General features: G+C 72.4%; 42 protein-coding genes (1 of these 42 cut by a window edge). 7 read left to right on the top strand and 35 right to left on the bottom strand.

Going from position 1 to position 57,671, the window contains the following annotated elements:
• Positions 1-3 precede the first annotated feature (3 nt).
• The 6 genes from EV371_RS21200 to EV371_RS21175 all read right to left on the bottom strand — a co-directional run bounded on the left by EV371_RS21200 (position 4) and on the right by EV371_RS21175 (position 4,650).
• Entirely contained in the window at positions 4-579 is a 576-nt protein-coding gene (locus EV371_RS21200) for an AAA family ATPase (RefSeq protein ID WP_130463596.1), read from the bottom strand.
• 134 nt (positions 580-713) lie between these two features.
• Positions 714-1,289, bottom strand: a complete 576-nt coding sequence (locus EV371_RS21195; RefSeq protein ID WP_130463595.1) for a hemerythrin domain-containing protein — start codon at positions 1,287-1,289, stop codon at positions 714-716.
• Positions 1,286-1,612 carry a hypothetical protein gene (locus EV371_RS21190; RefSeq protein ID WP_130463594.1) on the bottom strand — a complete coding sequence of 109 codons (327 nt, stop codon included), beginning with the start codon at positions 1,610-1,612 and terminating at the stop codon, positions 1,286-1,288. The genes EV371_RS21195 and EV371_RS21190 overlap by 4 nt, the downstream gene beginning before the upstream one ends.
• An 11-nt stretch (positions 1,613-1,623) precedes the next feature.
• Positions 1,624-2,853: a putative manganese transporter gene (locus EV371_RS21185; RefSeq protein ID WP_130463593.1), complete on the bottom strand. Its 1,230-nt coding sequence runs from the start codon at positions 2,851-2,853 to the stop codon at positions 1,624-1,626.
• 91 nt (positions 2,854-2,944) lie between these two features.
• A complete protein-coding gene (locus EV371_RS21180) occupies positions 2,945-3,778 on the bottom strand; it encodes a manganese catalase (protein WP_130463592.1) in 834 nt (277 codons plus the stop codon).
• Between the two features lie 83 nt (positions 3,779-3,861).
• On the bottom strand, positions 3,862-4,650 hold the full coding sequence (locus tag EV371_RS21175; protein ID WP_130463591.1) for an ATP-binding protein: 789 nt from the start codon (positions 4,648-4,650) through the stop codon (positions 3,862-3,864).
• Here EV371_RS21175 and EV371_RS21170 point away from each other — a divergent pair.
• Positions 4,633-5,250 carry a response regulator transcription factor gene (locus EV371_RS21170; RefSeq protein WP_349340101.1) on the top strand — a complete coding sequence of 206 codons (618 nt, stop codon included), beginning with the start codon at positions 4,633-4,635 and terminating at the stop codon, positions 5,248-5,250. The two genes, EV371_RS21175 and EV371_RS21170, sit on opposite strands and share 18 nt — an antisense overlap.
• Positions 5,251-5,516: 266 nt before the next feature.
• The gene (locus EV371_RS21165; RefSeq protein ID WP_130463589.1) at positions 5,517-6,272 is read left to right on the top strand and encodes an NAD(P)H-binding protein; all 756 of its coding nucleotides are present in this window, start codon (positions 5,517-5,519) and stop codon (positions 6,270-6,272) included.
• A 46-nt stretch (positions 6,273-6,318) separates the two neighbouring features.
• On the opposite strand, the gene EV371_RS21160 is transcribed toward EV371_RS21165, so the two are convergent.
• The 14 genes from EV371_RS21160 to EV371_RS21095 form a co-directional block, all read right to left on the bottom strand.
• On the bottom strand, positions 6,319-6,570 hold the full coding sequence (locus tag EV371_RS21160) for a phosphopantetheine-binding protein (protein ID WP_165436778.1): 252 nt from the start codon (positions 6,568-6,570) through the stop codon (positions 6,319-6,321).
• On the bottom strand, positions 6,567-9,605 hold the full coding sequence (locus EV371_RS21155; RefSeq protein WP_130463587.1) for a non-ribosomal peptide synthetase: 3,039 nt from the start codon (positions 9,603-9,605) through the stop codon (positions 6,567-6,569). The genes EV371_RS21160 and EV371_RS21155 overlap by 4 nt, the downstream gene beginning before the upstream one ends.
• Positions 9,602-11,155: a class I adenylate-forming enzyme family protein gene (locus EV371_RS21150; protein WP_486484731.1), complete on the bottom strand. Its 1,554-nt coding sequence runs from the start codon at positions 11,153-11,155 to the stop codon at positions 9,602-9,604. Before EV371_RS21150 ends, EV371_RS21155 begins: the two co-directional genes overlap by 4 nt.
• Positions 11,152-16,731, bottom strand: coding sequence for a non-ribosomal peptide synthetase/MFS transporter (locus tag EV371_RS21145; protein ID WP_130463586.1), 5,580 nt, complete (start codon positions 16,729-16,731; stop codon positions 11,152-11,154). The genes EV371_RS21150 and EV371_RS21145 overlap by 4 nt, the downstream gene beginning before the upstream one ends.
• A complete protein-coding gene (locus EV371_RS21140; protein ID WP_130463585.1) occupies positions 16,728-19,820 on the bottom strand; it encodes a condensation domain-containing protein in 3,093 nt (1,030 codons plus the stop codon). The genes EV371_RS21145 and EV371_RS21140 overlap by 4 nt, the downstream gene beginning before the upstream one ends.
• A complete protein-coding gene (locus EV371_RS33500) occupies positions 19,817-20,677 on the bottom strand; it encodes an HAD family hydrolase (protein WP_165436777.1) in 861 nt (286 codons plus the stop codon). Before EV371_RS33500 ends, EV371_RS21140 begins: the two co-directional genes overlap by 4 nt.
• A complete protein-coding gene (locus tag EV371_RS21130; RefSeq protein ID WP_130463584.1) occupies positions 20,674-22,035 on the bottom strand; it encodes a glycosyltransferase in 1,362 nt (453 codons plus the stop codon). The genes EV371_RS33500 and EV371_RS21130 overlap by 4 nt, the downstream gene beginning before the upstream one ends.
• Position 22,036: 1 nt before the next feature.
• Positions 22,037-23,512, bottom strand: coding sequence for a condensation domain-containing protein (locus EV371_RS21125; protein WP_130463583.1), 1,476 nt, complete (start codon positions 23,510-23,512; stop codon positions 22,037-22,039).
• Positions 23,509-24,570 carry a putative sugar O-methyltransferase gene (locus EV371_RS21120; RefSeq protein ID WP_165436776.1) on the bottom strand — a complete coding sequence of 354 codons (1,062 nt, stop codon included), beginning with the start codon at positions 24,568-24,570 and terminating at the stop codon, positions 23,509-23,511. Before EV371_RS21120 ends, EV371_RS21125 begins: the two co-directional genes overlap by 4 nt.
• On the bottom strand, positions 24,551-25,249 hold the full coding sequence (locus EV371_RS21115) for an SIS domain-containing protein (RefSeq protein ID WP_130463581.1): 699 nt from the start codon (positions 25,247-25,249) through the stop codon (positions 24,551-24,553). The genes EV371_RS21120 and EV371_RS21115 overlap by 20 nt, the downstream gene beginning before the upstream one ends.
• Before the next feature lie 537 nt (positions 25,250-25,786).
• Positions 25,787-26,878: a winged helix DNA-binding domain-containing protein gene (locus EV371_RS21110; protein WP_130463580.1), complete on the bottom strand. Its 1,092-nt coding sequence runs from the start codon at positions 26,876-26,878 to the stop codon at positions 25,787-25,789.
• A 231-nt stretch (positions 26,879-27,109) separates the two neighbouring features.
• A complete protein-coding gene (locus tag EV371_RS21105) occupies positions 27,110-28,498 on the bottom strand; it encodes an IS1380 family transposase (RefSeq protein ID WP_165436649.1) in 1,389 nt (462 codons plus the stop codon).
• 136 nt (positions 28,499-28,634) lie between these two features.
• On the bottom strand, positions 28,635-29,180 hold the full coding sequence (locus EV371_RS21100) for a GNAT family N-acetyltransferase (protein WP_130463579.1): 546 nt from the start codon (positions 29,178-29,180) through the stop codon (positions 28,635-28,637).
• A gap of 184 nt (positions 29,181-29,364) precedes the next feature.
• On the bottom strand, positions 29,365-30,912 hold the full coding sequence (locus EV371_RS21095) for a golvesin C-terminal-like domain-containing protein (RefSeq protein WP_130463578.1): 1,548 nt from the start codon (positions 30,910-30,912) through the stop codon (positions 29,365-29,367).
• Between the two features lie 217 nt (positions 30,913-31,129).
• Between EV371_RS21095 and EV371_RS21090 the strand changes: the two genes are divergently transcribed.
• On the top strand, positions 31,130-32,047 hold the full coding sequence (locus tag EV371_RS21090; protein ID WP_130463577.1) for a hypothetical protein: 918 nt from the start codon (positions 31,130-31,132) through the stop codon (positions 32,045-32,047).
• Here the strand turns inward: EV371_RS21090 and EV371_RS21085 are convergent.
• From EV371_RS21085 to EV371_RS21035, 11 genes are all read right to left on the bottom strand, one after another.
• Positions 32,028-33,122, bottom strand: a complete 1,095-nt coding sequence (locus tag EV371_RS21085; RefSeq protein WP_130466097.1) for an NYN domain-containing protein — start codon at positions 33,120-33,122, stop codon at positions 32,028-32,030. The two genes, EV371_RS21090 and EV371_RS21085, sit on opposite strands and share 20 nt — an antisense overlap.
• A gap of 106 nt (positions 33,123-33,228) precedes the next feature.
• Positions 33,229-34,215 (bottom strand): NAD(P)-dependent alcohol dehydrogenase, encoded by a 987-nt coding sequence (locus EV371_RS21080; protein ID WP_130463576.1) that lies wholly within the window; start codon positions 34,213-34,215, stop codon positions 33,229-33,231.
• A gap of 293 nt (positions 34,216-34,508) precedes the next feature.
• Positions 34,509-35,210 (bottom strand): TetR/AcrR family transcriptional regulator, encoded by a 702-nt coding sequence (locus tag EV371_RS21075; protein WP_349340088.1) that lies wholly within the window; start codon positions 35,208-35,210, stop codon positions 34,509-34,511.
• A 118-nt stretch (positions 35,211-35,328) separates the two neighbouring features.
• Positions 35,329-37,536, bottom strand: a complete 2,208-nt coding sequence (locus tag EV371_RS21070) for an alpha-glucuronidase (protein ID WP_130463575.1) — start codon at positions 37,534-37,536, stop codon at positions 35,329-35,331.
• Entirely contained in the window at positions 37,533-39,623 is a 2,091-nt protein-coding gene (locus EV371_RS21065) for a beta-galactosidase (RefSeq protein ID WP_130463574.1), read from the bottom strand. Before EV371_RS21065 ends, EV371_RS21070 begins: the two co-directional genes overlap by 4 nt.
• On the bottom strand, positions 39,620-40,309 hold the full coding sequence (locus tag EV371_RS21060) for a DUF624 domain-containing protein (RefSeq protein WP_130463573.1): 690 nt from the start codon (positions 40,307-40,309) through the stop codon (positions 39,620-39,622). Before EV371_RS21060 ends, EV371_RS21065 begins: the two co-directional genes overlap by 4 nt.
• Positions 40,306-41,850: a GH39 family glycosyl hydrolase gene (locus EV371_RS21055; protein ID WP_130463572.1), complete on the bottom strand. Its 1,545-nt coding sequence runs from the start codon at positions 41,848-41,850 to the stop codon at positions 40,306-40,308. The genes EV371_RS21060 and EV371_RS21055 overlap by 4 nt, the downstream gene beginning before the upstream one ends.
• A gap of 114 nt (positions 41,851-41,964) precedes the next feature.
• Positions 41,965-43,605, bottom strand: coding sequence for an extracellular solute-binding protein (locus tag EV371_RS21050; RefSeq protein ID WP_130463571.1), 1,641 nt, complete (start codon positions 43,603-43,605; stop codon positions 41,965-41,967).
• A 56-nt stretch (positions 43,606-43,661) separates the two neighbouring features.
• Positions 43,662-44,624, bottom strand: coding sequence for a carbohydrate ABC transporter permease (locus EV371_RS21045; protein ID WP_486484730.1), 963 nt, complete (start codon positions 44,622-44,624; stop codon positions 43,662-43,664).
• Positions 44,621-45,616, bottom strand: a complete 996-nt coding sequence (locus tag EV371_RS21040; RefSeq protein WP_130463570.1) for an ABC transporter permease subunit — start codon at positions 45,614-45,616, stop codon at positions 44,621-44,623. Before EV371_RS21040 ends, EV371_RS21045 begins: the two co-directional genes overlap by 4 nt.
• Entirely contained in the window at positions 45,613-48,030 is a 2,418-nt protein-coding gene (locus tag EV371_RS21035) for a beta-xylosidase/alpha-l-arabinosidase (RefSeq protein ID WP_130463569.1), read from the bottom strand. Before EV371_RS21035 ends, EV371_RS21040 begins: the two co-directional genes overlap by 4 nt.
• A 291-nt stretch (positions 48,031-48,321) precedes the next feature.
• Here EV371_RS21035 and EV371_RS21030 point away from each other — a divergent pair, with 291 nt between their 5' ends.
• Positions 48,322-49,359, top strand: a complete 1,038-nt coding sequence (locus EV371_RS21030; protein WP_130463568.1) for a LacI family DNA-binding transcriptional regulator — start codon at positions 48,322-48,324, stop codon at positions 49,357-49,359.
• Positions 49,360-49,504: 145 nt separating this feature from the next.
• Here EV371_RS21030 and EV371_RS21025 read toward each other — a convergent pair whose 3' ends face one another.
• Positions 49,505-50,419, bottom strand: coding sequence for a cation diffusion facilitator family transporter (locus EV371_RS21025; protein ID WP_130463567.1), 915 nt, complete (start codon positions 50,417-50,419; stop codon positions 49,505-49,507).
• A 188-nt stretch (positions 50,420-50,607) separates the two neighbouring features.
• Positions 50,608-51,597, bottom strand: coding sequence for a substrate-binding domain-containing protein (locus EV371_RS21020; protein ID WP_130463566.1), 990 nt, complete (start codon positions 51,595-51,597; stop codon positions 50,608-50,610).
• Between the two features lie 378 nt (positions 51,598-51,975).
• Here EV371_RS21020 and EV371_RS21015 point away from each other — a divergent pair, with 378 nt between their 5' ends.
• Positions 51,976-53,364: an MFS transporter gene (locus EV371_RS21015; protein WP_486484729.1), complete on the top strand. Its 1,389-nt coding sequence runs from the start codon at positions 51,976-51,978 to the stop codon at positions 53,362-53,364.
• On the opposite strand, the gene EV371_RS21010 is transcribed toward EV371_RS21015, so the two are convergent.
• Positions 53,351-55,492, bottom strand: coding sequence for an MMPL family transporter (locus EV371_RS21010; RefSeq protein ID WP_130463564.1), 2,142 nt, complete (start codon positions 55,490-55,492; stop codon positions 53,351-53,353). The genes EV371_RS21015 and EV371_RS21010 overlap by 14 nt on opposite strands.
• Positions 55,493-55,677: 185 nt before the next feature.
• Between EV371_RS21010 and EV371_RS21005 the strand changes: the two genes are divergently transcribed.
• Together EV371_RS21005 and EV371_RS21000 are read left to right on the top strand one after the other, a co-directional pair.
• Entirely contained in the window at positions 55,678-56,889 is a 1,212-nt protein-coding gene (locus tag EV371_RS21005) for a histidine kinase (RefSeq protein ID WP_130463563.1), read from the top strand.
• A complete protein-coding gene (locus EV371_RS21000) occupies positions 56,886-57,533 on the top strand; it encodes a response regulator (protein ID WP_130463562.1) in 648 nt (215 codons plus the stop codon). Before EV371_RS21005 ends, EV371_RS21000 begins: the two co-directional genes overlap by 4 nt.
• On the opposite strand, the gene EV371_RS20995 is transcribed toward EV371_RS21000, so the two are convergent.
• Positions 57,503-57,671: the end of a helix-turn-helix domain-containing protein gene (locus tag EV371_RS20995; protein WP_130466094.1), read on the bottom strand. Its footprint extends 743 nt past the window's final position; 169 of the gene's 912 nt are visible here — the last part of the coding sequence; its start codon lies beyond the right edge, outside the window; the stop codon is at positions 57,503-57,505. The genes EV371_RS21000 and EV371_RS20995 overlap by 31 nt on opposite strands.

Raw genomic sequence — 57,671 nt, 5'->3', positions numbered from 1 at the left:
CAGCTACCTCTTCGACTGCCCGTCCTGACCCGGTCGGTCGGGCAGGGCAGTGCCGGCGAGGCCGAGCCTCTCCGCGATCCCGGTCGCGATCCGCTCCGCGTCCAGCTTCTCCGAGTCGAAGGTCAGATCGGCCGGGATCGTCGGCAACTGCTCTCGGAACCGTTGGTGCGCGCGGTGATGGAACCCGGGTTCGCGGGAGAGCACGCGGCCCGGGTCGGCCTGTGCGCGGGCGAACGTCACGGACACCGGAGCGTCGATGACGACCCACAGCACGGCCGCGTCGTCCGGAAGCGTACGGGTGAGTGCCGCGCGCTCCACGTCGGTGTGGAACGGTCCTACCGCCACGACGTACTCGACGTCCGAGCGCATCCACTGCCCGACGAGGGCACCGTGCGCCTCGTGGGCGGCGAACCACAACCCGGCCCTGCCCGCGCCGGGCGGGCCCACCATCGCCGCGACCTCGTCGACGTCCACGATCACGACGGTGCGGCCATCCCCGGTCAGCCGTCGGGTGAGCCGATCCGCGACGGTGTTCTTGCCGGCCGCGATCGGGCCGGTGAGGACCAGGAGCTGGGGCATGGCCCGAACCCTGCCACAGCCCGGCCCCGCCCCGATGCCCGGGTGTGCGCCCGTCCCGATGCCCGGGTGTGCGTACGTCCGCCACTGCCGACTGTCGACTCAGCACCGCCGGGCCGGCCCGGCCAGGTTCAGGGTCAGTCCTGGTCCCGATGGGATTCGCGCCAGTCGCGTACGGCGTCGCGGATCCGGTCGAAGACCGCCATCGGCGGGCCGGCCATCAGGTTCGCCGAGGCGGACTCGCCGGAATGTGGATGCGGGCGGGTCGGCGCCATCGACTCGGCGACGCGCAGTGCGCCCGCCATCCGGCCGAGCTGGGCCGCGGAGAGGCTGCGGCGCAGCGACGGGAACTCCTCCGTCTCCTCCCGGGTCGCGTGCGCGACGACCGCGTCGGCGAATCTCGCCAACCGGCGGTCGAAGTCCGGGTGGTCGACGCCGAGGTCGTAGAGGGCGGCGAGTTCGTGCTTGGCCTCGTCCTCCTCGTGCCGGAGCCGCCCGGCCACCGTGTCACCTCGGTCGATCTTGCGCTGCGCGACCGGGTGCACCACGATCTCCTCCGCGCTCTCGTGCACGGCGAGTAGCCGAACCAGATCCTGGAACAGCTCGCGCTTCTGGTTTCCCTCGGCGCGGCCGAGCTGGCCGAAGAGCGCCTTGATCTGCTGGTGCTGTTCGGTCAGCAGATCAAGGACGTCCTGCTTCACCCCTGCTGTCACGTTTCGTCACCCTCTCCGGTCCGGTCGACGTCGGTACGCTGCTGTTCCCGGCACAGCGGCTTCCATGTGTCCCGGGCTCCGGCCACCAGGGCTGGCAACATCTGCCATCCGCCATGGCCGACCAGGGCGACCGGGATCAGCACGGTCAGCGCCAGCAGACCGGCGGAGAGCCAGGGTGAGACCCCGGTGGAGAGCGCGACAGCGGTCAGGGCGGCGAGCACACCCAGTTTCCTCCGCGCCTGGCGCAGCGTGACGAAGTCACAGGCCCAGCCGTCGGTGCCGGGATCGGGCGGTACGACCGTCGGGGTGGTCGGGCTCGGCATCTCTGCCTCCTTCAGCGGAGTAGTACCAGGAGTCCCAGCCCGACCAGCAGGGCCGGGACGGTGGTTATCACCGTCGCCGTCGCGGCAGCGCGGCGGCGCAGCGCCGCCAGTGGGATCAGGGCATCCCCGTCCTGGCTGATCGCGTTCGCCACCAGCGTCGTCACGGGCAGGCCGCCGGTGACGAAGATGCCGGTGAAGACGATCTGTACGGCGCAGCCGGGGATGAGCCCGATCAGCGCTCCGACGAGCACACCGGCGACTCCGGCGAACGCCAGTTGGGAACCGTCGAATCCGGTGGTGGTGCTTAGGATCTGCCATCCGAGATAGGCCACCGCCACCCAGACGGTGATGAACGAGGCCTCGTGAGCGCTGTGCCGCAGTGCCTCCCGCCGGGTCGACGGAGAGGCGGTGGCCACCGTGTCGTCGGCGAACCGGCCCCGACCGGCGGCGAAGATGAGCAGCGCGACCAGGGTCCCGCAGCAGCCGAGTGCGAGGTAGGGGTCGACGCCGCCGAGCGCGCCGGTGAGGCGTCGCTGGTCGACGGCATGGAACACGACCGGTACCGACACCAGGAAGGCGGGCATGGTGAGTCCCCAGAAGACCAGGGACATCCCGGCGGGACGCCCGGGCTCGGCGCCGGCCGGCAGGGCAACGGCCAGGGTCGCCGACGCCGGGCGGGCGACGGGCGTTCCGGCCCGGTCGTCGGTGCCGGCCCGGGCCGCGGGGCACGCGGACGCGGCGCCCGTCGGCACGCTCGCGCCGTACGCCGGCACGGGGTCGCTCGCGCCGTACCCCGGCACGGCGGTCCGGCGTCGGCTCGACCGCCGCGTCCGGCCCGGGAGGGCGTTGGCCGGGTCGATCCCGAGCAGGTCCACCGTGTAGCCGGTGACCAGGCCCACGGCGAAGAGCAGTGCATGGATCCTGAGCGCGAAGACCGGATCGGCGGCGATGACCACCCAGGACGAGTCGCCCATGGTGGCCGCGAGGGCGGCGACGACCGTTCCGAAGGAGACCTTGCCGCGCGCGTACAGGGGCATCAGGATGATGGCGCCGCCGCAGCCAGGGCTGACGCCGAGCACGGCGCCGACCAGGGGGCCGAGCCGGGGGCGGAGGGTCAGATGGTCGGTGACCCGGTCGCCGTACCGCCAGCGTAGCCAGCCGAAGAGTGCGACCATCACCGCGACGTAGACCCCGACCTGCATGAACGCGTCCGCCAACGGGCGGGCGAATAGCTCGATCATGATCGTTGTCTTCCAGCTGGGCCGCGCCGGTCCGCCGTCGTGGCGACGGACCGGCGCAGCGGGACGGAATGGGACGGTGGGGCGCCGGCCGTCAGCTACCGGCCGGCGGCGTGCAGTGCAGGCGTGGGTCGCCCGGAGGAAGCTGCGGCGCCTCCGCGTGCGCGGTCGCGGTCGCCTGATAGCTGAAGCGCCCCTTGCCGTCGGGGCTCGGGCCGGCGGCCCACCGTCCCTCGGCCGCCTCCCCACCGGCGGAGAAGTCGATGTACTGGTAGGCGAACTGGTTCTCCTGCTCGGCGTCGGGGAACGCCTCCGGGACCGGCATCTCCTCGATGCCGTCCTCCTTGAGCTGCTCGATCGCGGCCAGCCACATGTTCTGGTGCATCGTGTCGCGGGCGAGCAGGAACCGCAGCATCTGCTTGACACCGGGATCGTCGGTCATGTTGAACAACCGGGCGACCTGGAGCCGGCCCTGGGCCTCCGCGGTGACGTTGAGGTGGAAGTCGGCGAGCAGGTTTCCGCTGGCGGTGATGAAGGAGCCGTTCCAGGGCACTCCGCTGCTGTCCACCGGCAACGGACCGCCGCCGGAATGGATGAAGTGCGCCGGATTCTGTCCCGAGTAGATGGCGGCCAGCATCGGGTTGTCCTCGGCGGCCGCCTCCTGCAGGGAGAGCGGAGCGCTGTCCAGCAGGCGGGCGATCATGACGCAGATCATCTCGACGTGCCCGATCTCCTCGGTGCCGACGTCGAGCAGCAGATCCTTGTACTTGCCGGGCAGGCGGCAACTCCAGCCCTGGAAGAGGTACTGGTTGGCGACCGTCATCTCGCCCCACTTGCCGCCGAGCACCTCCTGTAGGCGGCGGGCGAAGGCGGCGTCGGGCGCATCGGGCTTGGCCTCGAACTGCAGGTCCTTGATGTGGCTGAACACGGTGTCCTCCTGGTAGAAGCGGCAGACCGTGCCCGGGTACCCGTTCCGATGGCCCGGTGGGGTCAACCGGTGGCACCAAAGGGTCAGCAGGCGAGGGCGTCCGCGTCACCGGGGCGGCGGCGTCGCGGCGGCAGGCTCACCCGTACCGCGACGCCGTGCGCCGCGCGATACGCCGTGATCGTGCCGCCCTCCGCGGCGACCAGGTGCCGCACGATCCACAGGCCCAGCCCGGAAACTCCCGGCGGCGGCGCGGTACGGCGCAACGCGGCCAACAGCGGTTCGCACGACCGGCCCTCGTCGGTGACCACCAGGACCAGGGCCCCGGCCCGCACCGAGGCGCAGACCCGGACCCGACCCTCGGCGGGGCCGTGCCGCAGGGCGTTCTCCACCAGGTTGCGGAGAATCTGACGGACCCGGTCGGCGTGCACCAGCCGGCCACCGGCGCCACGGGTGAGCCGGACCGTCAACCGCTGCGGTGCCCCGGCGGCGACCGCGACCGGTAGCACCTGGCGCAGTGGGACCGGCTGGTCGACCGGTTCCGCCAGGCTCTGTGTCGTCGCCACCGCCTGCCGCCACAGGCCTGCCAGGTGTGTCGCCTGTTCCCGGGCGAGCGCGGCCATGGCACGCCGTTCGTCCGGGCGCAGCGCCGCTGAATCCTCGGCGAGGGCGCGGGTCAGTGAGCGCAGCGACTCGATCGGCGACCGCAGTTCGTGACAGAACATCCGCAGCAGCAGCGCCTGGTCGCCCGGTCGAGCACGGATACCGGCGGAATGAGCGGTCTCCGGCTGGCCGGGCATGATCGGGCGCAGAGCGGGAAACGCCGCCCCGTGTCCGAATCCGCGCCCCTCCGGCTCGTGCTGGTCGATGACCATCCCCTTTTCGTCCGCGGCCTCGAACTCCTGCTTCCGGCCAGCACCGAGGGGCGGGCCCGGCTCGTCGGATCGACCGGCGACGCCTCCGCCGCCGCTGCCACGGTCCGTCGCTGCGTACCCGATCTGGTCCTGGTCGACCTGCACATGCCCGCCCCGGGTGGGATCCGGGCCATCGCCGCGATCCGTCGCACCACCCCCCGGGTACGGATCGTCGCGATCTCCGGCCTCGACGACCTCGACCTCATGGTGCAGGCCCTGCGTGCCGGCGCGGAGGGTTACCTGCCGAAGAGCAGCGAGCCGGAGGAACTCCTGCCGCCGCTGCTGGCGATCCTGGACGGGTGGGCGGTGCTCCCCGCAGGCCTGCTCGCCGCCCTGCTCCGCCCGGCGCACAACGGACTGCCGGCGACGACCACGCTGGACGACGCGGAACGCCGTCTCCTGCAGCTTATTGCGAAGGGCTGCCGCACGGTCGAAATCGCTGAAGAGCTGAACTTCTCCGAGCGCACGGTGAAACGGCTTACCGCGTCGTTGCTACGCAAACTACGGGTGTCGAACCGGACGGAGGCGGCCGCCGTGGCCGGCAACGCCGGCCTGCTGTGAGCCTTCCACGCGATCTGCCGTCGGCATTGTGGGCGCAGGTCACCCGGGGACACCGATGACGTGTCAGGTCCGCTCACCGGGGGAGACACCAGGCCGGGGGAGACAGAAGGCCGGGGGGAGACACCAGGCCAGGGGAGACCGCGGACCCGGCGGGAGACAGTAGCCGGTAGTGGCCGTCCGGCCGCCGTCACGAACCACCGTCCCGCCCGGTCGTCCTGGATGACAGGGCGCGATCCGGCGCCACGGAACGGAACCAGAGGATCAAGATGAAGATCGTCGTTATCGGGGGCAGCGGACTCATCGGGAGCAAGGTCGTGGAGCTGCTCGCCGCGCAGGGGCACCAGGCGGTGGCGGCATCGCCGAGGAGTGGGGTGAACGCGGTCACCGGCGAAGGACTGGCCGAGGCGCTCGACGGAGCCGCGGTCGTCGTCGACGTGTCGAACGCACCGTCCTTCGAGCCGGCCGCCGCGCTGGAGTTCTTCGAGACGACCGCCCGGAATCTGCTCGCGGCCGAGGCGGCGGCCGGGGTGGGCCACCACGTGGCACTGTCGATCGTCGGCGCGGACCGGATGCCGAACGTCGGGTACATGCGGGCCAAGGTGGCGCAGGAGAAGGTCGTCGCGGCATCCGCGGTCCCGCACTCGATCGTGCGTGCGACCCAGTTCTTCGAGTTCCTCGACGCCATCGCCGATACCGGGACCGACGGCGACACCGTACGCCTGGGACCGGTGCTCTTCCAGCCGATCGCCGCCGACGACGTGGCGGCCACGGTGGCGGACGTCGCACTCGGTGCACCGGTCGGCGGCATCGTCGAGGTGACCGGCCCCGAGCGGTCCCGCCTCGACGAGGTGATCCGGTCGGTGCTGCGCGCGGAGCAGGATCCCCGGCAGGTGGTGAGCGATCCCGCCGCCGGATACTTCGGCGCCGTGGTGGCCGACGACGCGCTGGTCCCGCTCGGCGAGGCCCGGACCGGTAGCATCCGGCTGGCGGACCGGCGCGCGCTGGACACCGGCGGGAGGTAGCCGCAGGCATGCCCCGCTGGCCCCCCATCGGGTCCGGGACGGCCGGTCAGATTCCCCGCTCGCGGAGATAGTCCGCCAGCGCCGGTACGGTGTCCAGCGCCGAGACGTCGTCGTCCGGCTCCACCACGACGCCGTAGCGCTGCTCCACGGCCTGGATCAGCCGCACGTGACCGATCGAGGTGAGGCCGAGCAGTCCGAGCGACTCGGCCTCGGTCAGGGCATCCGCCGCGCTGATCTGGCCGTCGCTGGCCTCGACGACCAGGGTGGCGAGGTCGCGCCGGAGATCGGGGACACTCACGCGGACTCCTCCTGTCGCAACTCCCGCTCCTCCTGTCGCAACTCTTCGACACAACTGACCACCCCGTCGATGGTCGGGGTGTCGAAGAAGACGTCGAAGGGCACCTCGACGCCGAGGGCCTGCCGGATCCGGGCGGTGATCTGCATGATGGTCAGCGAGTGGCCCCCCAAATCGAAGAGGCTGTCGTCCGGGCCGACCTCGTCGACCCGGAGCACCTCCCGCCAGATGTCGGTCACCGTCCGGGTCAGCGCCCCACTCTCCGCCAGCCCGGCCGGCTCCTCGGCACCGTTCGACGGCGCCGCGAGGTCGGCGTGCTCCGGGCTCGGCAGGGCGGCCCGGTCGAGCTTGCCGGCCGGGGTACGCGGCAGCCGGTCCAGCCGGAGGAAGTCCCTGGGGACCATGTACCGGGGCAGGTTACCGGCGAGGTGCGCCCGGATTGCCGCCAGCTCGCCCGTGCCCACCAGATACGCCACCAGCTCGCCGTCCCGGACCGCCACCGCGGCCTGGGCGACCCCGGGCGCGCCGAGCAACGCGTGCTCGATCTCGCCGGGTTCGATCCGGTACCCGCGCAGCTTGATCTGGCTGTCGGCCCGGCCGAGGTACTCGACCGCGCCGTCCGTGCCGAGCCGCACCCGGTCACCGGTGCGGTAGCGCCGCTGGCCGGTCGCGTCGACCACGAACCGCTCGGTGGTGAGCTCCGGCCGTCCCCGGTAGGACCGGGCCAGCCCGACACCGCCGATGCACAGCTCGCCGGGTACGCCGACCGGCACCGGACGGAGCCGGGCATCCAGGACGTGCAGCGTGGTGTTGGCGATCGGACCGCCGATGGTGATCCGGGACGGATCGGCCGGTATCTCGGCGGCGGTGGACCAGATGGTGGTCTCGGTCGGGCCGTAGACGTTGACCAGGCGGTCGACGCGTGGACGCAGCCGCTGGGCCAGCGGGAGCGGGAGCGCCTCCCCGCCGCAGAGGGCGGTGATCGGGGCGCCACTCCAGCCGGAGTCGAGCAGCAGTTGCCAGCTCGACGGGGTGGCCTGCACGTGGGTGATCCCGGCGTCCCGGATGAGCCGGCCCAACGCCGTACCCTCGCGGGCGGTCGCGTCGGCGGCCACCACCACCCGACCGCCGGTGCACAGCGGTGCGAAGAGTTCGAGTGCGCTGATGTCGAACGAGATGGTGGTCTGGTGGAGCCAGCGGTCGGCGGGGTCGGCGCCGACCAGTTCGGTCATCGCGGCGACCAGGTTCAGCAACGCCGGATGGTCGATCTCGACGCCCTTCGGACGTCCCGTCGAACCGGAGGTGTAGATGACGTAGGCGAGCCCGTCCGGGTCGGTGGCGGTGGGCACCGTCTCGGGCTCGTCGGCGTCGGCGGCCAGGCCGTCGAGCGGCAGCAGTTCGACGGGTACCCCGGCCAGGGCGGCGGTGGCCTCGACGTGGCCGAGGACCAGCTTCGCTCCGGCGTCGGTGGCGAGGAACTCCAGCCGGCTCGCCGGATGGGTCGGATCCAGCGGCAGGTAGCCGGCCCCGGCGGCGAGGATGCCGAGCACCCCGGCGACGAGTTCGACGCCCCGGTGGGCGCAGAGTCCGACCAGGTCGCCGGAGGCGACGCCGTGCCGCCGGAGCCGGTGGCCGATCCGGTGCGCGGCGGCGACCAGTTCCCGGTAGGTCAGCGTGCCGTCGTCGCCGCGGACCGCCACCGCGTCCGGGCTGGCCACGGCGGCCGACCGGACCAGGTCCAGCACGGTGCCGACGGGGCGGGGCCGCGCGGTGGCGTTCAGCCGGTCGAGCAGCGCCCGCTCGGCAGGAACGAGCAGGTCCAGGTCGCCGACCGGCCGGCCGGGTTCGGCCAGCGCGGCGGCGAGCAGGGTACGCAGGTGTCCGGCGATCCGCCCGGCGTAGGCGACCGGCAGCCGGGCCGGTACGTGCAGCCGCCCGGTCAGCCCGGCCGGGGTGTCGACCAGATGCAGGTGCAGGGCGCTGCGTATCGCCGGCGGGGTGAGCAGCAGATCCACGGTGGAGAGTGCCTCGGTCGCCCGCCGGTAGCTGACCGAGACCGGCGCCAGGGCCGGCCGGGGTGGCAGGCCGGGCAGGGCCCGCCCGAGCGGTACCTCGCGGTGCCGGTAGACGGCCCGGGCCTCGGCCCGCACCGCGCGTACCAGCTCGGCGAAGGAGGACTCCAGGTCGACACCGACGGTGACCGGCAGTTCGTTGACCCACATCCCGAGTTCCTCGGCGGTCTCCGCCGAGCGGGTGGAGAGGTCGACCGCGACCGAGCCGGTGCCGTTGCCGTAGCGCGCGAGTACCGCGTGCACGGCCGCGAGCAGCACCTCGAACCGGGTCACCCCGAGTGCGGCGGCCCCGGCGGTCAGCGCGACGTCCAGGCCCTCGCCCCAGTCGAGATCGAGTTGCGCGGCGGGCTCGACGGCGGCCGGCGTACCCGTCAGTCCGGGCAGGACCACCTCGGCGGCCGGTGCCGGGCGCGCGGACCAGAAGTCGCGGGCTGCCGGGAGCGCCTCGGCGATCCGGTCGGCCTGGGCGCGTACGGCGGCGCCGAGCCGGGCGGCCGACCCGGCGCCGGGTGGCCGGCCGGCGAGCGCCCCGGCCAGGTCGGCGGTGAGGACGTCCTTGCCGCCCCCGTCGAGCACCAGGTGGTGGGCGACGACCAGCAGCACCGTGCGGCCGTCGTCGACCCGCAGCGCCACGCAGCGGGCGAGCGGGCCGGCGGTGAGGTCGAAGCCGACGCCGAGTTCGGCGGCGACGGCGGGGGCGAGCGCCGCCGCGCCGACCGCGCGGTGCTCGACCGGCGCAGGGTCGGTCGGAACCAGCAGCGGTACGCCGTCCGCCTCGCGCACGGTCGCGGCGAGCAGCGGGTGTCGGCCGGTGACCCCGGCCCACGCCTGGTCCAGCGCCGCCGGTTCCACCGGCTCCGGCACGGTCAGCGCCACCGCCAGCAGGTACGCCGTCGAGGCGCCGCCGGCCCGCTCGGTGAACCAGACGCCCTGCTGGGCAAGGGTCATCGGGACTGCCTGCGTCATGGTTTCGCCGTTTCCTCTCGTGCTGCCCCGCCCGGCCGGTGCCCGGATGCGTCGACGGGTGGCTCGGGCTGGTCGAAGAGCGGCCGCAGCCGGTGTTTGACCACCTTGCCCCCGGCGTTGCGGGGCAGCGCGTCGACCTGGACGATCCGGCTCGGCTGCTCATGGCCCGCCAGCCGGCTGGCGAGGAACCCGCGTACCTCGGCGAGGCGGAGCGGGCGGGTGCTCACCAGCGCGGCGACGGGCGTCGTCCCGAGTACCGGATCGGGCAGGCCGAGCACGGCGGCCTCGACGATCTCGGGGTGCTCGTGCAGGGCCGCCTCGACCGCGACCGTGGAGACCTTGTCCGCGCCGCTCTTGATCACGTCGCTCTCCCGGTCGACCAGGTAGAGGTAGCCGTCGGCGTCGAGATATCCCAGGTCGCCCATCCGGGTCCAGCCGTCCCGGAACACCTGCCGGCTGGCCGCCGGGTCGTCGTGATAGGACCGGGCGGTACCCGCGCAGCGCAACCACACCTCGCCGGTCACCCCGGCCGGGCAGGGCCGGCCGGCGTCGTCGCAGACCCGCAGCGCGCCACCGGCGACGACCCTGCCGAGCGCGGCCGGGCGACCCGGCTCGAACACCACGCTGGTCTGCGTCGGCGCCGCCTCGGTCGAGGTGTAGTAGTTGACGATCGTGGCGCCCGGCAGCGCGGCGGCCAGCCCGGCCGCCACGGCGGGCGGCAGGACGGCGGCGGTCGAACCGAAGAGCACCACGCTGGTCAGGTCGTGCCGGCCCAGCGCGCCCGAGCGGAGCAGTTCGATCGCCATCGCCGGCACCACGAAGACGCTGCCCACCCGGTGCCGCGCGATCAGCCGGGCGAAGTGCTCCGGGCCGAACCGGGCCGTGACCAGCATCCCGGCGTGTGCGTCGAGCGCGTTGAACAGCATGGTCTGCCCGGCGTTGGTGCCGATCGGGAAGGCGTGCAGGAACTGCCGGGAGTGGGCCAGGGCCCGCAGCGGCGGGTTCAACCGGCGGCCGTGGGTCAGGTTGGCGTGCGTCGCGGTGACCCCCTTGGGCCGACCGGTCGTGCCGGAGGTGTAGAGGATCTGCGCCGGGTCACCGGGGCGCGGCCCGGTCGTGGGGCCGGCCTCGGGCAGCCCCGCGATGTCGTCGGGGCCCCAGCGGAGCCGGATCGGCACCTCCGGCGGTGTCGCGGTCGGTCCGTGCAGCAGTGCCGTCGCGCCGCTGTGCCGCAGCATGTACGCCAGTTCCGCCGGGGCGCTGCGGGTGGAGAGCGGTACCGCGACCGCACCGGCGGCGAGCACCCCGGTGTAGGAGCAGGCGTACCCGATCCAGTCCTGGGCGCCGTACAGCAGGCCGACCCGGTCGCCGGGGCGTACGCCCGCCCCCCGCAGCCCGGCGGCGGTCGCCCGGGTCCGGGCCTGCCAGCCGCCCAGGTCGAGGGTGGCGGTGCCCTGGGTGACGGCGACGTGCGACGGTTCGCCTGCGGCGCGGCCGGCGAGCAGTTGCGGCACGGTCAGCGCGACCCGGCCGGCGGTGCGGGCGCTCACCGGGCCGCCACCCGATCCCTGGCCGGCCGCTCCGCGCCGGACTGCGGCTCGGCGGGCGCGGCCCGGCGGCGCAGCGCCTCCACCCCGACCTGGTCGTCCGGCTGGGCGTCCGGCACCTCGTCGTCGAAGCGGGCGATCCGGGGCAGCCGCATCGCCACCAGCGCCACGGCCGCGATGGCGACCGCGAGGAGCAGGTAGAGCAGGCCGATGCCGCGGCCGTGCCCGACCCCGATGACCCGGCCGACCGTGCCGGCGAGCAGCCCGTCCGGGGCCATCAGCGGTTCGAGGAGGCGGGAACCGACCGGGCCGACCAGGGTCCAGCCGAGGGGCAGGGTGGACCAGGCGATCACGGTGTTGATGGCGAACACCCGGCCGTGGAACCGCTGCGGGACCTTGACCTGCACGATCGTCGTGTAGACGCCGTTGAGCAGGACGAGCCACATCGAGATGCCGAACGCGCCGATCCCGATCACCCACAGCGTCGGCCGCAGACCGATGACGAGACAGAAGCCGGCCAGCACCAGCGTGCAGCAGAGCACGGTGAAGAGCCGGCGATGCCGCGGCCCGCCCCAGACGCTCATCGCCAGGCCGCCGAGGAACGCCCCGACGCCACCCGCGACCGAGACCTGGGCGACCTGGTCGATGCCGGCGAACGCCAGTACCAGCGGGGTCAGCATCATGAACAGCGGCGACAGGAAGACGTTGAGGCTCATGAAGAACAGCAGCAGCGACCGGAAGCCCCGGTGTCCCCAGGAGAAGCGCAGACCCTCGCGGATCTCGGCGGTCAGGCTCTCCCGGCGGCGCCAGGCCAGTGTCCGGGGAAACCGCACCAGCAGCACGATGACGATCGCGGCGGTGTAGCTGAGCACGTCGATGACGAGGATGCCGCCGAGGTCGATCACGGCGAGCAGCGCCACCGAGAGTAGCGGCATCATGATGGTGGCGACGCCGGTGACCATCTGTACGACGCCGTTGGCGTGCCCGAGGTACTGCTTCGGCACCAGCTGCGCGATGGCCGAGTTGTAGGCGAGGCGCTGGAAGGTGAGCGACACCGACAGCAGCGCGATCAGCGGGTAGATGTGCCAGATCTGGAGCGAGCCGGTCCAGAGCAGGAGACCGAGCAGGAGCTGGGTGCCGCCCGCCCCGACGTCGCCACAGAGGATCACGGCGCGTCTGCTGTACCGGTCGACGATCGCGCCGGCCACCGGCAGCACCAGCAGACCGGGCACCAGCCCGGCGACGGCGAGCAGCGCGAAGTTCAGCAGCGACCCGGTCTCCTTGAGCACCCACAGCGGCAGGGCCACGTCGGTGAGGGTCGAGCCGAGGATCGAGATGAGCTGGGCGAGGGCGATGACCAGGAACCGGCCCATGCTCGGCTGTGGCCCGGAGGTGGCTACCCGGCTGGCCGACCGGGAGGTGCCGTGCAGCCACCAGGTGGCCTGCGCGCCGCGCTCCGCGCGGGTCAGCGGCTCCGCTCGCTCCGCCACCACCGCGGCGTCGACGCTGGTGACGATCTCGGCCAGCTCGTCGGCCCGCCACCTGAGGAAGAAGTGTCCGGCCTCGTCGAGCACGACGACGGCGGTACGGTCGGTGAGGAAGTGCCACTCGGTGAACCGCTCGGCGTAGAACTCGGTCGCCGGGTCCCGCTCGCCGGCGACGGTGATGACCGGGGCACGCAGCCGCTCGGTGCCGGCGTGCATCAGCCGGGTGAAGTACGCCTCGGCACTGTCGGAGTCCCGGCGCATGTTGCGGATGATCTGGCGGGCCTGCTCCGGCTCGATGTCGCTCATGTCGACGCCCATCGAGGTCAGCCAGTTGGCGTACGCCTTGTCGGAGCGGAGCGACTCCATCCGGGTCAGCCGGGACAGTGCCGTCCAGACCCGGCTGCGCGGCCGGGCGAACGGGAAGATCGCTCCGATGTAGACCGCGTCGAGTTCCCGCCCGTGCTGCTCCAGCCGGCGGGCGATCTCGACGGTGAGCGCGGAGCCGACGCCGCAGTGGCCGTAGAGCGCCAGCGGCCCGTCGACCTTCGCCAGGATCTCGGCGGTGCAGCGCTCGGCGAGCTCGTCGAAGGGGAGCGCCGCCTCGTCCAGCCCGACGTCGTGCCCGGGGATGGCGACGGAGAAGAGCCGGTGCCCGGCCGGCAGCGCGTCGGCGAGCGGCTGGTACACCACCGCGCTCCCACCCCCGTAGGGCACGCAGACCAGGGTGCGTACCCGCTGGCCCCGACGGCCCTGGTCCGGCGCGTCCGGCGCCGCGCCGCGGCCCGGTGCCGTCGCCGGCACCGGCCGGGTCAGCTCGTGCACCAGGTCCCGGGGGCCGCGCTGCTCCGGCGGCGCCGCGACGAGCCGGGCCAGCTCGCGGACGGTGCGGTGGGTGAACAGGTCCAGCACGGAGACGCCCGCCCCGGCCGCGCGACGCAGCCTCGCGACGACCTGGACGGCGAGCAGCGAGTGCCCGCCGAGGTCGAAGAAGTCGTCGTCGAGGCCGACCTGTGGCACGTCGAGGACCTCGGCCCAGACACCGGCGAGCAGGATCTCGGTCGTCGTGCCCGGCGGCACGTACGCGGCACCGACGTCGCGGACCCGGGGCGGGGCGGGCAGCCGGCGCCGGTCCAGTTTGCCGTTCGGGCTCAACGGCAGCTCGGGCAGCTCGACGAAGGTCGCCGGCACCATGTAGTCGGGCAGCCGCCGCTTGAGGGCGAGCCGGAGCGCGGCGGTGTCCACCGGGGCGGTGCCGACCAGGTACGCGGCCAGCCGCCGGTCTCCCGGGCTGTCCTCGCGGACGACGACGGCGGCGTCGCGCACCCCGGGTTGGTCGCGCAGCGCCACCTCGATCTCGCCCGGTTCGATCCGCAGGCCGCGCAGCTTCACCTGCCCGTCGATCCGGCCGAGGAAGTCGAGTGTCCCGTCCGGCCGCCAGCGGGCCAGGTCGCCGGTGCGGTAGCGGCGCTCCCCGTCCGGCCCGGTGCCGAACCTCTCGGCGGTCAGCTCCGGACGGTTGAGGTAGCCGTGCGCCAGCCCCACCCCGGCCAGGTACAGCTCGCCCGGCACGCCCACCGGCAGCGGCTCGCCCCGCTCGTCCAGCACGTACACCCGGATGTTGTCGATCGGCGCGCCGATCGGCACCCGGGCGGCGCCGGCCAGCTTCTCGGCGGTGCAGTGGTACGCGGTCACGTCGATGGCGGCCTCGGTCGGCCCGTACAGGTTGTGCAGTTCGGCGTCGGGCAGCGTGGCGAGGGTACGCAGCGCCAGGTCGACCGGGAGTTCCTCGCCGCTGCAGATGATCCGCCGCAGTGGGCGGCATGCCGCGGTCCCCTCCTCGGCCAGGAACATCGCCAGCATCGACGGCACGAAGTGCACCGTGCTGACACCCTCGGCCACGATCAGGTCGCGCAGGTAGTCGGCGTCCCGGTGCCCGTCCGGGCGGGCCAGCACCAGCCGGGCTCCGACCAGCAGCGGCCAGAAGAACTCCCAGACCGAGACGTCGAAGCCGGCGGGGGTCTTCTGCAGCACGGTCTCCGCGGCGGTCAGGCCGTAGCGGCGCTGCATCCAGTGCAGCCGGTTGACGACGCCGCGGTGGCCGTTGAGCACCCCCTTGGGCTGCCCGGTCGAGCCGGAGGTGTAGATCACGTAGGCGGGGTCGTCGGGACCGGCCAGCGGCTCCGGGGCAGTGCTGGCCGCCCCCGCCCAGGTGGCCGGGTCGTCGAGGGCCAGCACCGGCCGGTCGGTCGGTGGCAGCTCGGCCCGGGCCGCCCCGGCGGTGAGCACGGCCACCGGGTCGGCGTCGGCGAGCATGAAGCCGAGCCTCTCGGCCGGGTGGTCCGGATCCAGCGGCACGTACGCCGCACCCGAGACAAGTACGCCGAGCAGGGCGACGACGAGGTCCGGACTCCGCTGCGCACAGACCGCGACGAGTCTTCCCGGCCCGGCCCCGTACTCGCGCAGCCGGTGGGCGACCCGGTTCGCCCGGACGGACAGCTCCCGGTAGCTCAGCGTGGACCCCTCGAAGGTGACCGCCGGCGCGTCCGGGGTGGCGGCGATGCTGGCCTGCACCAGCTCGTGCAGGGTCACGTTCTCCGGGAAGTCGGCGGCGGTGTCGTTCCAGCCGATCAGCACCTGCTCGCGGGCCGCTCCGCCGAGGGTGAGCAGGTGACTCAGCGGCCGGTCCGGGTCGCTGGCGACCGCGTGCACGAACTCGACGAAGGTGCCGGCGATCCGTTCGACCGTGTCGGCGCCGAACAGGTCCCGGTTGTAGATGAGGGCGCCGGAGAGCGTCTCCCCGGCCACCAGGTCGAGTTCCAGGTCGAACCGGGCCGCCACCGCCTCGACCACGAAGGGCGCCACGGCCAGCCCCGGCTTCGGTGTGCCACCGGACCCGCCGGGGGTCCGCATCGCCAGCGCCACCTGGAAGATCGCGGACCGCCCGACGTCACGCGGAACGTCCAGCTCGGTGACCAGCTGCTCGAACGGCAGCTCCTGGTGGGCGTACCCGTCCAGCACGGTGTCCCGGATCCGGGCGAGCAGCTCGGGGAAGGTCGGGTCGCCGGTGACGTCGACCCGGGTGATCAACATGTTGACGAACATGCCGATCATCGGCTCCAGCTCGGCGTGGCTGCGCCCGGCCTGCGGTGACCCGACCGCGAAGTCGTGCTGCCGGGCATACCGGGCCAGCACCGCCGCATAGGCGGCGAGCACCACCATGTAGAGGGTGGCGCCGTGGTCGAGCGCCAGCCGGCGCAGCGCCTCGGTCACGGCAGCGTCCAGGCACACCCCGACCGGCGCGCCCCGGAAGGTCGGCTCGGCGGGTCGCGGCCGGTCGGTCGGCAGCTCCAGCGGAGGTACCCCGGCCAGCCGGGTGCGCCAGTAGGCGACGTCGCGGTCCCGGGTACCGTCGGCGAGCCGCTGCCGCTGCCGTTCCCGCTGCCACAGCGCGTAGTCGCCGTACTGGCGGCGCAGTGGCGGGAGGGGATCGACCGGACCGGCCGGCCCGGCGGCGGCGAGCAGGGTGAGCACCTCGCCGACGAGCAGCTCGGCCGACCAGCCGTCGCAGACGATGTGGTGCACGGTGAGCGCCAGCACGTGGTCGTCGGGACCGACGGCGTAGAGCGCGGCGCGCAGCAGCGGACCCCGGGCCAGGTCGAACGGTTCGGCGAGCCGGGCCTGGACCGCCGCCCGCACCCACTCCTCCCGGGCCGCCGGGTCGGCTCCGGCCGCCTCGGCGACGACGAGCCCGATCGACACCGTCTCGGCGATGTGCAGCACGGGCCGGCCGTCGGCGGTGGCCTCGAAGCGCGTTCGCAGGCTCTCGTGGCGTGCCGCGACCGTGTCCAGGGCGGTGGCCAGCGCGGCCGGGACGAGCGCCCCGCGCAGCCGCAGTACGACCGGGACGGTGTACGCGGTCGTGCCCGGCGCGTACTGCTCCATGAACCACAGCCGCTCCTGGGCGAGCGAGAGCGGAACCGGCGCCCCCGCCGGCCGGACCGGGACGACCTCGGCCGGCGCGACCGCCGGTTTGAGCCGGGCGGCGAGCAGCGACCGTTTGGTGGCGGAAAGCTGGTCGGGAACGACGGTCATGATCCCCCCGTCCCGGCGGCGGCGGCGAGTTGTGCCGCCGCCTCGTCCTCGGTGAGCCGGTCGATCTCGGCAATCAGCGCCGCCTCGACCGCGCCGGCGAAGCCGGCGACGGTGGGGTGCTGGAACAGCAGCCGGACCGGCAGGTCCAGGCTGACCGCCGCGCGCAGCCGGGCGATCGCCCGGACGGCGAGCAGCGAGTGCCCGCCGAGGGCGAAGAAGTCGTCGGTCGCGCCCACCCGGTCGACCGGAAGCAGCTCGGCGAAGATCGCGGCGACCAGTTCCTCCGCGTCGGTCCGTGGCGCCTCGAACGCGCCCCGGGCCTCGTCGCCGATCGACGGCACCGGCAGCGCGGCCACGTCGACCTTGCCGTGCGGGGTCAACGGGAGCGCGGCCAACGGTACGACCACGCTCGGCACCAGCAGCGCGGGCAGCCGGTCGGCGGCGTGGGCGCGGACCTCGGAGACGTCGGCGGCGCCGGTCACGTACGCGACCAGGGTCTCGCCGAGCGCGGTGACCACGGCCTGACCCACCTCGGGATGCCCGGTCAGCACCGCCTCGACCTCGCCGGGCTCGATCCGCACGCCGCGTACCTTGAGCTGCCGGTCGAGGCGGCCGAGGAACTCCAGTACCGGCTCGTCCCGGCGCCAGCGGGCCCGGTCGCCGGTGCGGTAGAGCCGGCCACCGCCGTACGGGTCGGGGCGGAACCGTTCGGCGGTCAGGTCCGGCCGGCCGAGATAGCCGTCGGCGAGGCCGGCACCGGCCAGGCAGAGTTCACCGACCGCCCCGCGCGGCACCAGCCGGCCAGCCTCGTCGAGCAGGTACGCCCGGACTCCGCCGATCGGCCGCCCGATCGGTGGCCGGCGATCGGTGTCGGCGGCCCCGAGGTCGACCGCCGTGGCGATGATCGTCGCCTCCGTCGGCCCGTACGTGTTGGTCAGCCGGATCCGGTCGCCGTGCCGGTCCCGCCAGCGGGCGACCGCGGGCGCGTCCACCTGCTCACCGCCGAGGATCACCAGCCGCAGCGCGGCCGGCCAGGCCGGCACAAGGTCCAGCAGCTCCTGCCAGTACGCGGTCGGCAGGTCGAGCACGGTGATCGCCGGGTCGGCGGCGAGCACCTCCGGCAGCGACTGCGGCCCGTCGGGAAGCAGCACCAGGGTGCCGCCGACCGCCAGGGTGGGCCAGATCTCCTCGGCGTGGGTGTCGAAGCTGAGTTCGGCGAACTGCACGACCCGGTCCGTGCCGGTCAGCCGGTAGGCCTCGACCATCCACCCGACGCGTGCCGCGAGGGCGGTGCGATCGACGAGCACCGGTTTCGGGGTACCCGTCGATCCGGAGGTGAAGAGGACGTAGCCGGGGTCGGGCGCGGAGTTCGGCGTGGTCGAGCCGGCCCGCACGCCGTCGAGGGTGATCACGGCGGCGACCGCGGCCTGCGCGACCAGCGCGGCGCGACGCCGGTGCGGCAGTCCCGGATCGATCGGCACGTAGCCGGCGCCGGCCCGCCAGACGGCCAGCAGGGCGACGACCAGGTCGGTGCCGCGCGGCAGGCTCACCCCGACGAGCTGCCCGGGCACGACTCCGGCGGCACGCAGTGCGTCGGCCAGCTCACCGGCGCGCGTCCACAGCTCGCGGTAGCTGACCTGGTCGGTGCCGCTGACCAGGGCGACCGCCCCGGGTGCGGCGTCGGCCGCCCGCGCGATGCGAGCGAGCGGCGGCGGGCCGTCGGCGATCGCCGGCCCGGTGCCGATCCGCAGCAACTCGGCCTGCGCCGTCCCGTCGACCAGCGGCAGTGCCCGCACCGGGGCGTCCAGGTCGGCCAGCACGGCGTGCAGCACGGCGGTGAACCGGTCGGCGAGCCCGGCGGCGGTGGCCGGCTCGAACAGGTCGGCGCTACAGGTGAGCAGGATGTCCATCCGGACGTCGTCGGAGCGGACGTTGATCGCGGTCGAGCTGACGAAGACGTCCATCGCGACGTCGGTGATGGTGCGCCGCGATCCCTCCCCGAACGCCTCGACGGTGACGCCGTCGAAGCCCTCGAAGCCGGTCGCCGAGACGTCCATCGTGGAGTGCAGGGTGAAGGTGGCCTGGAACAGCGGATTCCGGCTCGGGTCGCGCGGCAGGCCGAGGTCGGCGACGAGCTGCTCGAACGGGATCTCCTGGTGGGCGAAGGCGCCGAGGCAGCTCGCCCGGGTTCGCAGCACCAGATCGCGGACGGTGACGTCACCGGAGAGGTCGGCGCGCAGCACCAGCATCCGGGTGAAGTAGCCGAAGACCGACTCCGCCGCCACGTCGTCGCGACCGGCCACCGGCGTACCGACGCAGATGTCGTGCTCGCCGCTGACCTGGGCCAGGGTCAGTTGGTAGACCGTCAGCAACAGCATGAACGGGGTGCAGCGCAGCTGCCGCGCCGCGTGCTGTACGCGGACCCACAGTTCGCCGTCGAGCTCGCGGGCCGCCGAGACGCCGGCCGAGGTGCGTACCGCCGGGCGGGGCCGGTCCGGCGGCAGTTCGAGTACGGGTGGCCGGGCCAGCGCCGTCCGCCAGTACGCCAGCGCGGCGGCGTCGTCGACCGCGTCCCGGGCGCGGGCGTGGTCGAGGTAGCGCAGGCCGGGGGAGGCGGGGTCGATCCCCCGGTACACCTCCGCGACCTGCCGGTAGAGCAGGTTCATCGACCAGCCGTCGCCGACGATGTGGTGCACGGCGGTACAGAGCACGTGGGTGCGCGGGTCGAGGCGGAGCAGGCCGACCCGGACCAGGTGTCCCGCGGCGAGGTCGAAGGGACGGGCGATCAGCTCCTCGACGGCCGCCAGGGCCTCGGCCTCACCGGACACCTCGATCCGGGACACCGGCGTCGGGCGCGGTGGCAGCACCTCCTGCACCGGCACCCCGCCGGACTCGACGAACCGGGTACGCAGGCTCTCGTGCCGGGCGATCACGGTGTCGAACGCCCGGACCAGCCGGTCGACGTCGAGGTCGCCCCGGAGCAGGACGGTGGTGGAGATGGTGTAGGCGGCGTCGCCCGGGTCGAGCCGGTCGAGAAACCAGAGGCGCCGCTGTGCCGGGGTCAGCGGCCCGCGATCGGGTTCGGTCATGGCCGACACGCCTCCCTGGGAGATGGGTCCGGATCGGTGCGCTGACGCCGCCCCGGAGACCCCGGACGTCCGTCGCTCCCGGCGGCGGTCGCGGCGGTGGTCGCGGCGGTGGTCGCGGCGGCGGAGCCGGCCGACAGCAGGCGATCGAGGCCGGCCGACAGCAGGCGATCGAGCAGCGGCGGCAGTGCCGGGTCGTGCCAGTCCGGGAAGACCGCCGTGGCGCCGGCCGCACCGATCGACGCCAGGTATCCCGGGTCGGAGACGGTGGGCATCGCCACCACCGGACTGCCGGCCGACCTGGCGGCGGTGATGCCGGTGACCGAGTCCTCGAAGACCAACTGGTCCTGCGGCGGCACGCCGAGCCGGCGCGCGGTTTCCCGGTAGACATGCGGCGCCGGCTTCAGCTCCGGTACGTCCCGGGCCGCCACCACCCGGTCCGCGCCGAAGTGCCCGAGCAGTCCCGCCCGGCGCAGGATGCCGAGCGCGGGTTCCCGCTCGGTGACGGTACCCACGGCCAGTGGGACACCCCGGCCGGCCAGCCGGTCCAGGAGCTCGGCGGCCCCGGCACGCGGCACGATCCCGTCGGCGGCGCCGACCAGGGCGGAGAAGTACCGGCGCTTCGCCGCGAGCACCTCGGCCGGCGCGACCCCGGCACCGGACAGCGCCGCGACCTCCGCCGCCACCCGTGGGTCGGGACCACCGATGAAGTGCGGGAGCCGGTGCAGCGCGTCGTCCCAGGTGAGTGCGACCCCGACCTCCCGGGCGGCCCGCAGCAGGGCGTCGTGGTGGAACCGTTCGAGGTCCACCAGGGTGCCGTCGAGGTCGAAGGCGACGGCGGAGACCGGGCCGCCCGTCACCACCGTCCACCACTTCCCGGGGAGCCGGCGCCGGGTGGCGGGGCCGCCCCCGGCGACCGGGGTCGGGTCACGGTGACGACGGCCAGCTCGTCGTCTGCGTACGAAATCGTCGCGTGGTAGCGCGGGGTGAGCATGGCGAGGAGGTAGTCCAGGTCGTCGAGCATGCCGATCCCGTCGGCGGGGTCGCGGCGCACTCCCTTCGACTGGACCAGCAGCGCCGCGTCGGCGATCCGGAGGCTGTCCAGGATCAGTGCGGAGAGGTCGATCGGGGTGAGCATGCGCCACAGGTCGAGGTGGACCACCCGGTCGAACGCACCGTCCGGGTACGGCGTCCGGACTCCGAACAGGTGTGGATTGTCCGGCCCGTACGCGACGGCGTGGTCGATGCTCGTGTCCCGGCCGATCGACGCCGCCGATTCGACGTCGAATCCGATCCAGAGGCTGCGCTCGGTCTCCGGCGCGTCGACGAGCTTGCGCACGGTGTCCCCGGTGACCCGGTCCGGGTGGTCGCGGATGAACTCGCGGCAGTCCTCGTAGAACGGCAGGGTCCGGGCCACCCGCCGGTGGTTGTCCGACGGGTGGGTGAAGAACTCGATGTCGTAGTGCCGGTATTTCCGGACCAGGTACGGCAGGACCGGCTTGGTCTTCTCCCACTCGGTCGCCCAGTCCCGGAAGTGCGGTGTGTGGTAGCAGACGGCCTCCGGGTCGTAGCGGAACCGGCCGCTGTCCCGGCCGAAGTGCCGGTATATCCGGTACGTGAAGTCGGTGTCCTCGTATCCCCACTGGACGAACGCCTCGTCGAAGCCTCCGACCTGCTGGTACAGCTCGCGGGGGAGCGAGAGGTTGTGGGTGAACCCGAACATCCAGCCGGTACGCCGGTAGACGTCGAAGTCGCCGTCGGCCCGCCCCGGCAGGTCGCGGTGGTCGCCCTCCATCGGCAGCAGCTCGGCCTCGTCGGGTACCGCCTGCCGTAGCCGGGCGAACGTTCCCCAGCTCGGCTCGACCCGTCGGCCGTAGACGACCTCGCCCACCGGATCGCCGTGCCGGCGCAGGTGCCGTCGCACGAGATCCGGGGCGGCGTAGGAGTCCGCGTCCATCAGCAGCAGCAGGTCGGCCCGGGACCGGGCGACCCCGGAGTTCCGGGCCGCCGACCGGCCCCGGTTGGTGGTGTGCCGGACGTACCGCAGTTGCAGCTCGGTCTCGTGGCGGCGGACCACCGCACGGACGTCCTGGACCGAGGCGTCGTCGACCACGATCACCTCGAACCGGTCCGGGTCGGCGGTCTGCCGGGCGAGCGACCCGAGGGTCAGATCCAGGCAGCTGACCTGGTTGTACGTCGGCATGATCACGGAGAGCACGTCAGCCCCCCAGCGGTGCGGGTACGGCGGGATCCGGCTCCGCCGGGCAGCTCTCCGCGCTGGCCTGCGGGGCGATCCCGACCAGGTCGGCCACCCGGCCGGCGTCGAGGTCCCCGACGTCGAGCATCTCGATCAGCACGAGTTCCAGCCCGGTCAGGAGCTTCCGGGCGTCGGCGGCGGTCAGGTAGCGGCTGTCGGCGAAGAGTTCGAGTACGGCGCGCGAACGCAGCGCCTTGACGTGCACGTACAACGTCAGTCGTTCGCTGTCCCGGCCCTCCAGGTCCGCCACCCGGGTGGATCCGGTCAGCCCGCGCAGGTCGGCGACGTCGTGCGGCACCGGCGGCGGCCCCGGGGCACCGGGTTCGGGCACCACGTTCACGGTGCTGGACAGGTCGATGTCGACCCCACGCCGGTGCCGCACGGTGTCCAGCAGCCGCGCGACGTCCCGGGGATCGCTCTGGCCGCGCAGGTACGCCAGCGTCGACACCCGGTGCGCGTCGCGGATGGTGCCGGCCAGCGAGGCGCCGTCCAGCCGGATCACCGCCGGTGCGCCCTGGTAGAAGGTCCCCACCGAGGCGGCGTCCTGCGGGGTGAACCGGTTGCCCCCGGCGAGGAACAGCGGCACGGCCGAGGCGCCGGTCCGGATGCCGATGATCGTCGAGAGCGCGCCGAGCAGGACGGCGGCCGGGCCGACCCGGTGTCGTGCCGCGACCGCCCGGGTGGCCGAGGCCAGCGCCACCGAGTGCAGTTCGACGCCCGGGAAGCGCGGGGTCTCGGCCGGCCCGGGCGGGACGGGAAACGCGGTCTGCGGCATGGTGTCGAGCACCCGGCGCCAGTAGGCCAGGGAGAGGTCGTTGGCCCGGCGACCCGGCTCCGATGCCTCGTGGGCCGCCCGGGCCAGGGGCTGCCAGCCGGCGAGGGCCGGCGCGGCGTGCTGGTTCCGGAGCAGTTCGAGGAATTCCCGGCGGAGCACGAAGCATCCCCAGGAGTCGACGGCGAGGTGGGAGAAGACGAACACGACCTGCCGGGGGCGGCCGTCGGCGACGACGAGGCAGACCCGCAGCGGCCACTCGGACCCGTGCCGGAACGGTTCCCGCCAGAGCCGCTCCTCGGCCTGTTCGGCGAGCCGGCGTACCCGACCCGGGTCGGTCTCGCGGATCTCCACCGGCAGCTCGCCCGCCGGGTCGCGGTGCTGCCGGGGCTCGCCGTCGGGGCCGACGGTGAACCGGGTCCGGAGCACCTCGTGACGGCGGACGAGGGTGTCCAGGGCGGCCAGTACCCGCTCCCGGGTGGCGTCGACCGGTAGGTGCACCCGGAACCGGATGTTGAGGTAGTGGTTCGCCGGGGCCAGCGACTCCAGGATGTTCCAGACGAACCGCTGTCCCCAGGTCAGCTCGCCGCTGCCCGCGTCCAGCCCGGTGAACTCCAGCGACAACCGGTCGCGCGGCGCCGGGGCGGGCACCCCACCGCCGGTCATCGCGCCTCCGGGGTCGGGTCCGTGCCGCGCCGGCGGTAGAGCAGGAACCAGTCGCCGGCGCCGACGAGGTCGCGCACGTCCGGATCGGCGATGGTGGGCTCGCGGGCGGCGAGGACGTAGCCGTGCCGCTCCAGGACCGGAGCGAAGTCGCGGCGGAGGTAGTCGTCCTCCAGGCTCAGCAGCCGGTCACCCTCGTTCGGCACGATCATGAGCGTCGGTACGCCGCACCTGGCCAGCAGCGCGATCCAGGCCTCGATCACCGAGATCGGCATCTCGGAGAAGCTGTGGATGTTGACCGCCAGGTCGGGACGCCGGGCCGCCACCTCGTCGGCCATCTCGTCGAGCCGCAGGACGGTCGCCTTATGGTCGACCCTGCGGTATCTCACGTAGTGCTCGCTGAGGAAGGTCGACTCCGGGATCGCGTCGACACAGAGGTAGCGCGTCAGTCCGGGGACCGCCTCCACCATGCGGTGGGCGAGGCGGCCGTATCCGGCGCCGATGTCCACGACGGTGAAGTCCGTCCTGGAGAGCAGACCCCAGTGCCGGTCGAGGAAGTAGATCTCGTTGATCGAGTCGAGCAGGTCCCGGCTGGACGTCGGCAGGCTGTCGAAGTCGAACGTCCAGCAGCCGAAGGCGCCGTCCTCGCCGGTCCGGTCGAGCAGCTTCTGGCTGTCCAGGGAGCTGACGTACCGGGCGAAGAGGAAGAACTTCAGCCGGGCGTTGTCGCCGAGCTGGCGCAGTTGCCAGACGTAGGCGTTGTCGCCGCGGAAGTACCGCAGGTTCAGGTCGCGCAGCCGGCGGCTCCGCCGCCAGAACCGGCCCGGCCGGAACGGCGACTCCAGCCGGCGGTAGCGCTCCCGCAGCGCCACGAGGTCGGGATTGCGGTCGTCGAGCAGCGTCGCCAGGTCGGCGGGGAGCGGGCGGGAGTCGTCGTACCGCCCGTGGCCGGCGTGGATCCGATAGCTGGTCAGCTCGGTCGAGGTCCGCGTCAGGGTCAGCCCGAAAAGGCCGACGAGGTACCGAATGGTGAGGAAGAGCCTAGAACTGTAGTGGGTCACCGAGCTCGCCAACCTCTTCGCGTTCCGCTCCGGCACCGGCCGGCGCGCCGTCCCCGGTGGCGCCGGTGTACCGGCAGGCATCGCCGCCACGCAGCACCCGTACCGCCATGTGGCCGAGCGCGACGTGCAGATCCTCGGTCAGGCCGTAGTCGGCCTGGCCGAAGACGACGAGCCGGTCCGCGAGCCGGGCGAGGCCACCGGGGTTGCCGAGCGCCGCCAGCACGGTCATCCCGAGCCGGCGGCCGACCCTCGCCGCCCGGACCAGGTTGGTCGAGTCGCCGCTGACGCTGAGCAGCAGCAGCACGTCGTGCGGCCGGCCCCACCCGACCAGCTGCCGAGAGAAGATCTCGTCGTAGGAGTGGTCGTTGGCGATCGCGGTGACCCGGGCGATGTTCTCGGTCAGCGCCACGACCTGTGGCGCGGCGCCGAGGTTGCCCGCCGCCGCCATCAGGTCGCTGGCGATGTGGATGGCGGCCGTGCTGCTGCCGCCGTTGCCGGCCACGAAGACCCGGCTGCCCGAGTGCAGCGCCAGGACCAGCGTCTCCAGCAGGTCGGTCACCGAGCCGGTCTCGAGCTGCGCCAGGGCCAGGGTCAGGTCGTCGACGTACTGCTTGACCACCGTCTCGGCGCCGGTCGGCGCGGAGACCAGGCGGGCTCCGGGAGCGGGCTTGTCATTCATCGGCACGGTCACCGGAATGCGGCCGATTGGAGTCTGAACCGGCTGGGCGCATCACATCCGGAATGCATTTCTGGTGACTGTCGGATACTCCACCGCGGCGGCCGCAGCGCAATTTTTGACGTCCATTGCCCGACCAATGCAGGCTCCTCCTCGACACGTTGTGCGAGGACGGTGACAGACCGCAGCGCTGCGCTAGGTCGCCGTTCCCCCGTGACCCGTGTGGAAGATAACAACCATTGATGACCATGGCAACCCCGTGCCCGTGTTCATCGGCTCTGGCCTGCGCGTTCGTCGGCAAAATCGGCGAATTGACGGAGTGGCGGAATACCGCTATTGGCCGTTTCCGGCCCGCTCGGTCCCGAAATCGACCGCTGCCCAAAGCTCATCAACCCGCGCCGGGCCCGGCTGTCGGATGAGGACGAGGGGACAGGACGGCAGCGACAGGTAGCCGTGCTGCTCCGCACGGCCGATGGTGGTCCGCTGGTCAGCTGAGCGCGCCGACCGGGGTGGCTGGCCCGGTGCGGACAGTGACGTTCGCTAGGCGGCGAATTCGACGCCGGCGAGGGGAACGGCGCGGTACGCGGCGAGGCGTTCGGCTTGGTCGACGATGGTGCTGCGGGTGGTCGCCGGCAGCTTCTGCCACGGTTGAACGGCGACCTTGAACGTCCGGCCGGACTTGCGGGGTCGCCAGGTGCCGACCAGTTCACCGTCGACCAGCACGGCACCGGGGCGGCCCAGCACCGGCCACAGCTCCCTGGCGTGGGCCGTGCTCGGCACCAGGGTTGCCCGGTCCTTCGCCTGGAGGAAGAGGTCGAACGGGCCGAGCAGGCGGGTTGTGCTGGTGTCTGCCGATTTCAGCGCCGATTCGTCGGCAGCGAGGAGCGAGTGTGCCACGCCGTCGACGATCACCTCGACGACATCTTCGGGCCAGCGTGCCTTCACATCCTTGACCGGGGCATCGAGATAGTCGGCCACCTGCTTGGGAGTGGCCGGGCCGAGCAGACGAAGGTATGCACGGATGAGGTCGAACCGCTCGTCCGGGGCGACGGCCTTCGCCAACTCCGCGCTGGGCCGCAGGACCGGCGGCGACGTGTCGAGTTGCAGCTCCAGCCCGGCCCGGACGGCGGCCAACCGGAACGGCATCTCGTAGAGATGGGTGGTGTCGCACGGTCGGCAGAACCGCAGGTACGGCTCGGGCATCGCCTCGGCCAGGCGCCCGGAGACGTCTCCCTTGACCATCGGCCCGGTGACGACGGCTCGCATCTGCGCGGCTACCTCGTCGAGGGCGGCCAGGATGCCGATGCCGGCCGCCTTCAGGGGCTTGGCGGCGTCGTAGATGCGCTTGCCCGCGTCAGCGTCGGAGAACGGCTCGACGGCCGCCGCGACCCTGCCCGCGTCAGCCCGGCGATAGAGGTGGGGAGCACCTCGCACGGTCCACAGCAGGATCAGGTCCTCCGCGGACAACGTCACCACCTCGACCCCGCGGTTGGCCAGCGCCCACCTGCCGCCGTCCGGGCCGGTCTCCTGTACCCCGATGTCGAGCACGGCGGTGTCCCCGAGGGTGCCCTCGACCCGGTCGAGATGCTGCGCCTGAACGCGGAATCTCATCACCTGGCGCCGATCGATCATCCCTCTACCCTAGGCGGCGGCACCGACAGCCGCGCCGGGCCGGACAGGCTGAGCCTCGATCCACCGACGCAGTTGTCGTCGAACGCTGGTTGATCATTTCGGTGTTGAGTGACTTTCGGCCGTGTGGAAGCGGCCGACCACGGCGTTCGGCTTGCTCCGGGCTCGGCTGTGGGGGTGGGGCAGGGGTTGTGGCCTGTGGTCGGGCCGCCGGTTTCGGTTGATGTGGCGTGGTCAGCTGGGTGCTGGGTGGACGGCGGTGAACAGGTTGTCGAACCCGGCTTGCCAGGGCCAGTGTTCGGGGAGGTGCAGGTGGACGCGGCGGGCTCGGTGGGCGAGCCGGGCGGCGACGGTGATGATTCGGGTGCGGATGGTGGCGGGCCGGGCGGTCGCGCAGGCGCTGCCGGCGAGGTGTCCGGTGGCACGGGTGAGGTTGTGTGCGATCGCGGCGCAGGTCAGCCAGGCGTCGTTGGCGGCGAACCGACCCGACGGGAGGTGCGCCAGCGGGCCGGCGATCAGGTCGGCGTTGACCTGCTCGATGATGGCGTGGCCGCGGTGTTGGGCCTCGGCTTGGACCAGGGTGAACGGGCTGTCGGTGAGTACCGCGTGATACCGGTAGGTCGGCACCAGTTCTTCCTGGCCGGGGATCTGTGCCGGGTCGTCGCGGCGGATCCGGCGCACGATCAGCCGGGCGGTCACCTGGTGCCGGGTGCCCGCGAAGGCGGTGTAGGTGGTTTCGGCGATCTGCGCGTCGGAGATCCACCGCCCGGCGTTTTCGTCCCAGACGGCCTGCGGGTACTTGATGTCGGCCCACTGCCCTTCGGTGATGCTGTCGCACGCGGTGCGGATCTTCGCGTCGATCCGGGTGGTGACCGAGAACCTGACGTTACGGCGTCGGCATGTGTCGATCACGGTCTTGGCGTAGAACGCCGAGTCCGCTCGCACGACGATCTCCCCTGATGCCCCGCAGGCCCGGGCGGTGGTGATCGTTTCGGCGATCATGCTCGCGGCGCCCCGGGCTGAGCCGGCGTTGCCCGAACGCAGCCGGGTAGCAGCGATCACCGGCGCTGACAGCGGTGTGGAGACGGTGGCGACGAGAGGGTTGTAGCCGCGCAGGTAGACGTTGTAGCCGCCGATCTTCGCGTGGCCGAACCCGATGCCCTGCTTCTGCTTGCCGTAGACCCGCCGCAGCATCGAGTCGATATCCACAAAGGTCAGCACGTCGGCGCCGGCGAGGATCGGCGCCCGCCCGGCCAGGCCGATCAGGGTGCCACGGGCGGCGGCCTGCAGCTGCCGCACGTGTCCGTGCGTGAAGGTGCGTAGGAACGACCCGAGTGTCGACGGGGCGTACACGCTGGTGAACAGCGACCGCATGCCACCGTGTCGGGCGATGTCGAGGTCGTCGATGCTGTCCGCGCCCGCGAGCATCCCGGCCACGATCGTGGCGACCTTCCCCGCAGGATTGGCGCCCTTGTCCGTCGGCAGCCGGACCCGGTCGGTGACCGCGTCGTGCAGACCCGCCTGCTGGGCCAGGCGCATCACCGGAACGAGGCCGGCACACGACACCAGATTCGGATCATCGAACGTCGCGCGCACCACCGGCGCGTCATGGCGTAGTCTCACCTGCGAGGTGCCCTTTCGAGCCAGACGATAGAAGCTTCGCAACTCCTATCCTTCCAGCTCAGAGGGCACCTTCTATCTTCGGGGCACCACCAACCCAGCATTCATCGGTGGATCGAGGCTGAGGGGGCTCGCGCGCTCAGGCCTCCGTGTCGCGCCCACCAACGCAGTCGTATTTCCAGAACGTACTCGAGTAGACGAACGTCCCGGTCATCCAGGGTTCGTATGCCGACAGCCTGACCACCTGGAAACATTGGTCAGGGATACGCAGCGACGGTTTACGGAAGCCGTATTCTCCGGCCGGGCTGAAACCAGCGCGTGAGTAATATCGCGGGTCACCTTCCAGGAACACCAGCGGCACGCCCCGTTCGTCAAGTTCCTGCAGGCCACGACGGATGAGCGCGGAACCGACGCCACGGCGCTGCCACTGCGGTGCGACGGCGAGCGGGCTCAGTGACGCGACGTCTACAAGTCGCCGCGGTGCGTCGAGCAGGCACCGACTGAACATGATGTGCCCCACCACCCCATCCGTCTCCTCGGAGACGAAGGAAGCAGCGGTGGGATCGTCGCGGCGCAGCGCGTCTACCAGTTTCGCGACGGTCTCGCCATGTCCGGCGCCAAAGGCACGCCGATGGATGACGCGAATCGGTTCATGGTCGTGAACCTGTTCTTCCCGAAGGAGCATGGCCTGGACCGTAAGGGGCCGTCGCCGCGGCCGACAAACGAATATTCGCCGTCAGGCGTGGCTGACGGCGACATCCCGCAGCCTTCACGTGGACGTCGTCGTCAGCCTCTCACCGCGATCGGGGTGTGCATCGCCTGCGCCTGCGGCATTCCCGCGGTCCTGGGCGGCCGGGGCTCCGACGCGCTCAGACCCGGGTGATCCGCACCGCGTCCGCGATGACGTAACCGGTGCCCGACGTCCACCGGCTCACTCCCACCGTGTTCGCGTCCCCCGCCGCCAGCGTGAAGACTCCCAGGGACACCCAGCGGCCACCGTTGGCGCGCTGGTTCACCCGTACCGTCTGGTTTCCGCTGGTGGTGGCGATGATGAACGGCGTCGAGTCGTTGTACCCGGGGTCGGCCGGATACCAGACCGAGACGGCGTAGCTGCCGGTCTCCGGGATGTTCGCCCGGTACCAGGCGACGTCGCTCGACAGGACCGGGTCGGCGAACCGGTAGTCGGCGCCGAACCTCTGGCTGGAGTAGCTGGACACGCCCCAGTTCGCGCTCGCGGTGAACCGGTCGGCCGTGGTGTTGTCGATCGTGGTGCTCCACGCCTGTGCGGTGGAGACGAAGCCGATCCCGTTCGGCACCGCCCGCTGGGCGCCGTCGGACGGGGTGTTGCGGACCGATACCGAGGTTGCTCCCGGCATCCGGGCGACCAGGGTGCTGGAGCCGCCGCCGTCGAGGTTGATCGCGTCGTCGGCGCCGAGGGACTTCATGTACCTGGCGAGCTCCACATAGGTCATGCCGACGCTGGCGCTGGACCGTCCGTCCACCACCACCAACCACATGGTGAGGCCGTCTTCGGAGAAGCCGACCGCCGTACGCGGATTCCGCGGATGCGAGACGGTGGTGGCCACCCCGTCCCTGAGCAGTACGAGATTGCCGCCGATCGCGACCTGGGGGGCTCCGGCGCCGCTGCGTGGCGAGTAGTTGACGGTGACCTCGTCACCGACCGCGATCCCGGCCAGGGCGTCGGCGCCGGCGTTCACGCCGAGCACGACGACGGACCCGACCGGCACCTTGCCGCCCGGGGTGCTGCTGACCCGGCTGACCCGGCCGTCGGTTATCTCCACCTCCCGGCTCCGGGTGGCACCGTCGAGTGCCTGGCTGCGTGGCTCGTCGCCCCAGAGCGCGTTGTACACGCCGATGCCGTTGGCGGCGATGTTCGGCGAGTTGAGGTTGGTGGCGGTCAGCTGGGTGTCGTCGGGCAGGGTGATCTTCGCGTCGAGGAAGATCTCGGCCACCCCGCCCCGGGTGCCCGTGCCGTTGGCGTACAGCGCGGCCACGTTGTTCCAGCCGGAGGCGGGGCCGTGCAGCAGTGCGCCGTCGTCCAGCCCCACGCCCCGGGGTGCCCCGGTGGCACCGATGTCGAAGAAGTCACCGTTGACCGCGGCGACCGCACCCACCCGGTTCGCCTGGCTGGACAGGGAGGCCGTGGCCCCGACGGTTCCGGGGTTGAGGTACTTCGGCTTCAGGGTGGGCTCGGACAGGTTCGCCGTGAGGATGTTGATCCGGTTCGGACTGGTGGTCGAAGCGGTGCTCAGGGAGAGCCCAGGTGCCAGCGACGTGGTGGCGAGCGTTCCGACGTCGGAGCTGACGATGACCGCGACCGCCGGGGTGGGCGTCGCGCCGAGGCCGACGAAGGCGACCAGTGCGGATAACGGGACGGCGAGGGCTGATCGTCGCATGGCGTCTCCCGTGCGGGCAGGGGCGGGGTCGAAGATCGGTACGCGTGCGGAGGTTATTGTCACGTGCCGATGTCTAGTTGGCAAGAATCTCCGAAGTGGCAACTCGATGTCCGCGAAAGCACCGGACTCCTGATCGCGGGCCGGAGGCGTGGTCGCCCGGAAACCGGGTACGCCGGCGGCGAGCCCGAAATGGGTCGATCAACGAGAAGGACGGGCGATGCGGGACGATCGGTCGGCGGAGCCGCCGGAGGACACGACGGGCAACCAGCGCGACGCCCGGCGGAACGGGAGCCCGGGCGGCGGGGGACGGGGACGCGGCGTGCCCGAGGCCGAGCCCGACGTCCTGCTGGATGTACCGCAGGTCAGGGTGGAGCGGATCCGGCTCGGCGTGCACGGGCTGGATGCCGATCTCTCGCTGCGGGCCAGGCTGGCGAACCTGTTGCAGGTCGACGCGGGCGTTCGGGTTCACCTGGAGCGGGTCGATCTCGACATCGAGGGTGTCGAGGCGGCGGCGATGCTCAAGGTCCGGCTCGACGAGCTCACCCGGATCCTGGAACGGGCGTTGACCACCATCGACCGGAACCCGCAGATCCTCTCCCATGCGGTGGGCGGCCTGGTCGACGAGTTGAACCAGACCACGCGGCAGGCGGTGCGCGAGTTGGACGGTACCGCGGCGCAGGCGCTCGGCCGGCATGGCCCGGTGACCCCCGCCGTCGACCGGCCGCGACCACCCGTGGAAGGTCCGGTCGAGCCTCTGGTCGGGCCGGGAATCGAGCGCCCGGCCGAGCCGGCCGGCCGGGCGGGCGGCGGGCAGGCCGCCGGCTCGGCGGACCGGCCGGCCACCTCCGGTACGGGCCGGCCCGCAGCGGAGCCGGGCACCCGGCAGCAGGCTGCGCCGGTTTCGGCCGGCAGAGTCAGCGAGATGGCGGGTGAGGCGCTGCGGGTGGCGGGCAGCTTCCTGCGCAACGCCGCCCGTGAGGCCGGACTCAGCCCGCCGTCGACCGGCGGACGACGGTCCACACAGGAGCGCAAGTCGCCGGCTCGGGAGCGCGAGTCGTCGGCTCAGGAGCGCCCGGCACCGGGGCCGAAGCCGTCGACCGATGGACCGGAAGAGGTCAGCCGGGACGTGCGGTGAGCAGATAGTCGTCGTTGTCCGGGCTCCACCGCAGCTCGATCGCGCCGCTTGTGGCGGCGGCCTTGCAGAACTGGAGGAAGCTGCGGTAGCCGAGCTTCTTCTCGCTGAAGTCGGGCCGTGCCCGGCGGAGCTGGTTCTTCAGCCCGGAGAGCGCCACCGAGCCGTCCGCGCCGGCCAGATCCAGCAGGACGGTACGGAGCAGCCCGAACGCCACCTCCCGGTCGCCGTGTTCGGGCAACGACACCCCCGGGTCGCCCTTGGCGGGGCCCTCGGTCAGCTCGACCACGTTGTGCGCGGCGAGGTGCCGGAGAAGTTCCCCGAAGGCCCGGAACCCGTAGTCGGACTCGCTGAACGTCGGGTCCTTGCGCAGCAGCGTGCGCTTGAGCGTCGAGGCGGTCACCTCCCCGCTGGAGCTGCCCTGCAACCCCGCCACGGTCTGCGCGACCAGTTCGGCGAGCGTGTCGACGTCGCGTACCGGCTCCTCTACCCCCTGCGCGGGCTCGGGTCCAGGCTCCGCCTGCTGGTCCGGCCCGGCCGGTGGTGCCTCCGGGCCGGCCGGCCGGCCCGGTCGTCCCCGCCGTGGACGGGCCGAGGGGATGTCCACGCCCTCAAGGCGGTCGTAGTAGAGGAACTCGTCGCAGGCGGGCGGGAGCAGCGCCGAGGTGGACTTTTCCACGCCGACGCCGATCACCCGCTTGTTGAGTTCGCGGAGTTTGTGCACCAGCGGGGTGAAATCGCTGTCACCGGTGCAGATCACGAAGGTGGAGAGGTAGCCGCGTTCGAAGGCGAGTTCCACCGCGTCGACCGCCATCTTGATGTCGGCGGCGTTCTTGCGACTCGCACCCATCCGCTGCGGGATCTCGATCAGCTCCACGTGCGACCGGGTGAGCATCCGGCGATCCTCGTCGAAGTACGACCAGTCGGCGTACGCCCGGCGGACCACCACCCGGCCGCGTTCGGCCAGCGCGTCGGCGATCGGACGGAAGTCGAAGGCCAGGCCGCCGAGATGGTCCCGTGCGCCGAGCGCGAGGTTCTCGTAGTCGAGGAAGAGGGCGATCCGGTCTTCTTGATCCACGTGGCTCAGCCTACGCCCGACGAGCCGCTCCGGGTCGTTCCGGCCGGCGTGTCCGGCGTTGTCCGGGTTGTTGCCGAAAGTCATGTCCGGCGGTGCCGGCGAGTCCTCAGAGCGTCACGACCACCTTTCCGGGGCAGTGCCCCTCCTCCTGGTAGCGGACGGCCGCGTGGATCTCGGCGAACGGGTAGCGGCGGTCGACGACCGGGGTGACCGTGCCGTCCTCGATGAGGCGGGTCAGCAGCCGCAGGCAGTTGCTCTTGTCCGGGCAGCGGACCGCGTCGGCCACGGCGATCCGCTGTGAGACCAGTGGAGCCACCGCGACCGCGGCGAAGACCCGGCCGGCGGGCTGTAGCCAGCGACCGGCCGGGCCACCGACCGCGACCAGCGTCCCGTTACGGGTGAGCACCCGCCGGTACGCCGACACGGAGCGGCTGCCGGCGTTGTCCAGCAGCAGGTCGTAGCGGCGTCCGCGCCGGGTGAAATCCTCGGTGGCGTAGTCGACGACCTCGTCCGCGCCGAGCGAGCCGACCAGTTCCAGGTTCCGGGTGCTGCAGACGCCGGTGACGGTGGCACCGAACGCCCGGGCGAGCTGTACGGCGAAGGTGCCCACCCCGCCGGACGCGCCGTTGACGAGTACCCGCTGGCCGGGCTGGATCCGGCCCGCGTCGCGGAGTCCCACCAGGGCGGTGACGCCGGCCATCGGTACCGCCGCCGCCTGCTCGTACGACAGGTTCGCCGGTTTCGGCGCCAGCAGCTCCTCCCGGACGCAGACGTACTCGCCGAAGCCGCCCTCGGCGAGCAGGGCGTACACGTCGTCGCCGGGTCGGAACCCGGTCACGTTCCGGCCGACCGCCTCCACCTGGCCGGCCATGTCACAGCCGGGGACGGTGATGGCGGGGGTGCGCAGTCCGGGGCCGTCGGGCATCAGGCGGGCGACCAGCGGCTCGCCGCGGATGTGGTGCCAGTCGTACGGGTTGACGGAGGTGGCCCGGACCCGGACCAGCACCTCGTCGTCGCCGGGAGCGGGCCGTTGGACGTCGGTGATCTCCAGGGCCTCCGGTGGCCCGTACGCGCGCAGGACTGCCGCCTTCATCGTGGTCTCCCTCTTCCGGGATGCGGGTCGGGCGAACCCCCGGATGGAGATCGGCAGCCGCCCTTACGTTGTAAGTCTTACAACGTAAGGTACTCGTACGGCGTAAGGTTGTCGAGAGGTTCGCGGGAAATCGCCAAGCCGAATCGCGATGGACGGCGGTGACCGTCCGATCGGGACGGGCGGCCGATCGGCCTGCGCGAGCGGCTGGCGGGTCGTCGATGGGAGCGGCCGCTCGCGCGGCTCCGGTCGTCAGGCTCCTTCGCGGATGTCGTCAGGCCTCTTCGCGGGTGTCGTCAGGCCCCTTCGCGGATCCGGTCCAGTCCGTCCAGGATCAGGTCGAGTCCGAACTCGAACTCGGCCTGGTCGTCACACCAGCCCAGCGTCGAATCGGGATCGTCGTGGACGATCTCGCTCAGCATGCCGACCAGGTGGGGGAGCTGCCCGGCCATCTCGGCCAGCCCGGCCGCCGGATCGGTGGCGCCGTCGCCACCGTTCGGGTCGAACAGTTCCTGGGTGAACCCCAGCGCCCGACTGCCCAGCGCGTGCAGCGCGTGGTGCGCCAGGTCGTAGGAGAAGCCGCCCGCGCGCATCAGGCCGAGCAGGGCGTCGTAGTAGCGCAGCACCGCGAGGCTGGTGTTGGTGCGCGTCTCGAAGACCCCGGGCGCCCAGCGGTGCCGGAGCAGCACCTCGCGGGCGGAGAGGATCCGCTGGCGTACGGCCTTCTTCCAGTCGGCACCGTCGGCCGGTACGTCGATCCGGTCGACGACCTCGTTGATCTCGGTCGCGATCACGTCCACGACGCCGTCGAGCACGTCTTCCTTGTTGGCCACGTGGTAGTAGAGCGACATCGCCTCGGCCCCGAGGTGCTCGGCGAGCCGGCGCATCGTCAACGACTCGATGCCCCCGGAGTCGGCGACGCTGATCGCGGCCCGCAGCACCCGCTCGCGGCTCAACGGGATCCGGGGCTCGGCACCGGGCTCGGTCTGGCTGGCCACCTACCTCAACTCTCCTCCGGAACGACATCGTACAAGGCAGGGCCGGGCCCGGACCGCAGGTGGCACAGCCACGCCCGGCGGCTCCGTGGTGGCCGGTGGCTCGGTGGTGCCCGGTGGTTCAGTGGATCCGGCGGCCCCGGACGTCCGGCACTCCGGACTTGCGGAGGAAGTACGTGTTGATCGTGTCGCACCACTGCCTGGCGGAGCGCAACTGCTCGGCCAGCCGCTCGGTCACCCGGGCATGCAACGCGGGGTCCACCAGACCGGCCGGGCCGATCCGCTCCCACCGCCGCACCATCTCCGCCACCTGCTCGACCCCGGCGAAGTGGGTGTCGTAGATGTGCTGGATCACCGTCGACCCGGAGTGCAGCACGTGCTGGTACGGCACGTGGTGGAAGAAGAGCAGCAACTCGTCCGGGCAGGTGTCGAGAGACTCGTACCGGTCCGCCCAGGGCTGCGGGTACTGGCCGGTGAACCCGGTTCCGGTGGCCCGGGTGCGGTCCACCCCGACGCCGTCGCGGTCGGCGAAGTGGTAGGTGCCCCACCGCGAGTACTCGTAGCCGTCCACGTCGGGGCCGTAATGGTGACCGGGCGCGACCATGAAGCCGACCCCGAGCGGTGCCGTGTACCGCTCGTAGGTGCGCCACGAGTCGTCCAGCAGCGCGTGCAGCGTCCCGCGCAGCAGGTCGGGGTCGCCGGTCGCCGACGGCGTGAAGGTCAGGTCGATCCACTCGTCGAGGACCGCCAGCGGGTCGAGGTCGGGCGTCCAGCCGAGCCGGCCGGCGGCGTAGAGGTTGGCCTGGGCGAGCGGGTGCCCGGTCCAGTAGTGGTCGGCACCGACGTTGGAGACGACCACCAGACCGCCGCCGGCCGACACCCCCCGGTCGTCGTCGCCGGCAGGCGCCGTCCGGTCGCCGTCGCGGGACGACCCGCCGACCACCGCGGCGACGGTCGGTCGGCCCGGGCCCCAGGGTGCGAACCGGAGCACCTCGCTCCACCACGGGCCCAGGTAGCAGACGTGCCGCTGCTGTCCGGTGTACTCCTGGGTCGCCTGCACCTCCACCGCCAGCCGGGTACCCGGCATGGCCGCGAGCACCGGGGAGACCGGCTCGCGGGTCTGGAAGTCCATCGGCCCGTGCTTCACCTGCACGATCACGTTGTCCCGGAACCGGCCGTCCAAGGGGGTGAAGTGGTCGTACGCTGCCCGGGCCCGGTCGGTCGAGCGGTCCCGCCAGTCCTGCCGGTGGTTGTAGACGAAGGCACGCCAGTGCACCACCCCGCCGTACGGCGCCAGGGCGTCGGCGAGCATGTTCGCGCCGTCGGCGTGGGTACGCCCGTACCGGTACGGCCCCGGCTGCCCCTCGGAGTCCGCCTTCACCATGAAGCCGCCGAAGTCCGGGATCGTCCCGTAGATCCGCCCGGCGGCCCTGGCCCACCAGGCTCGCACGTCGCGGTCGAGCGGGTCGGCGGTGGGCAGTCCGTCCAGGGCGACCGGTGCGGCGAAGTTGACCGACAGGTGCACCCGGATCCCGTACGGGCGGACCAGGTCCGCGATCGCGGCCACGTCGCCGAGCCGGTCGGTCAGCAGCCGGTTCGCCGTGCCGTGCACGTTGACGTTGTTGACCGTCATCGCGTTCATCCCGCAGGCGGCGAGCAGCCGCGCGTACTCGCGGATCCGGTCGGTGTCGCCGCTCGGCGCACCGTCCCGCCAGAAGATCGACCCGCCCGCGTAGCCGCGCTCGACCTGCCCCATCACCGGATGCACGTCGACGTTGTCCCAGTGGCTGACCAGCCGCAGCCGCAGCGCCGGGCGGTGCACCCGCACCGGACGGTCGACGTCGAACGCCGCCGCACCGAGCCGGACCACCTCGAACAGCCCGTACAGCAGCCCGGCCGGGGCGTCGGCCAGCACCACCGTCACGCCGTCCCGGCGGGCCAGCGCGAAACCCTCCGGGCCGAGCCCGCCCCGGTCCGGTCCCGGTTCGCGGCCGACCTCGGCCAGGGGTGCCGCGCCGGCCGGCAGCGCCCCGGCAGTGCCGACGGCGAGCACCAGATCGTACGGCCGGGCGCCGACTCCGGGCCACGCGGGCCCCGCGGGCCCGCCGGGGAGGTGGTCGGCCGCCCCGTCGGGAAGACGGTTGGCCGCCCCGCCGGGGAGGTGCTGGACCGTGCCGCCGAACCGGGCACAGGCCCGAGCGACCTCGTCGCGCACCGTCTCCACCAGCGTGCCGTCGCCGCAGACCAGGGTCTGCCGCGAACCGATCGCCCGGAACGCCGCCGGCGGCAACCACGCCGGGTGCGGAGAGGTCCGGTCGGCGGTGGTCAAGGCAGTCCTTCCCGGTCCGTGTCGGAACCCGTCGCAGGTCGGGCCGGTAACGCCTCCTCGCGCAGCACCAGCACGCCCGTCGGGTCGAGCCGGATCGGCTGGCCCGGCGCGATCCGCTCCCCGCCGAGCAGGTCGGTACCGGCGGCGTGCGCGGTCGTCTCGACCGGCTCGGCGCCGTGGTTGAGCAGGAACCGCAGCCGCGTCCCGTCCGGGGCGACCCGCACCGTCGACTCCACGTCGGGCAGGTCCGCGTACGGCCCGACGAGGTCGTGCCGCTCCAGTACCCGGCGGACCACCCAGTGCACGCCGGGCTGGTCGAGACCGGCGGCGACGTACCAGCCGTGGCCGGCGCCGTAGCTGTTCCGGGTGACGGCCGGGGTGCCGGCGTAGAAGTCCGCCTGGTACGTGCCGACCACCTCGGCGCCCTGCGGAATCACCAGCTCGAAGATGAGCCGCGACTCGACCTCGACCTCGTCGCCGGGGTCGTCGCCGCGCAGGCGTACCGGGTTGACCACCTCGGGCGGACGGGCGTCCCACTCGTCGATCCGGATCCCGGTCAGCGGCCCGAGCGGACCGGGCACGTCCGCCAGGAAGGCGTTGTCGTCCTCGTCGACCCGGCCGGACAGGAAGGTGGTCAGCACCGAACCGCCCCGCTCGGCCACCGCCGCCAGCCGCCGCGCCAGGTCACCCTTCATCATGTGCAGCGCCGGCGCGACCACCACCTGGTAGCCGCCGAGGTCCGCGGTCACCGGCACGACGTCGACGTCGGCACCGGCCTCCCAGAGCGCCCGGTAGTACGCGTGCACGATCTGCTGGTAGCGCAGCAGCCGGGACGGGCCGTCGGAGATCTCCAGCGCCCACCAGCTGTCCCAGTCGAAGAGCAGGGCGACCCGGGCCGGGGTCCGGGCGCCGAGTGTCGCCGGACCGAGCCGGTCCAGTTCGGCACCGAGCGCGGCGACCTCGCGGAAGACCCGGGTGTCCTGCCGCCCGGCGTGCCCGATGACCGCGCCGTGGTACTTCTCGCAGGCGCCCCGCGAGGCGCGCATCTGGAAGAAGAGGACGGCGTCCGCGCCGTGCGCCACCGCCTGCCAGCTCCACAACCGCATCACCCCGGGCCGCTTCAGCGGGTTGACGTCCCGGGACGCGGTGTAGCTCGGGGTCTGCTCCATCAGCCAGAACGGCTGGCCGCCCTTGAGCCCGCGCATCAGGTCGTGGGTCAGCGCCATCCAGGCCGGGGAGTTGTCGTCCGGCGGGTAGTTGTCCCAGGAGGCGAAGTCGAGGTGCGCCGCCCAGCGGTGGTAGTCGATCGGCCGGTACATGCCCATGAAGTTCGTGGTCACCGGCACGTCGGGATCCGACTCCCGGATCGCCGCCTTCTCGTCGCGGTAGTTGGCCAGCATCGCGTCCGACATGAACCGCAGGTAGTCGAGGGTGATGCCCTGGAAGGCGGTGTGGTTAGGGCCGCGCCAGTGCTCGGTCAGCGCCGACGGCGGCTCGATCTCGTCCCAGTCCGTGAAGGTGTGCGACCAGAAGGTGGTGTACCAGGCGGCGTTGAGCGCGTCGAGGCTGCCGTACCGGTCGCGCAGCCAGCCGCGGAAGCCGGCGGCGCAGAGGTCGCAGTAGCAGGCGCCGCCGTACTCGTTGCCGACGTGCCAGGCGACGACCGCAGGGTTGCCGGCGTAGCGGCGGGCGACCCGGCGGGCCAGTTCGGTGGAGAGCCGACGGAAGACGGGGGAGCTGGGGCAGGAGTTGTGCCGCTGCCCGTACCGGTGCTTGCGGCCCTCGAAGTCCGTCCGGGTCACCTCCGGGTGCGCCCGGGCCAGCCAGGCGGGGTGCGCGCCGGTGCCGGTGCCCAGGCAGATCTGCCGGCCCTCCTCGGTGGCCCGCTGCACGATCCGGTCCAGCAGGGTGAAGTCGTAGACGTCCGGCCCCGGCTGGGTCAGCGCCCAGTCGAAGACGCCGAGCGTGACGGTGTCGATCCGGGCGGCGTCGAAGAGCCGGTAGTCGTCCTTCCAGACGTCCTCGGGCCACTGCTCCGGGTTGTAGTCCCCACCGAACGCCACCTTGGAAATCCGGGGCAGGCTCATCCGGTGAACTCCTTTTCGACCTTGCTGACCAGCGGGCGGCAATTGCGGAGCAGGGCCAGCACCAGCACCGAGCCGAGCAGTCCGAGTACCGCCTCGGAGGAGACCCAGACAACGCCGGCCGCCACCACCAGCAGGCAGGCGTTGCCGAGGGTCACCCCCGGGGTGTAGCCGAGGAAGTGCATCGCGAGCCGGGCGACGTCCCGGACCCGGAAGTGGAACAAAGACGTGATCACCAGGGCGTTGACGCCCCAGAGGGTGACGCCGAGCGCGACCAGCAGCAGCGGCACCCGCCACCAGCCGGGCACGTTGGCGGCGCCGAAGTAGCTGAGGTTCAGCGCGACGATGGTCAACCAGACCAGCCAGGGCAGCCAGATCGCCAGTACGCCCCGGACGTTGGCCCGGTAGCCGCGCCAGAACAGCGTCGCCGGCCTCAACTCGGTCAGGTCCGGGCGGTGGTGACGCAGCGCGTAGAGCGCGGCGGAGAGCGCCGGCCCGAGCGGCAGCGCGCAGAGCGCGACCAGCGGAAGGTTGCTGGCGTGCCGCTCCAGCAGGAAGAGCGGGACCAGGCCGGGCAGCGTGGTCAGTACCAGCAGCAGCTCGACCACCAGCAGGGTGTAGACCAGGGCCATGGCCCGGGACAGCGGCCCGGTACCGAACCGGGCGTCGGCCCGCCTCGTGTCGTTCATTCCCGCTCCTTCCCGGGCGTACCCTCCGGCGGTGCCAGGCCGAGGAGCCGGTCCTCGTCCCACCACGGCGGGGTCTCGTCGACCACCGCCGTGATCTCTACCAGGGTCACCTCGTGCCGGGCCAGGGTCAGGTCGAGGTCGACCCGGCCGGCCACGATCGGCAGGTTCCGGTGGGTACGGGCCGGTTCGGCGGCCTCCCGCAGCGCGTCGAGCTGACCGGGGCGCGGCGATCGCGGCCGACCCATCTCCGACCAGGCGGTCCAGGCGTTGCCGAGCTCCTCGTTCACCGTCGAGCGGAGCAGGAAGGCCGAGGCCGCCTCGGGCGGTCCGACCGGTACGGAGAGCGCCACCGCGTGCCGGTCGACCGGTGCCGCCCCGGTGACGTCGACCGGTGCCCAGGCGAGCACCGCGATCCGGCCGGCGGCGTCCCGGGTCACCAGGTGGTCCGGGCCGCGGGCCAGCACCTGGTCGCCGAGCCGGGCCAGGAAGGCGTACAGGTGGTAGGTGGGCTTCTTGACCTGGCGGTGGGTGAGCAGGCCGAAGCCGCCGTGGAAGAGCGAGGTCGGGATGCCGACCTCCTCGAACATGTCGCTGAAGGTCCAGTACGAGAAGGAGTCGACCAGGTCACCGCCGGCCGCCAGCACCGGTGCCAGGTACGCGGCGTGGAACGCGGTGTCGTGGACCGGGTTGTCCGGCCGGTACGACGAGTTGAACTCGGTGATGTGCACCGGCAGCCCGGCCAGCGCGGTGTCCCGGAGCAGCTTTCTCGGCGTGCCGAACTGCTCCAGCAGCCGGGACGCCGGAGCCAGCGTCTGGTGCACCCCGAACGGCACGTGCTGGGCCGGCCCGGAGGTGTACGCGTGCTTGCTGACGAAGTCGACCGGCACGTCCCGGGCGGCGACGAAGTCGGCGAAGCGCGGCAGCCACTCGTCGGCGCCGGGGGAGATGGCCGGCCCGCCCACCTGGAGGTCCGCGTCCACCTCCTTGACGGCGTGCGCGGTCAGCTCGTAGAGCCGGTGGTAGCCGGGCTCGTCCGCGCCCTGCCAGAACTGCTCCAGGTTCGGTTCGTTCCACACCTCGATCGGCCAGCGGCGCACCTCGGCGAGGCCGTACCGGTCGACCAGGTGCCCGATCGTGGCCTTGACCAGGTCGGTCCACTCCGACTCGGAGCGGGGCGGGGTCACGTTGCCCTGCCACCAGAAGACGGTCTGGTCGCCGGAGGCGAGGGCGGCGGGCATGAAACCCAGCTCGACGAAGGGCCGGATACCGAGGTCGAGGTAGGCGTCGACGACCTGGTCGACGTAGCTGAAGCTGTGGTGGATCCGGCGCTGACCCCGATGTTCGTACGGCCGGTGGATGCCGACACCGTCGCTGAGCAGCCCGTGCCCGCGGATGTGCCGGAAGCCGATCTCCCGCTGGACCAGCGCGAGGGAGTCCTGGTAGTCGCGGCGCAGTGCCAGTTCGAAGCGGCCCGTGCCGACGCAGGTCCGCCAGGCGTCGGTCAGCTGCCCGATCGGCTGCTCCGGTACGCGGATGTGCATGTGGTCCTCTGTTCCGTGTTGCGCGGGCCCGCCCGCCCCGGTCGGGCGGGGCGGGCCGCTGTGCCGAGGCCCGGTCCGGTCGTGCCCACCGGGGTCACGACCGGACCGGGTCGGTCAGCCGTGTTCCTTCTGGTACCGCTCGTACGCCTCCTGCACCTTCTCCATGTAGGCGTCCATGTTCTTGCCCTTGAGCTCGGTCAGGTAGGCGTCCCACTGGGCGAGGTCACGCTGGCCGAGGATGAACTGCAGGGTCGCCTGGTAGACGAAGTCCTTCAGCGGCGTCTGCCAGAGCGACACCTGCTCGCGCTCCTCGTCGGTGAACGGGAACGGCGGCATCACCGGTCGCGGCGTCCGGGCGTTCATCACCTTCTGGAACTCCTGCTCCTCTGCGGAGAAGAAGCCCTGCACCAGCTCGGGCTTGCCGCCGTAGGCGAAGACGCCGTTGTAGAACCCGAAGTCCTTCTGGAGGTGCTTGGGCGCGTCGGGGTGCAGCCCGATGACGTTGACGTCGGGGTGCAGGGTGGGCTTGCCGGCGGCGTCCTTGACGAAGGTGGTCCCCTCGACGCCCCACTTGGCGAACGTCTGCCCGTCGTCGGAGTAGAACAGCCAGTCGATGAACTGCATCATCGCGACGAAGTTCTTGCTGTCCCGGGCCTTCTTGGAGATCATGACGCCGTTCTCCAGCCGGCTGGCCGGGTTGATCTCGCCGGCCGGACCGATCGGCAGCGGGATCTTGGTCAGCGTCGCCTTCGGCAGCGTCTTCGCCAGGTCCGGACGGTAGTCGTTGACCAGGGTCTGTGCGTTGCTGCTGATCACGAACGACTTGCCGTTGGCGAGCTTCTGCCGGGCGTTGTCGTCGGTCTGGGTGAAGCTCTCCGGGTCGAGCAGCCCCTCCTTCACCAGCTTGTTGAGGTAGGTCAGCATGTCCCGGTACTTGTCGCTGGCCGCGGTGTAGAAGAGCTTCTTGGCGTTCGGGTCCCAGCTGACGTGCTGGAAGTTCCAGCCGGCGCCCTCCAGGCCGTACGAGGCGGCGAGGATGTTCAGCAGGTTGCCGGCCGGGTTGGGCTGGCTGAACCGGTCGGAGAACGGGAAGGTGTTGGGGTACTTCGCCTTCATCGCCTTGAGCACGGTGTAGAGCTCGTCCCAGGTCTTCGGGATCTCCAGGTTCAGTTCCTGCAGGATGTCGGTCCGGATCGCCAGCGAGTAGTCGTGCCAGGGCTTCTCGTGTAGCCCGGGCAGCAGGTAGAACTTGCCGTCCGCTTGGCGGCGCTGGTTGATCTCAGGAGCCAGGTTCCACTTCTCGATCTTGTCCTTGAAGTTCGGCATCAGGTCGAGGTAGTCGCTGACCGGCAGGATGGCGCCGGAGGAGACGAAGGTGTCCTCCTGGCTCGGGTAGGTCTTCGGAATGATGAAGGGCGCGTCGCCGGCACCGATCAGCAGGCTGCGCTTCTGCTCGTAGTCACTCAGCGGTACCGCGACCGGCTCGATCGTGACGTTGGTCCGCTTGGTCAGCTCTGTCCAGAAGAGCCAGTCTTCCTTCAACGGATAGTTCGGGTGGTTGTTGTAGAGAAGGGAGAAGGAGACCGGCTCGGTCGCCTTGAACTGCTGGTTGACGCCGAGTTCGGCCATCGCGCCGACCCGGTTCTCCGAGAGGTCCTCGGACGTGGATTCGTCGCCACTGCCGCAGGCGACGAGGGAGAGCGTGAGCGCGCCGGCAGCGACCACCGCTGCTCGGCGCCGGGCTCGTTGGAACATCAGGCTTCCTTTCGCTGGTGGTTCGTGGGTTCGACGGCTCACCCCCGCCTGCCGGGCTATCCCTTCACCGCGCCGAGCATCACGCCCGACACGAAGTACCGCTGCACGAAGGGGTAGACCAGCAGGATGGGCAGGGTGGTGAGCACGATGGTCACGGCCTTGAGCGTCGCCTCGGCCTGTACCTCGTTCGCCTCGTTGATGGCGCCGACGTTCTCCGCGCCGACGGCCCCGGCGATCAGGTTGCGTAGATAGACGGTGACCGGCAGCAGATCCTGCCGATCCATGTAGAGGAAGGCGGAGAACCACGAGTTCCAGAAGGAGACCGCGTAGAAGAGGATCATCGTGGCGATCACCGCCTTCGACAGCGGCAGCACGATCCGCAGCAGGATCCCGTACGTGTTCAGGCCGTCGACCGCGGCGGCCTCCTCCAGATCAACCGGCAGGCTCTCGAAGAACGCCTTCATGACCAGCAGGTTGAACACGCTGATCGCGTTCGGCAGCACGATCGCCCAGATGGTGTTCGTCATGCCCAGGCTGCTGATCAGGACGTAGTTGGGGATCAGGCCGCCGTTGAAGAACATGGTGAAGACCGCCACGCCGATCAACGCCGTCCGGCCCTTGAGGTGGTGCTTGGAGAGCACGTAGGCGAAGCAGGTGGTCAACACCATCGCGATGAGGGTGGCGACGACGGTGTAGACCACGGTGTTCCGGTAGTTGGTCCAGAACAGCGAGTCCTTCATCACCAGCTGGTACGTGTCGGTGTTGAACCCACGCGGCACCACGCTCACCCGACCGGCGATGATGTACGCCTCGTCGCTGAGCGACCGGGCCACGATGTTGAGGAAGGGGTACAGCGTCACCACCACGACCCCGGTCAGCACGATGGCGTTGATCACTTGGAACACTCGGTAGCCCCGGGTGTCCTGGATGCCGCGCCGTCGCCGGGGCCGGCCGAGCCGCTCGGCGGCCCGCTCCGGGTCGGCGGCCTCGGGCCGGGCGGTCTGGGAGTCCACGGTCACCACAGGCTCGTCCCCACTGTGCGACGGGAGATCGCGTTCGCCGACAGGATCAGGGTCAGCCCGATCACGGCCTCGAACAGTCCGATCGCGGCGGCGTAGCTGAAGTTGCTTGACTGGAACGCCATCCGGAACAGGTAGGTGGAGATCACGTCCGCTGTCGGGTACGTCAACGGGTTGTAGAGCAGCAGGATCTTCTCGAAGCCGACCGCCATGAACGTACCGATGTTGAGGATCAGCAGCGTGACCATCGTGGGCCGGATGCCGGGCAGGGTGACGTGCCAGGTCTGCCACCACCGGTTGGCGCCGTCGATCCGGGCCGCCTCGTAGAGGTTGTCGTCGATCGTGGTCAGGGCGGCGAGGTAGAGGATGGTGCCCCAGCCGACCGTCTGCCACACCTCGGAGGTGACGTAGATGGTCCGGAACCACTCCGGCCGTTGCAGGAACGGGATGGCGTCGCCACCGGTGAGCTTCACGAGCTGGTTCACCGTGCCGTCGGTGGAGAGCAGCTGCATCACCATCGCGGCCACGATCACGATCGACAGGAAGTGCGGCAGGTAGGAGACCGACTGGACGAACCGCTTGAGCTTGCGGGTCCGGACCTCGTTGAGCAGCAGCGCCAGGATGACCGGCAGCGGGAAGCAGACCACCAGGGTCAGCGTGCCCAGGATCAGGGTGTTGGTGAAGACCTCCCAGAACGTCGGGTCGGAGAGGAACATCTTCACGTAGCGCAGGCCGACCCAGTACTCGCCGAAGATGTTGCCGCCGGGCCGGAACCGGCGGAACGCGATGATGTTGCCGAGCATCGGCAGGTACCGGAAGATCAGGAAGAACAGCAACGGCAGGATGGCAAGCGAGTAGAGCTGCCAGTCCCGGCGGATCGCCTGCCGCCACGTCCGGCGGTGCTTGCGGGAGCGGCGGCCGGTCTTCCCACTGCCCGGCCGGTCGGGCTCGACGGTGACCGGCGGTGGGCCCGCGGCCGTGGGTGCACTCATCCTCGTACCTCCGCAGCGGTGGACGGGAACGTGGGGGCCGGCTCGACCCGGGCCGGCGACAGCAGGCGGCGCAGGTGGCCGACCTCGCGTTCGGGGCCGGTGAGGCAGAGCCGGATCGCCGCGACCTGGTCCCGGCTGGAGCGGCCGAACCGCAGCTCCACGTCGCCCGGCTCGACGATCCGCCGGCCGTGCAGCCCGGTGAAGGCGGCGACGTCGGCCGGGACCACGAACGTCGCGTACGCCGCCTGGCCGGCCGCGAGCGGCACCCGGGTGTAGCCGACCAGCCGGACCACCGGCCGGGTGGTCTGCGCGACCGGATCGTGCAGGTAGAGCTGCACCACCTCGGTGCCGGCCCGGGAGCCCGTGTTGCGCACCGGGATCCGCACCGTCACCTCGCCGTCGACCGGCCAGCCGGTCACCCGGTCCGGGTCGGCCCCGGGCAGCCCGTCAGGCCCGACGACCTCCGGGGCACCCCACTCGAAGGTCGTGTAGCTCAGCCCGTGCCCGAACGGGAACGCCGGGGTCGGGTCGACCGAGGAGACCTCCGAACGGTGACCCAACGGCGGGGCCAGATAGGTGGCGGGCACTCCGCCGGTGTCCCGGAGGACGCTCACCGGCAGCCGCCCGGACGGGTTCACCGCGCCGGTGAGCACCTCGGCGAGCGCCTGCCCGCCGCGCTGGCCGGGGAAGAACGCCTGCACGACGGCGGCAGCCGGGTCGCACTCGGCGCCGAGGGCGTACGGCCGGCCGGCCAGCAGCACCAGCACCACCGGGGTACCGGTGGCGAGCACCGCCGTCACCAGCTCGGCCTGTACGCCCGGCAGCCGCAGGTCGACCGCGTCACATCCCTCGCCGGAGGTGCCCCGCCCGAACAGGCCGGCCCGGTCACCGACGGCGAGGACGCAGACGTCGGACTCCCGGGCCGCCGCCACCGCGTCGGCGAAGCCGGAGGTGTCGTCGCCGGTGATGTCGCAGCCCGGCGCGTACCGCAGCCCGGGGTATAGCTGGCCGAGGGCGTCGCGCAGCGAGGGGATCTCCACCCCGAGCCCGTGCTCGGGAAACCGCACCCCGATGTGGGCGGGGAAGGTGTAGCAGCCGAGCATGCCCATCGGGTCGTCGGCGAGCGGGCCGACCAGCGCCACCCGCTGGCGCGGGGCGAGCGGCAGCACGCCGTCGCTGTTGCGCAGCAGCACGACGGACTCCCGGGCCAGCCGCAGCGAGACGTCCTGGCTGACCTCGTCGTCCAGGCGCAGCAGCTCGACGTCGTCCGGCACCGGCCGCCAGTCCGCGTCGAGCAGGCCGAGTTCGGCCTTCTGGATGAGCACCCGACGCAGGGCCCGGTCGATCAGCGCCTCGTCGACCCTGCCCGCGCGTACCGCCTCGACCAGCGGGGCTCCGAAGGCGTCCACGGTGGGCAGCTCGACGTCGATCCCGGCCCGCAGGGCGAGCCGGGCCGCGTCACCGCCGTCGGCGGCGACCCGGTGCAGCGTCTGCAGGAAACGGACCGCGAAGTAGTCGGCGACCACCGTGCCGGTGAAGCCCCACTCGTCCCGGAGCAGGCCGGTCAGCAGGCTCTCGTCGGCGGCGACCGGTACGCCGTCGATCTCGGAGTAGGAGTTCATCACCGAGCGGGCGCCGCCCAGGCGCAGCGCCATCTCGAACGGCGGCAGGATGACGTCGGCGAGTTCCCGCTGCCCCATCGGCACCGGGGCGAGGTTGCGACCGCCCCGGGATGCCGAGTAGCCGGCGAAGTGCTTCAGGGTCGCGACGACACCGCCGCCCTCCAGACCCCGGACGTACGCCGCGCCGATCGTGCCGACCAGGTACGGGTCCTCGCCGATGGTCTCCTCGGTCCGGCCCCACCGGTAGTCGCGGGTCACGTCGAGCACCGGGGCGAGGCCCTGGTGCACCCCGGCGGCGCGCATCGACCGGGCCATCCGGCCCGCCGCCTCCTCGACCAGCTCGGGGTCGAAGGAGGCCCCCCAGCTCAGCGGCGCGGGGTAGACGGTGGCCCGCCAGGCGGCGAAGCCGGTGAGGCACTCCTCGTGGACCTGGGCGGGGATGCCGAACCGGCTGGACGCGACGATCTGTGCCTGGGAGGCCGCCAGCGAGCGCGCCCCGGCGACCGGGTCGACCGGCGCGGTGCCGAACGGGCGGGTGAGCTGGCCGAGCCCGTGCCGGATCACGTCGTCCCACTCCGGTGCGGCGTCCATCATCTCGAACTGGTGCGGGGCGACGCCCTCGCCGGAGGCGTCGGCACCGACCCACACCCCGACGAGTTGGGCGACCTTCTCGTCCAGCGTCATGAGGGGGATGAGTGCCTCGGCCCGCTCGGCGGCGGAGAGTCGCGGATCGCGCCACGGCGCGGCGATGTCCGTCGTGGCCTCCTCGGCCACGGGCAACTGGCTCTTCATGCGACCCCTTCGGGCAGACCGTGGCACTGTCCGGTCGGGGCAGTGTGGCGGTCAGGCCGGCGAATCTTCGAAACTTTCGGCAATATCTGCGTTACCTGTGCGGGGCAACCTATGTGTCCCGGCGAAGATGTGTCAAGGGTCTCTGAACTGCTGGATCGGCGACCTGATCGCATATCGTGCCCGGAGTGGCCCGGAGGGTCAGTCGAAGCCCACCGCAAGATCGAACCACGGTCGGTCATCCCGGTGTTAAGGTTTCGCACCGAAAGTTTCGGATAGTTGCGGAGGCTGTCGATGACGAGATCCCGGCGGATCGTCGGTACCGGTGCCGCGACGATCGCGACCATCGCCGACGAGGTCGGGGTCTCCCTGACGACCGTCTCCAAGGTGCTCAACGGCCGCTCGGACGTGGCGCCCGAGACCCGGGCCCGGGTCGAGGCCAGTCTCGAACGGCATCGGTACCGACGCCGCGCGAAGCGCCAGTCGACCGAGGTGGAGCAGATCGACCTGGTCTTCCACGAGCTGGCCTCGGGCTGGGCGACCGAAATCATCCACGGGGTGCAGGCGGTCACCGAAGCCGCCAAGGTCGATGTGGTGCTGTCCCAGTTGGGCGGCCGGCACCGGCCCTCGCAGCAGTGGCTGGAGGGGGTGCTGCTGCGCCGGCCGCTCGGCGTGCTGCTGGTGCTCTGCCACCTGACCGAGCCGCAGCTGCAGCAGCTCCAGCGCCGGTCGATCCCGCTGGTGGTGGTCGACACGGACAGCGCGACCTCGGCCTCGGTGCCGACCGTCGGCTCCAACAACTGGAACGGTGGGCTGCTCGCCACCCGGCACCTGCTGGAGCTGGGCCACCGCCGGGTCGCCTGTGTCTCCGGTCCCGAGGACGTGCTGTGCAGCCGGGCCCGGACCGCAGGCTTCCGCTCCGCGCACGACGACGCCGGCATCCCGGTCGACCCCACGCTGGTCCGGTACGGCATGTTCTCCGCGCACGCCGGCTACCAGCACGGGATGGAGCTGCTGACCCGTCCGGACCGGCCCACCGCGATCTTCGCCGGCTCCGACATGCAGGCCCTGGGGGTGCTCCGCGCCGCCCGGCAGCTCGGCCTGGAGGTGCCGACGGATCTCTCGGTGATCGGCTACGACGACCTGCCGGTGGCCTCCTGGATCGGCCCCGCCCTCACCACGATCAACCAGCCGCTGCGCGACATGGCCGGCACCGCGACGCAGATGCTGCTCGATCTGGCCCGGGGTGCGGAACTGTCGACCACCCGGATCGACCTCGTCACCGAGCTGGTCGTCCGGGAGAGCACCGCGCCACCCCGACAGCCGGACTGAGCACCGGCGGCCCCGCCGTCTCGGTACCGGCCGCCCCGCCGTCTCGGGCCCCCGCCGCCTCGCCACACTGTGTGCCGGCCGCCCCGCGGGCCGTCTCGGTGCCGGCCGCTCCGACGCCTCTGCCGGCCGGCTCGATCCGCCGCCGTCACCAGTCCGCGTCCTGACACACCTTGTGCGTGGTGGGCGGCTCGATCTGCAGGGTGCAGTGGTCGATGCCGAAACCGTCGTGCAGCCGGGCGCGCGCGGCGGCGAGCACCGGAGCGACGTCGGCGCCGGGAGCCAGCGCGAGGTGTGCGGAGGCGACGTCCATCCCGGAGGTCAGGGTCCAGACGTGCAGGTCGTGCACTCCGGCGACTCCGGGTACCTCGGTCAGGCTGGTCGCCACGGCGGCGACGTCGATGTGCGGCGGCGCGGCCTGCACCAGTACCCGTACCGCGACCCGGGCCAGTTGCCAGGTCCGGGGGAGGATGAACAGGCCGACGGCGACCGCGACGAGCGGGTCGGCGTAGCGCCAGCCGGTGGTGGCGATGACGACGGCGGCGACGATCACCCCGACCGAGCCGAGCAGGTCGCCGAGCACCTCCAGATAGGCGCCCCGGACGTTGAGGCTCTCCCTGGCACCGGCGCGCAGCAGCAGGAACGCCACGATGTTGGCGGCCAGGCCCACGACGGCGACCGCCAGCATCGGCCCGGCCAGCACCTGCGGCGGGTCGTCGATCCGGCGTAACGCCTCGACGATCACGAAGATCGCCACACCGGAGAGGAGGACGGCGTTGGCCAGGGCGGCGAGCACCTCGAGCCGGTAGAGCCCGAAGGTGCGTTGGCCGTGTCGGGCCGCCCGGGTGGCGGCGGTGATCGCGGCCAGGGCCAGCCCGATGCCGAGCACGTCGGTGAACATGTGCCCGGCGTCGGAGAGCAGCGCCAGCGAGCCGGTCCACCAGGCCGCGCCCGCCTCGAGCAGCAGGACGCTGCCGAGGACGGCCACCGCCGCCCAGAGCGGCCGGCGGTGGCGCTCGCCGGCCCGTATCGCCTGGCCGCCGTGGTCGTGGCCCGCGCCCATCTGTCCAGCCTCCCGCCGTCGAGGTCGTCGGGAGACAAAATATGCGGACATTGCAATGTGTGCAAGTTGAAACTGGATGCCGATGCCGATGCCGATGCCGATGCCGATGCCGATGCCGGTGCTGGCCGGTGCCGACGAGCGCCGGGTAACCCCTGGTCACCCGCCTCGCTCACCGGCGACCGGACCCGTCAGGCGCTCTCCCGGAGGATCAGCTCGGACGGGTACGCGGTGGCCGGCGGAACCCAGGCCCGGTCGAGTACCGCCATCGCGGCCGCCGTGGCGATCTCCTCGACCGGATGGCTCGCGGTGGTCAGGGTCGGCGCGCTCAGCGCGGCGAACGGCACGTCGTCGAAGCCGGCCACCGCGATGTCGCCCGGCACGTCGATCCCGCGCCGCCGCAGCACCGCCAGCACCCCGAGCGCCATCGCGTCACTGTTGGCGAAGACCGCGTCGGTGTCCGGCCAGCGATCCAGGATCGTCAGCATCGCGGCCTGGCCGCCGCCGGCGGTGAAGTCGCCCGGCACCAACCGGCTCGGCAGCCCCGCCGCGCGCATCACCTCGTGGTATGCGGTGACGGGCCGCCGGGTGCAGGGCATCCACTCCGGGCCGCTGATCATCGCGATCCGGCGGCGTCCCGAGGCGAGCAGGTGCTCGACGATGGTCCGGCCCGCGCCGCCGTTGTCGACGTCGAACGACGGTACGTTCCGGGCGCCGATGCCGATCGACACCGCGCGACCCTCCAGCGCGGTCGGCACCGCCTCCAGGATCAGTTCGGTAGTGTTGATCATCAGCACCCCGCGGACGCCACGGTCCTCGGCCAGCTGCCGCAGTCGGGCGGGCGCGTGCAGCGGCAGCCACTCCAGGGCGACCCCGACGTCCCGGCGCGCGCAGACCTCGGCGACGGCCCGCACCACCCGGTCGACGTACGGGTCGTGCAGCACCGTCGGCACCGCGCCGGCCACCGCCACGACCAGGCGCACTCCGGCGCCGGTGGCCAGGGCTCGGGCCGCCGGGTCGGGCGCGTAGCCGAGCTGCGTGGCGGCCGCGACGACCCGGTCCCGGGCGGTCTCGGAGGCGGCGCCGTATCCGGCGATGACCCGGGAGGCGGTGGACCGGGAGACTCCGGCGGCCCGGGCCACGTCCTCCAGGGTGGCTCGGCGCGGGGGGCGGCTAGGCACGCCGGCTCCCCGGCGCGACCGGACACGGGCATGGTGGGGCGGCGACGTAACGACCAGGCTGACGCATGGGCAAATGATGCACCCGCGAGCTATGCGTCGGCTAACCGGTCGTGGCCGCAACGGCGCGACCGCCCCGGCCAAGCCGCCGAGCCGAGCCGGCCCGCCGGCCCGCCGTTTGCGCCCGGCATGCCCGCTGTTTCCAGGCGGCCTCCCCGCTGTTTCCAGGCGGCCTCCCCGCTGTTTCCGGGCGGCGGGGCGGGACGGGCGCCATGTCCGCCGTTTCCGGCTTGTGTCGAGAGCGGTCCCAGGGGTGCGATCAGTGGACCCTTCCCGGGACGGTGCGGGTCGTGCGGGAAGCCGAGAAGCGGAGGTCACCAGGTGAACACGTCCGCCGGCAGTGTCCGGCCATCGGTCGTACCGAGGGAGGTCCTTACCGCCCGGACCGGCGTCGCCGTGGTCTTCGGACTCAACGGGCTGGCCGTCGCCTCCTGGTTCGCCCGCGTGCCGGCGGCCCGGGACGCACTCGGGCTCACCCCGGGACGGTTGGGCCTGCTGCTGTTGGCGCTCTCCGCCGGCGCGCTGCTGGCGCTGCCGGTCGCCGGGATGCTGACCCAGCGGCTGGGCACCGCCCGCACGGTCGGCGCCTCGGCCGTGCTGGCAGCGCTCGGACTGGCGCTGGCCGGGATCGCCGCCGGAAGCTGGCACGCGGTACCCGCCGTCGCGGTAGGGCTGTTCGCCGTCGGCTACGGCTCCGGCACCTGCGACGTCGCCATGAACGTCGAGGCGGCGGCGGTCGAACGGCGGCTCGGCCGCACCGTGATGCCCCGGTTCCACGCCGCCTGGAGCCTCGGCACCGTGGCCGGGGCGATCGCCGGGGCCGGCAGCGCCCGTTTCGGCGTACCGATCGGGCTGCACCTGGGGCTGGCCGCCGCCGTGATGCTCGCCGGTACGCTGCCCGCGGTCCGGTCGTTCCTGCCGCGCCGCGCCGTCCCGCGGCCCGACCCGGCGACCGGCCCCAACCGGGCCGCCGGCGCGCTGGCCGCCTGGCGCGAGCCGCGTACCCTGCTGATCGGCCTGCTACTCCTGGTGATGGCCTTCACCGAGGGGACCGCCAACGACTGGCTGGCACTGGCCTTCGTGGACGGACACCGGGTGACCGACGCCGTCGGCGCGCTGGCGTTCGGGGTCTTCGTCGCGGCGATGACGATCGGCCGCACCGTCGGCACGGTCGCGCTGGACCGCTGGGGTCGGGTACCCGTGCTGCTCGGCACCATCATGCTGGCCGCGATCGGCGCCACCGTGGCGGTACTGGCCGGTTCGTGGCCGCTGGCGCTGGCCGGGGTGCTGCTCTGGGGGCTGGGCACCTCACTCGGCTTCCCGACGGGGATGAGCGCGGCGGCCGACCAGGAGGACCGGGCCGCCGCCCGGGTCAGCGTGGTGGCGGCGATCGGCTACACCGCTTTCCTGGCCGGGCCGCCCCTGGTCGGCCTGCTCGGCGACCGGGTCGGCAGCCTCCGGGCCCTGCTGGTGGTGCCGCTGCTCCTGCTCCCCGCACTCCTCCTGGCGCCGGCCACCCGCCCGCCCGCCGAGGCGCGGGCCGAACAGCAGGACGACGACGGAGGCTGCCTCTCCGACCCCGGCGCCGAACCGGTTGACAGCTGGGCCGAACCGGTTGACAGCTGGGCCGAACCGGTCCGCAGCCGGGCCGAACCGGTCGACGGCCGGGAGGGGCCCGCCGACCGGTCGGCGCCGGTCAGCTCTCCTTGACGTGCCAGCGCTGGTGGAGGCGCCGCAGCGGGGCGGGCGCCCACCAGTTGGCCCGGCCGGCGAGCCGCATCACGGCCGGCACGAGCAGTCCACGGATGATGGTGGCGTCCACCAGGATGGCCAGGGTCAGGCCGATGCCCATCAGCTTCAGGAAACTCATGCCGCTGACCGCGAAGGCGGCGAACGAGACGGCCAGCAGTACGGCCGCGGCCGTGATCAGTCGGCCGGTCCTGGCCAGCCCGGTGGCGATCGCCCGGACGTTGTCGCCGGTGCGGTCGTACTCCTCCCTGATCCGGGAGAGCAGGAAGACCTCGTAGTCCATCGACAGCCCGAACGCGACGCAGAACATCAGGATCGGCATCGACACGTCGAGCTGGCCGGTGGCGGTGAAGCCGAGGATCCCGGAGAGATTCCCCTCCTGGAAGATCCACACCATCGCGCCGAAGGTCGCGGTCAGCGACAGCAGGTTCAGCAGGATCGCCTTGACCGGGACCAGGATGCTGCCGAAGACGGCGAAGAGCAGTATCGCGGTGGCCGCCGCGATGAGCGCCAGCGCCAGCGGCAGCCGGTCGCCGATCGCGGCCTTGGCGTCCACGAGTTCGGCCGCGTCGCCGCCGACGCCGAAGTCGAAGGGCGGGTCCAGCGCCCGGATCTCCTCGACGAGCCGCTCGCCCTCGGCGGAGCGCAGCACGACGGAGGGCACCACGCTCAGCCAGGCGCCGGCCGGCGCGGCGTGCGGGGTCACCTCGACGACCCCGTCGAGCGCGCCGACCTGGCCGGCGAAGATCGTCACGGCTGCGGCGTCCGCGCCGTCGGCGTCGACGCCGGGCAGGGCGATCCCGAACTCCTCGGTCCGGTTGCCGGCGAACCCGGTCTCGATCGCCTCGACGACCTGCCGGGCCTCGCTCGACGGCGGCAGCGCCTGGTGCGACGGCAGCCCCGGGTCGACCCGGAGGAAGGGGACGCCGAGCGCCAGCAGGAAGACCACCACTCCGGTCGCGACCGGTACCGGCCGGCGCATCACCGCGTTGGCGAGCCGGTACCAGAAGCCCGGGCTGGTCGAGAGCCCGGTCGAGTGGCCCGGCCGGACCGGGGCAGGGCGACGTGACCGCAGCGACCCCGCGTTCACCCTCGGCCCGAGGACCGCGAGCAGGGCTGGCAGGGTCAGCAGGGCCCCGGCCGCCGCGCAGACCACCACCGCGACCCCGGAGTAGGCGAACGAGCGCAGGAAGGACAGCGGGAAGACCAGCAGCGCCGAGAGCGAGACGGCCACGGTGAGCGCCGAGAACGCCACCGTACGGCCGGCGGTCCCGACCGTCCGCACCACCGCCTCGTACGTCGGCCGGCCGGCGGCCAACTCCTCCCGGAACCGGCTCAGGATGAACAGCGAGTAGTCGATCGCCAGCCCGAACCCGAGCCCGGTCATCAGGTTGATCGAGTAGACCGAGACCTCGGTGAGCTGCGCGATCCCGAACAGTGCGAGGAACGCGCCGAGCACCGCGATCACCGCGACGGCCAGCGGCAGTGTCGCCGCCACGATCCCGCCGAAGACGACCAGCAGCAGGAGCAGCGTCGCGGGGACCGCGATCAACTCGGCCCGAACCAGGTCCCTGTCGAGTTGTTCGCCGATGGCCTGGTCGATCGCGTACCCGCCGCCCACCCGGATGGTGAGCGGGCCGCGGTCTCCGGCGTACCGCGCCGCGATGCCGGCCGCCGCCGCCTCGACCTGCTCCTCGTCTCCGGCGAGGTCGACCACGACGAGCGCCGCGTTGCCGTCGGTCGAGCGCAGCGCCGGCCGCCCGCCCGTCGACCAGTACGAGGTGATCCCGAGCACTCCGGGATCGTCGGCGAGTTCACCGGTCAGCCCGGCGCCGGCCGCCGCCACCGCCGGATCCTCCAACCCGTCGGCGGCCTCGACCAGCAGCACGAGTTCGGGCCGGGGGGCGCCGATCTCGGTCAGGAAGGCTTCGGCCCGGGTCGACTCGGCGTCCGGGTCCGCGAAGCCGCCCCCGCCGAGCCGGCTGAAGACCCCGGACCCGGCGGCACCGGCGGCGACGACGAAGAGAACGGTCAGTGCCAGTACCAGCCGGCGACGGTGGACGACGAAGTGACCGAGTCTGCGGAACACGGCGATCTCCTGGGGTTGGTGGGACAGGGCTGTCGCAATCGTCGGTTCCGGGCCGGTCCGGCCACATCGGACCGACGAACGCTTCGGTCCGGGGCCGCCGGCCGGATCGACCCGTACCGGGGTCCGGGGTCGGGGCGTACCCCGGGACGGGGTGTCCCGGGCCGGCCCGGCGGTAGTCTGCGGGCGTGGAGCAGACGGGGCTGCGGGCCTGGGGCGACTCGTTCGGCACCGGGCTGGCGTTTCCGCTCGCGGCCCTGGCCGCGGCGCTGCTCGTCTTCCTGACCACCGGCATCACCGTCGGCCTGGTCGGCACGCTCGTCGTCGCCCTGCTGCCCTGGGCGCTGCTGGCCGGCCAGGTCCGGGTCGGGCCGTGGCCGGTGGCGGCGCTCGGCGTCGGCGTGCCGGCGCTGGTCACCTTCTGGTACGACGCCCCCGGCGCCGTCTTCCTGGCCATGCTCGCGGTGGCCTGGCTGGCGGCGACGGGCCGGTCATGGGCGGCTGAGACGGTGGCAGTGGTCGGCACGGCCGCCATCCCGGTGGCGCTGGTCGCGGTCGACGGCGAGTGGCGCGAGGACTATCCCGCCGTCGTGTTCTTCGGCACCGGGACGCTGTTCACCTGGTTGATCGGCCGAGTCCTCCGGCGGGAACGGCGGCTCGTCGCCGCGCTGACCGAGGCGCAGGACCGGCTCGACGTCGCCGCCGCCGCGGCCGAGCGCCGCCGGATCGCGCACGACGTGCACGACGCGATCGGGCACGGGCTCACCGTCGTACTGCTCAACCTGGTCGGTGCCCGGCAGGTGCTGGACCGCGACCCGGCGGCGGCGGCCGAGGCGCTGGACCGGGCCGAGCGGGTCGGCCGGGACAGCCTGCGGTCCGTAAGGGCGATCGTCGGCCTGCTGCGCGATCCCGCCGAGAGCGGTGGCGCGCAACCGCCGGCGCCCGGTGCGGCGGACATCGAAGCCCTCGTCCGGGATGCGGCCGAGGCCGGCCTGCCGGTCCGCACCGAGCTGGTCGGCGACCTCGGGTCCGTCGACACCTACACCGGGCTCGCCGCGTTCCGGATCGTGCAGGAGGCGGTCAGCAACGTGCGGCACCACGCCCCCGGGGCCGAGGCGGTGGTCCGGATCGTCCGGCGCCCCGACCATCTTGCCGTGTCGGTACGCAACGGCGCCCCGCCGCGAACACCCGCCCCGCCGCGAACACCCGCCCCGCCGCGAACACCCGGCCCGCCCCGGACAGCCGGTCCGGCCGGTCGGAGTGGCGGTACCGGGCTGGACGGCATGCGCCAGCGGGTCGACGCGCTCGGCGGCACCGTGTCGGCCGGCCCGGACGGCGACGGTTGGCTGGTCGAGGCGTCGCTGCCGATGCGCCGTACCGGCGTGGAGGTGCCCGGGTGATCCGGCTCGTGCTCGTCGACGACCAGGAACTCGTCCGGGCGGGACTCCGGCTGATCCTGTCGGCCCACGACGACCTCGCCATCGTGGGCGAGGCGGCCGACGGCCGGGCCGGGGTCGACCTCGCCGGCCGGCTGGTCCCGGACGTGGTACTGATGGACATCCGGATGCCGGTGCTGGACGGGATCGAGGCGACCCGGCGACTGGCCGGCGCGGCGGACGCGCCGCCGGTGTTGGCGCTGACCACGTTCGGGGACGACGAGGTGCTCTGGGGCGCTGTCGAGGCCGGCGCGGCCGGGTTCGTGTTGAAGGACGCGCCCGCGGCGGAGCTGGTCGGCGCGATCCGGGTCACCGCCCGGGGCGGCTCGTGGTTCGACCCGCAGGTCGCCGCGCGGGTACTGGCGCTGGTCCGGGGCCGGCGCGCCGGCCGGCCGGCCTCCTCGGTTGCCGCGTTGACCGGCCGTGAGCTGGAGGTGCTCCGCCTGGTGGCGTCGGGCGCGAACAATGTCGAGATCGCCGCTTCGCTGCATCTGAGCGAGCGGACCGTGAAGGGGCACGTCTCGGCGATCTTCCTCAAGCTCGGCGTCCGGGACCGGGCCGGCGCCATCGTCCGGGCCTACGACGCCGGCATCGTCCCGGAACGCTGACCCGGAACGGGCGCGGCGTCGCGCCACTGGACCGGGGTCACCCCGTGCTCGGCCCGGAAGCGTTTGATGAAGTAGCTGACGTCGGGATAGCCGACCCGACGGCTGATCGCGGCCACGGTCAGGTCGGTTTCGCCGAGC

This window comes from Plantactinospora sp. CNZ321 (assembly GCF_004217235.1).
This window is presented reverse-complemented; position numbering and strand designations above follow the sequence as displayed.

Coding starts and splice junctions, on each gene's coding strand:
- EV371_RS21040 (WP_130463570.1), bottom strand. CDS start 45,616: ATGAGTGCACCCACGGCCGCGGGCCCACCGCCGGTCACCGTCGAGCCC.
- EV371_RS21030 (WP_130463568.1), top strand. CDS start 48,322: ATGACGAGATCCCGGCGGATCGTCGGTACCGGTGCCGCGACGATCGCG.
- EV371_RS21155 (WP_130463587.1), bottom strand. CDS start 9,605: ATGACGCAGGCAGTCCCGATGACCCTTGCCCAGCAGGGCGTCTGGTTC.
- EV371_RS21125 (WP_130463583.1), bottom strand. CDS start 23,512: ATGACCGGCGGTGGGGTGCCCGCCCCGGCGCCGCGCGACCGGTTGTCG.
- EV371_RS21060 (WP_130463573.1), bottom strand. CDS start 40,309: ATGAACGACACGAGGCGGGCCGACGCCCGGTTCGGTACCGGGCCGCTG.
- EV371_RS21025 (WP_130463567.1), bottom strand. CDS start 50,419: ATGGGCGCGGGCCACGACCACGGCGGCCAGGCGATACGGGCCGGCGAG.
- EV371_RS21035 (WP_130463569.1), bottom strand. CDS start 48,030: ATGAAGAGCCAGTTGCCCGTGGCCGAGGAGGCCACGACGGACATCGCC.
- EV371_RS21140 (WP_130463585.1), bottom strand. CDS start 19,820: ATGACCGAACCCGATCGCGGGCCGCTGACCCCGGCACAGCGGCGCCTC.
- EV371_RS21115 (WP_130463581.1), bottom strand. CDS start 25,249: ATGAATGACAAGCCCGCTCCCGGAGCCCGCCTGGTCTCCGCGCCGACC.
- EV371_RS21065 (WP_130463574.1), bottom strand. CDS start 39,623: ATGAGCCTGCCCCGGATTTCCAAGGTGGCGTTCGGTGGGGACTACAAC.
- EV371_RS21100 (WP_130463579.1), bottom strand. CDS start 29,180: ATGCTCCTTCGGGAAGAACAGGTTCACGACCATGAACCGATTCGCGTC.
- EV371_RS21175 (WP_130463591.1), bottom strand. CDS start 4,650: ATGGTCATCGACCAGCACGAGCCGGAGGGGCGCGGATTCGGACACGGG.
- EV371_RS21185 (WP_130463593.1), bottom strand. CDS start 2,853: ATGATCGAGCTATTCGCCCGCCCGTTGGCGGACGCGTTCATGCAGGTC.
- EV371_RS21050 (WP_130463571.1), bottom strand. CDS start 43,605: ATGTTCCAACGAGCCCGGCGCCGAGCAGCGGTGGTCGCTGCCGGCGCG.
- EV371_RS21055 (WP_130463572.1), bottom strand. CDS start 41,850: ATGCACATCCGCGTACCGGAGCAGCCGATCGGGCAGCTGACCGACGCC.
- EV371_RS21200 (WP_130463596.1), bottom strand. CDS start 579: ATGCCCCAGCTCCTGGTCCTCACCGGCCCGATCGCGGCCGGCAAGAAC.
- EV371_RS21090 (WP_130463577.1), top strand. CDS start 31,130: ATGCGGGACGATCGGTCGGCGGAGCCGCCGGAGGACACGACGGGCAAC.
- EV371_RS21145 (WP_130463586.1), bottom strand. CDS start 16,731: ATGACCGTCGTTCCCGACCAGCTTTCCGCCACCAAACGGTCGCTGCTC.
- EV371_RS21165 (WP_130463589.1), top strand. CDS start 5,517: ATGAAGATCGTCGTTATCGGGGGCAGCGGACTCATCGGGAGCAAGGTC.
- EV371_RS21110 (WP_130463580.1), bottom strand. CDS start 26,878: ATGATCGATCGGCGCCAGGTGATGAGATTCCGCGTTCAGGCGCAGCAT.
- EV371_RS21080 (WP_130463576.1), bottom strand. CDS start 34,215: ATGAAGGCGGCAGTCCTGCGCGCGTACGGGCCACCGGAGGCCCTGGAG.
- EV371_RS21095 (WP_130463578.1), bottom strand. CDS start 30,912: ATGCGACGATCAGCCCTCGCCGTCCCGTTATCCGCACTGGTCGCCTTC.
- EV371_RS21190 (WP_130463594.1), bottom strand. CDS start 1,612: ATGCCGAGCCCGACCACCCCGACGGTCGTACCGCCCGATCCCGGCACC.